We start from the raw sequence: 55,285 nt of genomic DNA on the forward strand, positions 1-55,285 counted from the left end.
CAACAGCCGCTTGATCATGTCCTCTTCTTCGGCGCCCGTCTTCGAGGAATCGACCTGAATCACCTTGCCCTGATACCGTCCTTCGTAGAACTGACCCGATTCCAGCAAGGTCTTGAGCTGCCCCGCGTGGGTGGTGTCTCGGGCGATCACCAGCATGAAGGGCTTGACCTCCTTCACGCCATTTTCCCGGGCGTAGGTCAGCAGGTCGGCCTTGGTGCTTTCATGCAAGCGGATACCGTCTTCCAGCTTGATTTTTTCAACCTCTTCCGGCGTGTGGTTCTTGGCGTTGAAGTTGCGCTGCGTGACGGCGGCCGGTTCCTTGACAAAACCATCGGCCATGGCGCGTGACAGCGGGTAGTCCATCACCACGTTCTTGAATGGAAGGGGGCCGCGTGTAGTTTCGACAAAAGGGGTGGCGGTGACTTCCAGTCCGAACAGTGGCCGGAGTTCGTTGATGGAGCGCATGCCGGCCTGGGCGCGGTAGCGGTGCGATTCATCCATCAGCAGCACGAGGTCGGGCAGGTTGGCCAGGTGGTTGAAATAACTGTCGCCCAGCACTTCCTTCATCCGCTTGATGCGTGGTTCCTTGCCGCCGCGCACCTCGGAATTGATCTTGGAAATGTTGAAGATGTTGATCCGCACGTCGTGGGCGAACCCTGCCGGCAGGTCTTGCACGACGGCGCCGGTCTGGTCGTAGTTGTCGCCCGTGATGACCAGCGGGGCTTGCTGGGCAAACTCGGCGATGCCCTTGAACACGTATTTCGGTGTGTTCCGTTCGAAGTCCTTGATCAGCTTGTTGTAGATGGTCAGGTTCGGCGCGAGCACGAAAAAATTGTTGATGCCGTGCGCCAGGTGCAGGTAGGCGATGAAGGCGCCCATCAGCCGCGTCTTGCCGACCCCGGTGGCGAGCGCGAAGCACAGCGAAGGAAACTCCCGCTCGAAGTCTTGTAGCGTCGGGAATTCGGCCTTCAGCGTGGACAGCAAGGCGGTCAGGTCGCGCTGGTGGCCGAGCATTTCGGGGGCGGCCGACAGCGCCTGGATCAGTTTGGCCAGCGAGTCGGACTGCGGGGGGCGCAGTGACAGGCGCCCGCTGACGTGGTGTTGCACGCGGGTGTGGTTCATGCGCTTTTTCCCTGCTGGCGCAATTGGTCTGCGGACAGTTTGATGATTTCTTCGCCCTGCACGATCACGATGCCGGTGTCGGTTTGCAACGCGGTCTGGCGGGCCAATGCGGCGGCGCGCTGGATGGCTTGCAAGGAGGTGCGCAGGTCCGGGTCTTTGGCCTGGGACAATTCTTGTAGCGTCATTCGTTTTCTCCCCATTCAATCAGCACGGGCTGGGCGCCGGCGTTGTCGTACAGCGCCCAGGCGTGGACGCTGGGGCGGTAATGTTGATGAAAATTGCGGATGCCGGCGTCAAAGCGGCGTCGGATCACATCCGGTTCGATGTTGTGACCGCCTTGTCTGACCCGCGCTGCCACGCGGGCAATGGCGGCTTCGGCGGTGGGCAGGGCCAGGAAAAACAGGCTGATGTGGTAACCCAGCGTGCGCCATTCGCGGATGTGGCGTAGGTAGGTCAAACCGGACAGGGTGGTTTCCAGGGCGAAGCTGTCGCCGCGTTGGGTGCATTCGGCGATTTCTTGCAACATCAAGCGGCCGGCTTTGAGCGCGGCGGCTTCTGGCGCGAAAGGCGAGAGGCCGGCGGCGATCAGGTCGGCATTGATGAAGCGCGGGCATTGCGCCTCGGCCGGCAGGAACGAGCGGGCGAACGTGGTTTTGCCCGCGCCGTTGGGGCCGGCGATGATGATGATTTTTTTCTGCGGAGTCATGGGGCGTTGCCGCCGAACATGTCTTTGGTGCCCGTGTCAGCAGGTGGTTTGCCGCGCCGTGCTGCGGTGCCTGTGGTGGCGGGGTCAGACGCTGGTGTTGGGGCGGCCAGCGGGAGGTTTGCCACGTTCAGGCTGTAGTCGTCGTGGCCCCATTCGCAGCGGGACAACACCATCTTGGGAATCTTCTTCAGCGTCAGGTTCGGCCAGCGGTCGGTGGCTTGGTCAGCGGTGATGCCGTGGAAGGCGGCGCAGCACACCAGCAGGCTGTTGTCACTGCCTACGTCGTCCGAGATGGCTTGCAATTGCTCGGCGGACAGGTTTTGTGTGGTGACATAGAGAAAGTCTCGCTCGCTGGAATGGCCTTGTTGCCACCAACGGATTTCTGACGGGGCGTAGGTGAAGCCTTCCAGCTTGCACAGGGCTTCGGCCAGTTGGGCGGCGTTGTATTCGGGGTTGATTACTGGGTTTCCCCAGCGGTCATTGACTATCAAACTTGGAGCAAGTTTGTAGTAACGAAAACCTCCGCCGCCTTGCCATCCCGTTGCTTCAGTAATGCCACCAGTGTCGTTGCCGTCGATGACCTTTCTTAGGCGAGGAATGATATGCGTATGACAGTGCTCGCCCAATTCAACCATTATCCAGCGCCGCCCCATCTTCTGTGCAACAGCGCCAGTGGTGCCGGAGCCGGCAAAAGAGTCGAGTACGATGTCGTTGCGTTCAGTGGACATATCCAGAATGCGCTGAATCATGTCCTCCGGTTTTGGCGTATCAAAAACACCATCTTCGCCAAAAATTAATTTTTGGTGTGCTTTTGTTTGTCTAGTCGTATCAAGATCATTCCAAATGGTCGGGTATGGACGAGAAGGATTAGCTGGTGCGTATTCCCGTGTGTATGGAACCCACCGTGCGCCATCTACCCCTTCTCTTTTTTTCCATACCAATTCATTTTTTTGAATTAACTCATCAACTGATTTCTGACCAAGAGCCCAACGTGCCTCCCGGCCATCATCATGGATAGGCAGCACTTCCGTGCCATCAGGCGCAACGATTGGAAAGAACATAGATGGTCTGTCCGTGCGGAGGCTACTTTTGCCATTTTTCTTTAGTAGGCGATCACGATATGGCTTGTCTGATTCTTTATCGGGCGGTCGATAAGCGTCAACAATAGAATTATCGGGTTGCTGTTTAAATGGGCGCAGCCCTGGTGATTTACTAAAACACAAAATATATTCGTGATCAGGCGTAATTGGGACTTTGTTGTCGTTTGGACTGTCCACTTTTCTCCAAATAAATGATGCAACAAAGCATCCGCGCCCCAATATTTCATCGCACAAAACCTTCAGGTAGTGTGCTTCATTGTCGTCGATTGTTATCCAAAGTGAACCGTCTTCTGATAGTAGACGTTTAATAATTTCTAGGCGATCACGTATCAGGCCGAGCCAAATAGAATGCTCTAGGCCGTCGTCATAATGTGCAAAAGCACTGCCTGTATTGTATGGGGGGTCAATAAATACGCATTTAACTTTTCCGGCGAACTCCTGTTCTAGTGCCTTCAGCGCCAATAGGTTGTCGCCAAAAATTAAGCGATTGTCGAAAATGTCGTTTTCTGAAACGCGCTGCTTGGCGTGATATGACTTTGTGGGATCTTCGACTAAAATGCGCGGCTCCAGCTTCGGGCGCTTTTCCTTGCCGATCCAGGTGAGTTCGAGTTTTTGTTTGGTCATCATCGGTTCCTAGTTCTGCCTTGCGAGCGCGGCCATGAGTTGCTTTTTCACGGTCTGGCAATCTGTTTTGTTTTCAAAAATGCTGCGGGCTTGTTTGCCCCATGAAGTCGCTTGAACAACACTGATCAATTGGGTGGCGACCAGATTGACTTCTCTTGACAGCATATCCAGATCATGTTGATCCAGTGCAAGCGATGCCCCATTCTGTGATTTCAATCTGATGCAGATGACGTGCAGCACCAGCCAGGCAGCGTGCTTCAGTATTTCTTTTCCAGGAAGAGACCCTTCGGGCAATGTCGTGGGATCTGATATCGACCGAGACTCATCTCGAATTTTTTCCCGTACATACCGCCCGATTTGCACTGTGCGCCACATCTGCCGCGCCGTCAGTGAATCCGGAAACAATCGAGAATAAGAATCCCGCAATGGGTCTTTTGAAGAAACCATATCTTTCCGGCTAAACAATCGCTTCTGATCTGTTTTCGCTGCAATAACGAAATCTATCCAATCATTTCCGGTGATGGTACAGGCTAAGAATGGTGCTGCTTCCCTAGCGCTGAAGCAACGATCAGACAGCGCAGGGTCGTCAGCCCCTTCCTGCACCAGATAATCAACATCGCTGGCCCGCAAGGTTTGTTGCCACATTATCTGACGCTCATCCAGCGCCGCAAAGTCTTCTAACTCAACGGAGTTCTGGCGATTGCGGTATTGCGTGACGCGATCCCCGAAATCCTCTGGTGCATTATTCAGGCAGATCAGTGTAACCATCACTTCCGTGGCATGTTCTTCATAGTGCGCCACCGGCTCGCGTGCAATCGCCCCTACAGTCTGCGCACCATTGATGATGGAAATTCCTTTGGCTAGAAATTTTCCAGATCGCCGATGACTGTCACGAGGAGATTGCTCTTGAATGGAATGACACAGAAATGTCACGCCATTGTTGAAATAGAAAAAGTGATCGGCTTCTTCCCGCAGTGTTTTGCTCAGTCCGGCATTGACCGTGGTTGATCCTTTGAATCGGCGAATATTGCGTTCAACCAGACGCTCTTTGTGTTCTGCCCAAAGCTCAGCAAGATACTTCGCATCAATCCGGCCATAGAACGAACGATATGGGGATTGTGTATGCCCGAAATCGCGAAGTTCCAGCGTTGCATCAATAGGCGCTGCAGATAACCCCGCCATGTGCAGCTCGTGCAGTGTGCTCAGGCCGTAAGAAAAGCAACGAACAAAACCGGGGTTGGTGCCATTGAAGGCATTTTCTAAATCGTTGAATATATTGCGCTTATCATCCGCCATGGCTGTGCCGGAGTAAACAAGTATCACCCTGACACGGCACGACTCACTATTAAGCGCATTTTCGATCTGCGCCTGACGTTTGCGCAGGTCTTGGTTGAAGCGATCGAACTTCCCATGAAGCAAATCCGTGACGCCATCTCGAAACTTCGAGACGTCTCCCAATTCAGGCTCACCAGAACCAGAATCTTTATATTTTGATTGAACCAGCCAGATGGTCTGATCTGGTGCAAGGTAAACAGAATCTATACCGTGGTCAAAGCCTCCGTCAATGCTGGCCGCAACAGCCTCTTCCAGAGTGGCTTTGGCTTCTTCATGCAGAACAAAGGCAGCGATCGCCTTGGATAGAAAGTTGCTCTTCTTTGCTTCTGGTTTTGTTCCCTCTCCTTTAATGTGGGCCGAATAATCGGCCTCAAGTTTTTGACATAAAATATCCAGCTCCAGCGGTCTGGCCTGAGAAATTGCCACTATATGATCCCCCATTCGATGGTGAACAACGTCTGATCATCCACCTGTTGTTTCAACTGAGATTCGAGCTGAGAAATCAGATCGTTGCGCTCGCTCTCGATCTCGTCTTGCCGATTGAACAATTCGCGCCGCAGTTTGCTGCGCTTGCTTTCCAGTTCGCGCTGGCTTTTCTGCCAGTGCAGTTTCTCGTCCAGCGTCGCAGCGACGGCCGCTGTTCGGCGGACTTCCTTGATTTCTCGGTCAATGTCCTTGATGTCCTGCTCCAGGCCCACCTTCAGGTCATCCGCCCAAGCGTCGAGCTTCTGAACCTCCTGACCGAAGTAACCAAGGTGCCGCTGATTGACCTCACCCAACAGTGCGCCCAAGCGTTTCTTCACATCGGCATGCAGCGCCGCATGGCTTGACTCACTGGCAAATTCCGCAGGCACCACCATCGCTGGCAGCTTGAGCAGCTTGTCCGGGTCGTTTTCCGCCAGCACCACCCCGTCCACCGTGCAGGCCGCCACGATCAGGTGCTCCTCCTCCTGACCCAGCGCGGTCACGGACACCCGTTTCAGGGTCAGCCACCCGGTCTGGCCTCGATACGGCAAGAGGGTGCTGACCAGCGTGCCATGCGCGGCATAGTCGAACACGAGGCGCACTGGCTGGCCAGACAACGAACGTGACTTGGCCTGCGCCAGTGCCCATTGCGCCAGGGTGTGCCCGATGCGGTAGGTATGGGCGGCTCCCTCATCGGCCCCCGCACCGTCCCCTTTGCGCTTGGGCAACTCATAGCGCCCCAGGGCAATCGGTTCGACTCCTTGTGCAACCGTCCCGGCTGGAACGTCGTGCAGCAAAAAACCGTGGTCATCGAATTCGGCGGCCCCGGCGAGTTCCGCCCGCGTCACGTCCATCAGCAGATTTTCAAACCGACTCCGGACCTCCAGGCTGTCTGCGGCCCGGACACGCAGCTTGTCTTGCACTTCTTGGTCGAAGTTCTCCAGCAGCATTTGCCGGGTCTTGGCCATCTCCTTGGTGATCTCGACCGCCAGGTCCAGCCGCAGTTGCTCGAAGCTGGCGCGAATGGCGTCCGGCTCGCGGCAGGTTTGATAAATCTCGGCAATGCGCCGCTCGAAATCCACGCCCGAGCCGATGGTGCCCAGCACTTCATCGCTGGCCCCGAAGACGCCTTCGAACAACTTGAATTTTTCTTCCAGCAACTCATAGACCCGCACATCCGCCTCGTTGCTGCGGTCGATGAAGTTCACCACGACGACATCGTGCTTCTGCCCATAGCGGTGACAACGCCCGATGCGTTGCTCGATGCGCTGGGGATTCCAAGGCAGGTCGTAATTGATCACCAGCGAGCAGAACTGCAGGTTGATGCCCTCCGCGCCCGCTTCGGTGGCGATCATGACGGTGCCACGGTCACGGAATTGCTCGACCAGCGCCGCCCGGGTATCGGCTGTTTTTGACCCCGTGATGCGGTCGGTCCCTTCGTGGCGCTTGAGCCAGTCCTTGTAGACCGCTTGCGCTCGGGCGTCGCTGTTGGTGCCGTTGAACAGCACGATGCCTTCGCCATATTCGGTATCCGCCAGCAGCGACAGCAAGTAGCTCTGCGTGCGCTTGGACTCGGTGAAGATGATGGCCTTCTTGGCCGCGCCCAGCCGCTCCAGCTCGGTGAACGCGCGGGCCAGCGCCGTCAGCAGGGCGGCGCCCTTGGCGTTCTCGCGGATGTTGAGGGCCAGATTGCCAAAGTGGCGCAGCTCCTCGATTTCCTGCGTGACCGCATCGCGGGTGTCACGCCGATAGGGATCGACGGCACCTTCCGCCCCATTCCACTCCTCTGCGGTTTCATCGAGCGACTCGTAGTCGTCATCGAGTTCCTCGGCCAGATCGGGCAGGTCTGCAGACTCGTCGAGTTTTCCTTGCAGCCGCTTCGCCATCGTCTCCAGTGCCCCGGCAATGGCGTGCGTGGAGGACGCCAGCAGCTTCCACAGCACCAGCGAGATCAGTTGACGCTGCCCCTCGGGCATGGCCTGGAGCTTCGGGCGGCGCAGGTAGTCGGCCACCAGCGCGGACAGCTCTTGCTCTTCCGGCGACGGCGTGAACTCCTGAACGATGGCGATCCGGGCGGTATAGGACACATACGGCTGCACCTGCCGGCGCAGGGTGCGCTTGCAGACCGTCGCCAGCCGTTGCCGCAACCCTTGAAACGCCTGCTCCCGACTCTGTGCGGCGAATTGGGTGCGAAAGCTGTCGAGATCGCCGAACACGCGGTCGTCGATCATGCTGACCAGCCCGTACAACTCCAGCAAGGAGTTTTGCAGTGGCGTCGCCGTCAGCAGCACCTTGGAATGCACATGGCCGAGCGCGTCCTTGAGCGTCTTGGCAATGACATTGCCCGTCTTGTAGACATTGCGCAGACGGTGGGCCTCGTCCAGTACCACCAGATCCCACTCAATCGCCTTGATGTCGCTGGCCTTGGACTTCGCGAACTGGTACGAGCAGATGACCGGGCCGGTCGTGCCGGTGAGGAATGGACTTTTGTTCCCCGCCTTCTTGAGCGCGTTGTAGCTCTTGGCTTCCAGAATCACGCCTTGCAGATGGAACTTGTCCTGCAGTTCCTGGTGCCACTGCTTGCGCAGATTGGCCGGCGCGATGATCAGGATGCGCAGCCGCCGCTCGGCCCATCGCTGCGAGATGACCAGCCCTGCCTCGATGGTCTTGCCCAGCCCGACCTCGTCCGCCAGGATCACGCCGCGAGACAGCGGGTTCTTGCAGGCGAACAGCGCCGCTTCCACCTGATGCGGGTTGAGGTCGATTTGCGAATCGACCAAGGTGGACGCCAGCGATTCGACCGTGTCACCGGCTGCGCGCCGGGTCAGCAACCAGGCGCAGTATTGGCTTTGGTGCGGTGTCAGTGGCGGGGGTGGCATCGGCGGGAACCTTGTGGTGCGATCAGTGCGAGGAATGCGGCGTCAGCGGGCGCACCTGCAATTGTTCATCAGCCGTCCGAGGATGGGCGGCAACGCAGTCAAGGCGTTCGCTTTGGTCGAATGTCCCGGCGTTCGCGCTGGCGATACGCGGAGAGGGCCGCGCCGAGCAGGCAGAACAACGGAACGAGGTACTGCCCCACGCTGGCCATCGACTGAATGATCATCCGCACCACCTGCGCACCCGCCTGACCCGGCTGCAACGGCGTCACCGCCATGGGCGCCGCGAGGCGATGCAACACGACATAGGCCACGATGGCCAGCACGACGCCCACCCACCAAGGCAGCTTGGCGACGAGGCCCGTCACCGCGTCGGCGCCGCTGGTCTTTCGTCTGCGAGACATGGTTGTTTCTCCCCTGGTGGCCGTGTGGTTCTGTCATTGCCGGCTGGGGTCACGATGGCCTGAGAGTCAGGCGCCCGCCTTGTTTTTGCCGTGCAGCGAACGACGATAGCAGCCGGATACGCCGTTGCGGACAGCGGTGATGGGCTGAAAGTGAGAAATTATTCCGCTGTCAACGAGGGCGGGACCGCATCGCTGGTTCGATGCAAAGAAGCGAGCGCATGCGCTTTCTCGGCCGGAAGTACCGTCACGGTACGTGTTCAAGAAGAGATCAACCCGCTGTGAGGTGTGCCATGCACTGGGATGTCAAAACCGTCAAGCCGCTGCCGGAGTACCGCCTGTATGTAGAAATCGAGGACGGCCGGCGCGGCATCTTCGACATGAAACCGTACCTGGAACGCGGTGTATTCCGTGAACTCAAGGACGAGCGGTACTTCCGGCGCGTCGGCATCCTCTACGGCGCCGTGACCTGGCCCCATGAGCAGGACATCGCGCCCGAAACACTGCTGGCCGAGATGACCCCGGTGCAGGAAGCACCGCTGAGTCGCTGAATTACCCTCGGCGGGGCTGTGCAACAGCACCCTTCGGAACCGCCACCAGCCGCACGCCCAACGCCTCGCACACCCGGTTGACCGTATCGAAGCGCGGGTGCGCCCCCGGCCGCAGCGCCTTGTAGAGTGCCTCTCGCCCCAGCCCGGAGTCCTTGGCGATCTGCGCCATGCCCCGCGCCTTGGCGATGTGCCCCAGCGCGTCGGCCAGCTCGCCCGCATCGCCCTCGGCCAGCACCACGCTCAGGTACTGCGCCACGGCCTCGTCGTTATCCAGGTAGTCCGCCATGTCGAACTCGGGCAGGTCAGCGATCTTGGGCATCTTCGTCCTTGGTGGTCATCAGGGTGGAGGCAGGCGCCTGTGCGCTGCGCCCGCTCCAGCCGGCGAACCAGCCAGATACGAGTCATGCCGTCACGCAGCGATTTCAGCCCAGCGTCGAACTTGCGGTGTGCACTTGGCCTCGATTCTGGCTGACATAGGCGCGGCTCAAGCCCGAAGCATCGGCTGCCCATAATCCCGCATGGACCGTCTCAAGCAGCTCGAAACCTTCGCCGCCGTCGTCAGCCGTGGCAGCCTGAGCGCCGCCGCGCAGGCCGAGGGCGTGGCGCCCGCCGTGATCGGCCGGCGCCTCGACGCGCTGGAAGAGCGCCTCGGCGTGAAGCTGATGGTGCGCACCACCCGCCGGCTCTCGCTCACCCACGAGGGCAGCGCCTTCCTGGAGGACTGCACCCGCATCCTGGCCGACATCGCCAGCGCCGAGGCCAGCGTCAGCGCCGGCGGCGTCAAGGCCAGCGGCCATGTGCGCATCACCGCGCCCGGCGGCTTCGGCCGGCGCCATGTCGCGCCGCTGGTGCCGGGCTTCCTGGCGCAGCACCCGGAGGTGTCGATCTCGCTGAACCTCTCCGACCGGGTGATCGATCTGGTCAACGAGGGCTACGACTGCGCGGTGCGCGTCGGCGACCTGCCCGACTCCAGCCTGATCTCGGTGCGGCTGGCCGACAACCGGCGGCTGTGCGTGGCCGCGCCCGCCTATCTGGCGCGCGCCGGCGTGCCGCAGCATCCGCTGGAGCTGATGCGCGGCGGCCATGAATGCCTGACGCTGAGTTCCGAGGCCAGCCAGTCGCGCGGCTGGGCCTTCACGATCGACGGCACGGTGCAGCACCTGCGCCCGCCCGGCCGGCTCGACTGCACCGACGGCCAGGTGCTGCACGCCTGGTGCCTGGCCGGCCTGGGCCTGGCCTGGCGCAGCACCTGGGAGGTCGAGGCCGATCTGGCCGCCGGGCGGCTGGCGAGCGTGCTCGACGCGCACGCCGCGCCGCCCAACGGCATCTACGCGGTGCTGCCGCATGTGCGCCACCTGCCGCTGCGGGTGCGGCTGTGGATCGATTTCCTGAAGCACTCCTACGCGACACCGGGCTACTGGACTGCAGGATGAGGCGCAGCCGCACACTTCATGGCAGCATGATCTCCGGCAACAATTCACGAACCCCAAAGTACCAGGGGCCGGACCGAGGAGAGCGACGATGAAGTGGGATGGACAGCGCGAAAGCAGCCAGATCGAGGACCGCCGGGGCAGTGGCGGAGGCGGTCGGGGTGGCGGCGGCATCCGGGTGGGTGGCGGGCGCGGGGTCGGCCTGGGCACGATCGCGGTCGCGCTGGTGGCCGGCTGGATCTTCGGCATCAACCCCGGCACGATCATCGGCGTGCTCGGCGGCCTGGAGGGGGCGGCCCCCGGCGCCACGCAGCAGGCCCCGGCGCCCGGCGCGACACGCAGCGCGCCGCAGGACGAGAACGCACGCTTCGTCTCGACGGTGCTGGCCTCGACCGAGGACATCTGGCAGGAGACCTTCCAGGCCTCCGGCCGCGACTACCGCAAGCCGGTGCTGGTGCTCTACCGCGGCTCGACCCGCTCGGCCTGCGGCACCGGCCAGGCGGCGATGGGGCCGTTCTACTGCCCCGGCGACGAGAAGGTCTACCTCGACCTGGGCTTCTTCGAAACGATGCGCCGCCAGCTCGGCGCGCCGGGCGACTTCGCGCAGGCCTATGTGGTGGCGCACGAGGTCGGCCACCATGTGCAGCACCTGCTGGGCATCACCGACCGGGTCGACGCGCTGCGCGGCCGCCAGAGCGAGGCGCAGGCCAACGCGATGTCGGTGCGGCTGGAGCTGCAGGCCGACTGCTTCGCCGGCGTCTGGGCCGGACGCTCGCAGCAGGCCAAGAACTGGCTCGAGCAGGGCGATCTGGAGGAAGCCATGAACGCCGCCTCGCAGATCGGCGACGACACGCTGCAGCAGAACGCCGGCGGCGCGGTGCGCCCGGAGAGCTTCACGCACGGCTCGAGCGCGCAGCGCATGCGCTGGTTCCAGCGCGGCTTCCAGAGCGGCCAGGTGTCGCAGTGCGACACCTTCCAGGCACGCAGCCTCTGACCTCTGAAAGAGGCGCGTTCAGCGCCCTGCCGCTCCCACCCCAAATCCCCAGGCCACCAGCGCAAAGCTGCCAAAGGCCAGCACCGTCGAGGCCAGGATGATCCGGGCCACGCGGCCGTTGTCGGCGCGGTAGCGCTCGGCCAGCAGCGAGACATTGCTGGCGCTGGGCAGGGCGGCCGCCAGCGTCAGCACCATCAGCTGGAAGTCGCTCAGGCCCAGGCCGGCCTGCTGGGCCAGCCGGCCGCCACCCCAGACCAGCGCAGGATGCACGACCAGCTTGATCAGCGCCACCGGCAGATAGCGGCGCGGCGACATCGGCGGCGCGGGCTGTCCCTGCGCATCCAGCCCGGAGCGCCACAGCACCGCGCCGATGGTGAACAGCGCCACCGGGCTGGCCGCGTCGGCCAGCATCGCGATCACCCGGTCGACCGGACCAGGCAGCGTCAGTCCGGTGACCGACATCAGCGCGCCCAGCCCGATCGACCACGGCAGCGGATTGGACAGCGCCGCGCGCAGCGAGCGCAGCACCGCCGCCCGCGCAGCCGCCGCGTCGCCCGCATGCGAGGCAGCCGGATCATCGTGATGCAGCTGCGCGATGGCGATGCACAGCGAGCTGGTGACGAACAGGTCCAGCAGCACCGTGGTGATGACCGGCCCGGCCGCCGCCGGCCCGAGCAGCGCCACCAGCAGCGGCACGCCCATGAAGCCGGTGTTGGGAAAGGCCGCCACCAGCGCACCGAAGGCGGCGTCGCGCAGATTGCCGGCCGCGCGCCGGGTCAGCACGATGGTCAGCGCCACCACCGTCAGCGCGCAGGCCAGATAGAGCCCCAGCACCGCCGGGTCGAGCAGCTCGGCCACCGGCAGCCGCGCGCCGAAGCGCAGCAGCATGCAGGGCAGCGCGAAGTACAGCACGAAAGCGTTGAGCCCGGGCACCGCCGCCAGCGGCAGCAGCCCGCGCCGCGCGGCGAGGTAGCCGATCAGGATCAGCGCGAAGAACGGAACAGTGACGGTGAGGATGGCCTGCATGGTCCGGCAGTATCCCAGCGATGTTCCGGGGTGACATCCGGACCGGCATGCCGGACAGCGACAATCGGCGATCCGTTTTTCCACATCCGCCGTCCGACGGAGACCCGCCCGTGACCCTCGCCTCCCCCGCCCTGCGCAGCCTGGCGCGCTTCAGCGTGATCGCCTCGACGCTGCTGGCGCTTGCGCTCGCCTGGCTCTACCACTTCGCGCCGCGTCATCTGGCGCTGGTCGAGCTGACCCGCTATGCGCCCTTCCTGATCTATCTGGTGCCGGGGCTGATCGCCTTTGCGCTGTCCTGGCTGCTGGCGCCGCTGTGGCGCGTCATCGCCGCGCTGACGCTGATGCTGATGCTGACCGCGGTGATGGACGTCTCCACCGGCCTGAGAAGCGATCCGCTGCCGCCCGATGCCGCGGCGGCCGGCGTGCGGCCGGTGCGGCTGATGACCTACAACATCAAGTCCTACCGGGCCGCCTTCCGCTGGGGCGGCTTCGTGCCGCTGAACAACGAGATCGCCTCGCAGCAGCCCGACATCCTGGTGATGCAGGACGCCCGCGAGGTCTCCCGCGCCGGCGACCTGCCCTTCGGCATGCGCGAGGTGCTGCCCCAGCACAAGCTCTACGCCTACGGCCAGTACGCGATCGCCAGCCGCTTTCCGCTGTCGGACTGCCGGCGCGGCGACATCTCCTTCCGCGGCGAGAAGCACGAGTACATCCGCTGCACCGTCGACATCGGCGGCACGCTGGTCGACGTGATCACCGCCCACCTGCTGACCCCGCGCGCCGGCCTGAACGCCGCCCGCTTCGAGCTGCACCAGGGCCTGGACGACTGGAATCACAATGTCGCCGACCGCATGACCCAGGTCGACGCGCTGGTGCGCGATCTGGTGCCGCTGCGCCGTCCGACCATCCTGGCCGGCGACCTGAACGCGCCCGAGCACTCGCCGGTGGTGCGCACGCTGATGGCGACCGGCCTGCGCAACGCCTTCTCCACCGCCGGCCGTGGCTGGGGCTACACGCACGGCCATTCGCTCAAGCCCTGGGTGAGCTTCCTGCGCATCGACCACATCCTGGTCAGCCCGGAGATCGGCGTGACCTCGGCGCATGTCGGCTGGCGCGGCGGCTCCGAGCACCGCCCGGTCATCGCCGATCTGCTGGTGCCGGTGCGCCAGGGCCTGCGCCAACCTGTGGACAAGTCTGTGGATAAACCTGTGGACAAGTCTTCGGGCAAGTCGAAGTGAGCCGCCCTCGCCCCGACTGGACGCCGCCGATGCGCGACGGTGTCGGTGCCAGCCGCGTGGCGGTGCAGCCGGGCGCGGGGCGCACGGTGCTCGAGTTTCTCTGCGCCCGGCTGCCGGCGCTGGATGCCGAGGCCTGGCGCGCCCGCCTGGACGCCGGCGAGGTGCTGGCCGCCGATGGCCGGCCTGTGGACAAGTCCGAGCCCTGTGGACAACACCGGCTGCTCTGGTACTGGCGCCGCCTGGATGCACCCGAGCCGCGCGTGCCCTTCGACGAAATCATCCTGCACCGCGACGAGCGGCTGCTGGTGGTCGACAAGCCGCATTTCCTGCCGATGACGCCCAAGGGACGCCATCTGCACGAGACGCTGCTGGTGCGGCTGAAGAAGGCCACCGGGCTGGAGACGCTGGTGCCGCTGCACCGGCTCGACCGCGAGACCGCCGGCGTGGTGCTGTTCTCGCTCGATCCGGCCAGCCGCGGCGCCTACCAGGCGCTGTTCCGCGACCGCGCGATCGAGAAGGTCTACGAGGCGGTTGCGCCCTGGCGCGAGGCGCTGGGCGCGACGCTGCCGCGCCTGCACGCCAGCCGCCTGGCCGAGCGCGAGGGCGAACGCTTCATGCAGATGCACGAGGTGCCGGGCGAGCCCGACGCCTTCACCCGCATCGCGCTGATGGAGCGCGACGCCGCCAGCGGCCTGGCGCGCTACCGGCTCGAGCCGCTGACCGGGCGCAAGCACCAGCTGCGCGCGCACCTGGCCGCGCTGGGCGTGCCGATCGTCGGCGACCGCATCTATCCGGTGCTGCAGCCCGAGCCAGCGCCGGACACGCCGCCCGACTGGCGCGAGCCGCTGCGCCTGCTCGCGCGCGAGATCGCCTTCGTCGATCCGATCGACGGCCGCACGCGGCGCTTCGCCAGCACGCGCCGGCTGTCGCTGAACCCCCCAGGCATCAAGCCAGCGACGGCTTGAGGAAGATGTCCTTGTCGGGAAAGAACTGGGTGTGCAGCGGCAGCAGCGCGCCGCCCAGCGCCCGTGCATGCGCGCCGACCCGGCCGGTCAGCAGCGCCGGCGCGTGCAGGCCGTCGAAGCGGTAGACCGCCAGGCGCTGGCCGGTGCGCTCGATCAGCGCATCGATCAGCGGCCGCGCCAGCGAGCCGTCGACGATCACCGCGTCCAGATCGAGCATCGCCGAGCCGCTGGCGGTGGTCATCGCCAGCGCCAGGCTCGCCTGCTCCAGCCAGGGCTCGACCAGCGCGGCGAAGCGCGGCTCGACGATGTCGTCGCGCTGCACCTGCAGCGGATCCAGCCCGGCCTGCAGCAGCGCCTGCTCCAGCTGCCAGCCCGAGGCGACCTCGAGCAGCTGCTGCGGCGGCTCGCCGCCACGCGCCAGACCGACCGGCAGCGAGCCGATCGCGCCGGCATTGCCGCGCTGGCCGGTCACGATGTGGCCCGACAGCACCAGCCCGCCACCGACGAAGGTGCCGACGAAAATGTAGAGAAAGCTGCGCACCGCGGTGCCATGGCCCTGCAGCAGCTCGGCCACGCAGGCGGCGGTGGTGTCCTTGGCGAAGCTCACCGGCAGGTGCGTCATCGCCTCGACCTCGCGGCGCAGGTCCAGATGCTCCCAGCCGGCCAGCGCGCCGTGCGCCCGCGAGCCCAGCACGCCCGACCATTTCTCCATCGACAGCGGCGAACTCAGGCCCAGCCCGACCACCCTCGCCCACAGGTCGCCGAGCTGCTGCTGCAGCCGCGTCAGCCCCTCGGCGATGCAGGGCAGCACCCGCGCCGGATCGGGCAGGTCGTAATGGAATTCATGGCGATGGCGCACCCGACCGACGAAGTCGCAGGCCAGCACCTCCAGGCTGCGCCGGCCGACCTGCACGCCCAGGCTGATCGCGCCGTCCGGGTTGAGCGCCAGCGGCACCGAGGGCTGGCCGATGCGCCCGCGCACCCGCTCCTGCTTGAGCAGCAGCCCGTCGTCGAGCAGCCGGCTGACGATGATCGAGACGGTCTGCGACGACAGCTGCGTCAGCCGCGCCAGATCGGCCTTGGCGATCGCGCCGTGCAGGCGGATCGCCTGCAGCACGGTGCGCTCGTTGAACTGGCGCATGCCGCTGTGGTTCGACCCACGAACGGCACGTTCGTCAGGCTCGAAGGTGGCGGCGGAAAGGGAGTGCATGGCGGCAGACAGGATCGGAGCGGCCCAGCATGCCCGAATCGGGGGCACAGCTCCATTAGTAAATCACCTAGTTTTACTTAGATCTTTCCCGAGGAGAAAACCCTGCACCGTACCGCGAGAATAGCGGACATGGCCGATCTGCTGCACCCCGCCCCCTCCCCGCGCCCCGACTTTCATCTCTGCCTCGACAGCGCCGATCTCGACGCGCTGCGCACCTGCCTGCCGCATCCGCTGGTGCATGGCGTGACGACCAACCCGACGCTGCTGCGCCGCGCCGGGCTGCGCCAGGCCGACCTGCCGAGGCTGGTCGAAACGCTGCTGGGCTGGCGGGTCCGGCAGGTGCAGGTCCAGGTGAGCTGCGCGCAGACCGACGAGATGCTGCGCGAGGCCGACGGCCTGATCGCGCTGGCCGATCCCGGCCAGCTGGTGGTGAAGATCCCGGCCACCCGCGAGGGCCTGGCCGCCGGCGCCGAGCTGGCGCGCCGTGGCGTGCCGGTCACCTTCACCGCGGTGTGGGCGCCGGAGCAGGCGCTGTTCGCCGCGATGCTCGGCGCCGCCTATGCCGCGCCGTATCTCGGCCGGATGCAGGATGCCGGCCTCGACGGACTGGCGCAGATCGCGCAGATGCAGGCCCGCCTGGAGGGCAGCGCCGCGCCGACCCGGCTGCTGGTGGCCAGCCTGCGCAGCCGCCAGGCCTGCCTGGACGTGATCGCGCTGGGCGCGCGGGCGATCACCATTCCGCCCGCCCTGTTCGCCGAGCTGATCGATCACGAGCCGACCCGTGCGGCCGAACGGGTCTTTCTGGCCGACGCGCGGGCCGACGACTGAGATCGCGCCTCAGCCCTCGTCCGGATCGGACGGACGGGCCTCACCCCGGGCCGCCCGCTCCTGGGCAAACAGCTCCTCAAGCTGACGCCGCCCCTGGCGGGCCATCGACACCAGCAGCTTCTCGTCGCGGTGATGCGGCCAGAGCTGCTCGAGCTGTTCGATCGAGTGCGCCCGGAAACGCGTTGCCAGTTCGCCCGCCTCCTGCGGCGTCCAGCCAAGCTGCTCGAGCACGCTGCGGGCGCTGGCCAGCGAGGCATCCAGCGTCTCGCGCTCGATCAGCGTGACGCCCCGGTCACGCAGCGCGAACCAGTGCCGCACATTGCGCGCCCGCGCCACCAGCACCAGATGCGGGAAATGCTCGCGTGCCAGATCGACCAGCTTCAGGCTCTGCTCGACATCATCGATCGCCACCACCAGCACCCTGGCGGTGTCTGCACCCGCAGTGCGCAGCAGATCCGGGCGGGTCGCGTCGCCGTAGTGGACCCGGAAGCCGAAGCGACGCAGCGCCGCGACCTGCTCGGCATCATGGTCCAGCACCGTCGGCGCGATGCCGTTGGCCGCGAGCAGGCGGCCGACGATCTGGCCGTAGCGACCGAAGCCGGCGATGATGACCGGCCCGTCCTGCGGCTCCGACAGGGCATGCGGCGAGGCGAGCGGCTCGGCCGCGCGCTCGCGCCGGCGTGCGCGCCGGTCCAGCACCAGCAGCAGCAGCGGCGTGAGCAGCATCGACAGCGCGACCGTGCCGATCAGCACCGAGGTCTGCGCCTCGTCGATCACCTTCAGGCCGGCCGCCTGCTGGAAGACCACGAAGGCGAACTCGCCGCCCTGCGCCAGCAGCAGCGCGAACACCGGGCGCTCGGCACCGGGCACCTCGGCCTGGCGGGCTAGCAGCAGCAGCACGGCCGCCTTCAGCAGCAGAAAGCCCGCCAGCAGACCCGCCACCAGCAGCACCTGCGCGGCAATGACCTGGAAGTCGATCGACATGCCGACCGCCATGAAGAACAGGCCGAGCAGCAGACTCTTGAAGGGCTCCAGATCGGTCTCGAGGGCACGGCGGTACTCGCTCTCGGCCAGCAGCACGCCACCGAGAAAGGCCCCCAGCGCCATCGACAGCTCGACCGCGTGCATCAGGCTGGCCAGCGCCACCACCAGCGCCAGAGCCGCCGCCGTGAAGATCTCCGGTGAGCCGCTGCGGGCGATCCAGCGCAGCGCATGGCGCAGCAGCAGCCGGCCGGCGATGATGATGCCCGCCACCACCGCCAAGGCGCGCGCCGCCTCGATGCCGTGGCTGCCGGCCTCCTGGACCTTCGGCGCCAGCAGCGGGATCAGCGCCAGGATCGGAATGGCCGCGACATCCTGGAACAGCAGGATCGCGAAGGCCGCCTGCCCCCCGGAGGTCGGCATCAGGCGGCGTTCCTGCATGACCTGCAGCGAGACCGCGGTCGACGACAGGGCCAGCCCCATCCCGACCAGCAGCGCCATCGGCCCGGGCACGCCCAGCAGCCAGGCGCAGCCCCCCAGCACCAGCGCACAGCCCAGCAGCTGCACGCTGCCCCAGCCGAAGATCGCACGGCGCATCGACCACAGCTTCGGAGGCTCCAGTTCCAGCCCGATCAGGAACATCATCAGCACGACTCCGAACTCGGCCACGCCCATGATCGCGTCGGGGTCGCGCACCAGGCTCAGGCCGAAGGGCCCGATCAGGATGCCGGCGGCCAGGTAGCCGATGATGCTGCCCAGGCCGAAGCGCCGCGCCAGCGGCACCACCGCGACTGCGGCGACCAGGTAGACCAGCGCGGCCTTCAGCCAGAGGCTCTCGTGCGGCATCGTGCGCAGCTCCGGTTCAGTCGACGCTGCAGCCCGAGGGCAGCGCCCAGGTGGTCTGCGGCTTCATCGCCTTCAGCGCCGCCGAGGCGCTGATGCGCACGCTGGCCGCGCCCAGGCGCTGCTCCAGCTCGGCGATGCTGACGATGTAGCGGTCGAGCGCACCCAGGCCGGTGGTGTTGGGAATCAGCCAGGCGATCGCCTTGCCGGCGCCGGTGGCCGGATCGGTGGTGATCAGCGCCTTCCACAGGAATTCCGGCGTGCGGATGCCGTGGCTGCTCAGGTAGAAATCGTTGGTGTCACCGGAGGCACTGCCGTGGACCACGCCGCCGTAGACCTGCACCGGCGCCAGGTCGCGATAGCACTCGGCCACCGTCTCGGCCTCAAGCCAGATGCCGCGGTTGAAGCCCGAGACCTGCGGCACGATGTTGCTCATGTAGTTGGCGCGCCGGATCAGCGCGCTGTCGGAGTCCATGTGGTTGGACATCACCAGATGGCCGCGGTCATAGCCCGGATGCACGCTCTCGTAGCTGGCGGTGCTGGTCTGCTGCAGACAGCCGGCCGGCAGCGTCGGGTCGAAGGTGAAGGTACTCGGCCGCGCGGCGCTGCCGGTGTCGGCCTGCAGGGTGTAGCGGTAGTGCAGCGCGGTGCGGTCGGTGCAGTCGTAGATCAGCCGGAAGCCGTTGTAGTCCTGGTCGATGATCCAGTGCCCGGACGGGCCGGCGCGCGCGACGCTGGTCTCGGCGCCGGTGTCGGTCGTGGTGTCCGTCTGCGTCGTGTCGTCGCCGCCGCCGCCGCAGCCGGCCAGGGCCAGCGCGGCCATCCAAGCCAGCACGGCCGACCTCAGCCGCAGGCGAGAGACAGAGGAGGGCGCGTGGGCCGAGGCGCGGTCGAAAGTGGTCAGCATGCAATCCCCTTGAATTGAATAAATTGAATGATCTGCCGATGTCCTGAGCGCGCCGATTACAGCACCCCCGATCCGGCTGCCGGCCCGCCGGCCTGCGGCATCAGGCCGTCACCGAGAAGCAGGTCGCGGCACTGTTGCGCAGCTTGCGCATCCAGTCGCCCCGCCTGCGCAGCCAGCGCGACCTGCGGCAGCGCCAGCCGGCGGTAGAAGTCGAGCGGATCGTGCGACGACGGCGCCAGCGCCTGCAGCGCCGCCAGGTGGGTGCGCAGCACGCCGGTGTCGCCGCGCGCGATCGGCCCGGACACCGCGCCGGCCAGGCCACGGCCCTCGACCGCATCGAGCGTGCCGCGCGCCAGCGGCAGCAGCGCTGCCAGCGCCTCGGCCTCGTCGACGCCGAAGGTTTTCCACAGGCCCGTCGCCTCGGCCAGCACCGGCAGCAGGAAGCTGGCGGCATAGCCGGCGGCGACGTGGTAGCGCGCCCGCATGCCCGGCGGCAGCACGATCGGGCGCAGGCCCAGCACCGCGGCCAGCGCCTGCAGCGCTTCGGCCAGCGCGCTGCCGGCCTCGGCCTCGATCGCCACCGTGCTGCCCGCCAGTCGATCGGCCGCACGCAGCGGATCCGAGAAGATCTGCAGCGGATGAAAGCCGCCGGTGGCCGCGCCCGCCCGCGCCGCGCCCGCCAGAGCCGCGACCTCGGTGGCGCCGCTGCAGTGCACCACCGCCTGCCCGGGGCGCCAGCGCAGCGCCTCGGTGCAGCTCGCGATGTGATCGTCGGGCACCGTCAGCAGCACCAGCCCGGCCTGATCGACCGCCGCCTGTGGAGAACTCGGCTGTGGACAACTTTCGGGCCAGCCCGGACCGAGTGCCTGGCGCCGACTGCCGATGGCCGCCACCGCCACGCCGCGGCGTGCCAGCGCGATCGCCAGCGCCTGCGCGACCCGGCCGGCGCCGACCAGCACGATCGGGGGCAGCACACGAGCGGCGTGGCCTGTGGATAAGTCCGTGGAAAGGGGGAGGCTTGCGTTCATGGCGCCATCATGCACACTGGCCCGCATGGATATCCACAGCCTGCAGACCCGCCTGCGCGCCTTCTCCGCCGAACGCGGCTGGGAGCCGTACCAGAACCCCAAGAACCTCGCGATGGCGATGGTGGTCGAGGCCGCCGAGCTGGTCGAGATCTTCCAGTGGCTCCGCCCCGAGCAGGCAGCCGACATCGCCGCCGATGCCGCGCGCCAGCAGCATGTCGGCGAGGAGATCGCCGATGTTCTTGTCTATCTGCTGCAGATCGCCGATCGTTGCGGCATCGATGTCGAAGCTGCGGTCGAACGCAAGATCGGTCTGAACGCGCTCAAGTATCCGGTGCCGAGTTCTCCACAGCCCGCCCCGACCGATTCCGGAGTTGCCGATGCCCCGTCTCCCGAACCCCGTGCCGACTGAGTTGTCCACAGCCGCGCAGCAGGTGGCGGTGATCGACTGGCGCGCCGCCGATGCGCCGGCCCGATTTGTCCACAGCCTGCTGCACACCGGCTTCGCGGTGCTGACCCATCACCCGATCGACACCGCGCTGCTGCACCGGATCGAGGCCGAGTGGGACCCCTGGCTGGCCTCGCCGGCTGTGGACAACTGTCGCTTCGACCCGCTGACCCAGGACGGCTATGTCGGCCCCGAGCGTTCCGAGACCGCCAAGGGCCAGACCGAGAAGGATCTGAAGGCCTTCTTCCACCACTATCCCGGTGGACGTTATCCCCAGGAGCTGTCCGACGCCGCGCTGCGCTACCGCGCGCAGGCCGAGGCGCTGGCAGCACAGCTGCTCGACTGGGTGCAGACGCACGCGCCCGAGGCGGCACGCCGGAGTTTTCCACAGCCGCTGCCGGAGATGATCGCCGGCAGCCGGCAGACGCTGCTGCGCATCCTGCGTTATCCACCGCTGCGTGGCGACGAGCCGGCCGGTGCGATGCGCGCGGCCGCACATGAGGACATCAATCTGCTCACCGTGCTGCCCGCCGCGCGCGAGCCGGGCCTGCAGGTGCTCGGCCGCGACGGCCTGTGGCGCGACGTGCCCGGCGATGCCGGCTGGCTGGTGATCAACACCGGCGACATGCTGCAGGAGGCCAGCGGCGGCGTGTTTCCGTCGACCACCCACCGCGTCGCCCGGCCGGTCGGCGAGGCGGCGCGGCGGGCACGCATGGCGATGCCGCTGTTCCTGCATCCGCGCCCGGAGGTGCGGCTGTCGGCACGCCACACCGCCGCCAGCTATCTCGACGAGCGGCTGCGCGAGCTCGGTCTCAGAGCGCCCTGACCACCAGCTTGAAGTCCGGATCCTCGGGGAAGGGCCGGACCTCGTAGCCCAGGCCACGCATCAGACGCAGCATGTTGGGGTTGTTCGCCAGCACCAGGCCCTCGATGTGGGCCAGGCCCTTGTCGCGGGCGAAGTCCTCGATCGACAGCATCAGCCGCGAGCCCAGGCCCTGACCCTTGTAGTCGTCCGACACCACCAGCGAGAACTCGCAGGTCGTCTGGTCCGGATTGGTGATGTAGCGCGACACGCCGATGATCTTCTCGGTCTCGACGAACTCGCCGTCCTCGCCCAGCACCCGGTCGGTGTGCACCGCCACCAGCGCCATCTCGCGGTCGTAGTCGATCAGCGTGTAGCGCGCCAGCATGCGCGCGGGCAGCTCGTGCATCGCGCTGGCGAAGCGGAAATAGCGGCTCTCCTCCGACAGCCCGCGGGTGAAGGCCTGCAGCATGTCGGCATCGTCCGGGCGGATCGGGCGGATGGTGTAGAGGTCGCCGCCCTTCATCGGCCACTCGCGCTCGTAGCGGCTCGGGTAGGGCAGGATCGCCAGATGCTGGTAGTCGCGCGCGGTCGGGCCGGCATGGTCGATGACGATGCGCGCATCCACCGCGACCGCGCCGCTCTCGTCGACGATGATCGGGTTGATGTCCATCTCGCGCAGCTGCGGCAGCTCGCAGACCATCTCGGACACCCGCAGCAGGATCTGCTCGACCGCCTCGAGATCGACCGCCGGCGCGCCGCGCCACTCGCCCAGCATCGTGGCGATGCGGGCCCGCTCGATCAGCCGGTGCGCCAGGAACTGGTTCAGCGGCGGCAGCTCCATCGCGCGGTCGGCGATCAGCTCGATCATCGTGCCGCCGGCGCCGAAGGTGATGACCGGGCCGAAGGGATCGTCGGTGGTCAGGCCGATGAAGATCTCGCGCCCGCGCCGCTTGGCTGCCATCGGCTGGATGGTCACGCCGTTGATGCGCGCCTTGGGCTGCACCCTGCGCACCGCGGCGAGCATGTCGTTGAAGACATCGCGCACCTGCGCGGCCGTGCTGACGTTCAGCGCCACGCCCTGCACGTCGGACTTGTGGCTGATGTCGGGCGAATCGATCTTCAGCGCCACCGGATAGCCGAGCTGGCTGGCGATCAGCATCGCCTCGCCGGCGGTGCGCGCCAGCATGGTGCGTGTGACCGGGATGTGATAGGCCGCCAGCAGCGCCTTCGACTCCATCTCGGTGAGCACCTTGCGCCGCTCGGCCAGCACGCTCTCGATCAGCAGCCGCGCGCCCTCGGTGTCGGGCGTGGCCAGCTGCGACAGCGGCGGCGGCGTCTGCTGCAGCAGCTGCTGGTTCTGGTAGAAGTTCGCGACGTTGGCGAAGGCGTCCACCGCGGCCTCGGGCGTGCGGAAGGTGGGAATCAGCGCGCTGTTGAGCTTGACGCGCGCATCGCGCACCCGCTCGTCGCCCATCCAGCAGGTCAGCACCGGCTTGGCCATGTGGTGGATGTGGTCGCAGACCACCTGCGCCACGCCGTCCGGATCGCTGTCGAGCTTGGGGCTGTAGATCACCAGCACGCCGTGGACCGCACGGTCCTTCGCACAGGCCAGCAGCGCGGCCTTGAACTGCGCCGGCGTGGCTTCCTCGCCCAGGTCGATGACCGACTCCAGCGTGGCATGCGGCGCCAGCGCCGGCGCCAGCTCGGTGCGGCCGGTGTCGACCAGCCGGGCCACATCCAGGCCGACCTCGTTGGCCCGGTCGGCCGCCAGCACCGCCGGCCCGCCGCCATTGGTGACGATCGCCAGTCCCTTGCCGACCGGCTTGTAGCGCGAGGCCAGGCACTTGGCGGCCGAGAATAGCTGCGTGAACGAGCGCACCCGCACCACGCCGGCGCGGCGCAGCGCCGCCTCGAAGACATCGTCCGATCCCACGATCGAGGCCGAATGCGTCAGCGCGGCGGTCGAGCCCGCAGGCTGGCGACCGGCCTTCATCACGACGACCGGCTTGGCGAAGGCCGCCGCACGCAGCGCGCTCATGAAGCGCCGCGCGTCATGGATGCCCTCCATGTAGACCAGGATGCTCTGGGTGGCGGCATCGTTGGCCAGGAAGTCCAGCACCTGCGGCAGATCGACGGCGGTGTTGGCGCCCAGCGAAACGACGGTGGAGAAGCCCACCGCATTGCGCGCGGCCCAGTCCAGGATGGATGCGGTCAGCGCACCCGACTGGCACACCAGCCCGAGCGGCCCCGGCGCCGCCAGCCGGCCGGCGACACTGGCGTTGAGCTTGAGCAGCGGGCGCTGGAAGCCCAGCGAGTTCGGCCCGAGCAGGTGCATGCCATGCCGGCGCGCGATGTCATGCAGCTCGCCGCACAGCGGGCCCGGCAGGCCGGTGGACAGCACCAGCGCCGCCCGGCAGCGGATGCGTCCTGCAATTTCCACTGCTGCGGCGATGCGCTCATGCGGCAGCGCGATGATGGCCAGATCGGCACGCGAGTGCGCCAGATCCGACAGCGTGCCGGTCATCTCGATGTCGAGAAAGTTCAGCGAGCCGCCGAAACCGCCCGCGCGCAGCTCCGCCAGCATCGTGCGCGTCAGCGCCGGCGCCTCTTCGAGGTGATCGGGATGGCCCGCGAAGACGACGATCGACTTCGGGGCGAACAGGGGGGTCAGGAAGTGGTGGTCCACAGGACAGCCTGCGTGGTGGGGGGCAACGCGCAGCATACGGCAGGCACTTGCCGGGAACGGTGCAGGGGGGCGGAGATTTGCGCTGGGACAAGGCCCCCGATGCAATTCGGCATTCGACCGCGAAGTTGTCCACAGGCCAGCCTGTGGACAACTTCGTGCCGCCAGCGCCATGAAAAAGGGGGCCGAAGCCCCCCCGTTGTCGTTGCTGTTGCCGTGACCGCTGCGGACCGCAGATCCGCCCGACACCGGCAGTCCGACGCTCAGCGCACCACCGCGATCTGCTCGCGGTTGCCACCCTTGTAGGTGAACATCGTCAGCGCGCCGTTCTTGATGTCGCCCTTCTCGTCGAAGATGATCGTGCCGGTCACGCCCTTGTAGCCCGTCGTCTTGGCCAGCACCGGCAGGTACTTGACCGGATCGCTCGAGCCGGCCTTCTCCATCGCCGCCACCAGCACGTTCACCGAGTCGTACACATACGGCGCGTAGATCTGCACGTCGGCGTTGAACTTCGTCTTGAAGCGGGCCTTGAACTCGTCCATGCCCTTCTTCTGCTCGCCTTCGACGCCGCCGGCCTCGGCGCACACCACCTGGCTGTCCTCCATCGCGCCGCCCGACAGCTTCGGCAGCTCGCCCGAGCAGATGCCGTCGCCGCCCATGAACTTCGCCTTGATGCCCAGCTGCTTCATCTGGCGGATCATCGGGCCCGCCACCGCGTCCATGCCGCCGAAGAACACCACGTCCGGCTTCTTCGCCTTCAGGTTGGTCAGGATCGCGGTGAAGTCCGTCGCCTTGTCGTTGGTGAACTCGCGTGCCACCGTCTTGCCGCCGGCCGCCTTCACGCCCTTCTCGAACTCGTCGGCCACGCCCTGGCCGTAGGCGGTGCGGTCATCGATCACCGCGATCGACTTGCCCTTGAGCTGCGTCACCGCGTACTTGCCCAGCGTGCCGCCCAGGTGCACGTCGTCCGCCACCAGACGGAAGGTCGTCTTGAAGCCCTGGCGGGTGTACTTCGGGTTCGTCGCCGACGGCGACACCTGCGGAATGCCCGCGTCGCTGTAGATCTTCGATGCCGGGATCGAGGTGCCCGAGTTCAGGTGGCCCACCACGCCGGCGACCTTCGAGTCCACCAGCTTCTGCGCAGCGGCCGTGCCCTGCTTCGGGTCGCCGCCGTCGTCCTCGGCCAGCAGCTCGAACTTCACCTTCTTGCCGCCGATCGTCACGCCCTTGGCATTGAGCTCGTCGATGGCCATGCGCGCGCCGTTCTCGTTGTCCTTGCCCAGGTGCGCGATGCCGCCGCTCGTCGGGCCCACATGGCCGATCTTGACCACTTCCTGGGCCGAGGCAGAACCTGCGGCAGCCAGCAGCGCCAGGCCAGCGAGAGCGACATTGAGCTTGTGATTCATCTGGAAGTCTCCGCGAAAGAAGTGAAGCGAGAAACGTGAGTTGGAGCCTGTGTGCTTTCAAGATGTGTGCCAGCCATCTGCCTGTGCCATGGGCTCGGCTGTGTCCAGTCCTCTTTCCTCAAGACCTGTCTTTGGCTGTTCCTGGATGTTCTGGCTCTTCCGGTGATGCCGCCACGCTCTTCCTTCCCGGTCTTCTTCCCGAAAAAGTTATCCCTGTCTTCTTATGTATTTATAAGTAGTACATAGTAGTAGAGGGCGCTCTTTTCTGTGGATAACTCATGTTTTCCTTTTGAAATCAATGACTTGAGTCATGGATAACTCTGTGGAGGACCCTGGGGATTGCGGTGGACAGAAAGAGAGCAACTTTGGGCGGGCGCCAGTTGTCCCGAGTTGTTCATGTGCTGTCCCCTGCTTGTTCACAGACTTGTCCCCAGGCTGGGGCATGAACCGCCGATGTGCGTGAGGCATCTCACGAATCTGCCATTTCAGGAGAGTTGTCCACAGCTTTTTATCCACAGCGGTGGACAACTCGGCCTGCAGCTCGCCTGAGGGCCGGCGGGCCGGTCGGCTACCCGTACCATCGTGGCTTCAGTCGATCGGGGAACCGTCCATGGGCAAGCCTGCCAACCCTCAGAAGTACGCCGTCATCAATGCCCCGAGCCGGATCGATGGCACCGGCGCCTTTGCCGCCGAACCGATCCCACCGGGACGCAAGATCGGCGAGATCCGGGGTGAGGCCATCAGCGTCCAGGAAGCCCGCGAACGGGTGAAGAACGTCGATCGCATCATGATGGTGGAGATTTCCGACCGGAAGGCGATCGATGCCTCAAGATCGCTCGATCCGCTGCGCTTCACGAACCACTGCTGCCGCCCCAATGCGGTGCTTCGCATCCGTCAGGGGCGGGTCGAGATCCATTCGATCCGACAGATCGAAGAGGGCGACGAGATCACCTGCGACTATGGCGAGACGCACCATGAAGGTGGCATGACCTGCCACTGCGGCGTGCCCGGCTGTGTGGGCAAGCTGTGAACAACCGGTGAGGAAGCAGTGAAGAAGCGGTGAGGAAACGGTGAGCAAGCGGCTCCGATCTGTGGAGATCGGGCGCAGATCCGGTGGACAAGTCCACCGGAAGGTTCAAGGCGCGGTGCTGCGGGCCGAGTCGCGCAGCTCGCGCCTGAGGATCTTGCCGACATTGCTCTTGGGCAGCTCGTCGCGGAACTCGATCTGGCGCGGGCACTTGTAGGCGGTGAGATGGCGCCGGCAGTGCTCGGCGATCTCGGTCTCCGACAGCGCGGGGTCGCTGCGTACCACGCACAGCCGCACCGCCTCGCCGCTGTGCGCGTCGGGCACGCCGAAGGCGGCGCATTCGAGCACCCCGGGATGCTGGCTGACGACCTGCTCGATCTCGGTCGGATAGACGTTGAAGCCGGACACCAGGATCATGTCCTTCTTGCGGTCGACGATGCGCACCTGGCCGTCGGGCGACATCACGCCGATGTCGCCGGAGCGGAAGAAGCCGTCGGCGCTCATGACCTTGGCGGTCTCGTCGGGGCGCTGCCAGTAGCCGGCCATGACCTGCGGGCCGCGGATGCAGATCTCGCCGGCCTGGCCGAAGGGCAGGTCGCGGCCATCGTCGTCGCGGATGGTGATGTCGGTCGAGGGCACCGGCAGGCCGATGGTGCCGGTGAAGGTCTTCAGGTCGAGCCGGTTGGCGGTGGCCACCGGCGAGGTCTCCGACAGGCCATAGCCCTCGGCGACCGGGCAGCCGGTGACCTGCAGCCATTTCTCGGCGGTGGCCTGCTGCACCGCCATGCCGCCGCCGTTGCTGACCACCAGCGCCGAGAAGTCGAGCCGCGCGAAGGCGGGATCGTGGGCCAGCGCGTTGAACAGCGTGTTGACCGCCGGGAACATGTGGAAGCGCTGGCCGCGCAGCGCGCCCACCAGCGCCTTCAGGTCGCGCGGGTTCGGGATCAGGATCAGCCGCACCCCCATGCGCACGCCGAAGAAGAAGGACAGGGTCAGAGCGAAGATGTGATAGAGCGGCAGCGCGCACACCCCGGTGAGCTGCTGTGCGCCGAAGCTGCGGAACTGCGGCGAGAACCAGGCCTCGCACTGGCGCACATTGGCCACCACATGGCGGTGCAGCAGCACCGCACCCTTGGACACCCCGGTGGTGCCGCCGGTGTACTGAAGAAAGGCGATGTCGTCGGGCCGCACCTGCACCGGGCTGCGGTGCTGGCCGCGCGCCGAGCGCAGTGCCGGTCGCCAGCGGCTGACGCTGCGCCCGTTCTCCAGCGGCAGCTCGAAGGCCGGCACCATCTTGCGCACATGGCGCACCGCAAAATCGATCAGCCGACCCTTCCAGGCCGGCAGCATGTCGCCGGTGGAGGTCAGCAGCACATGGCGAACCGCGGTGCGCTCGATCACCTGCTGCAGCGTCGCGGCGAAGTTCTCCAGCAGCACGATCACTTCCGCACCGGCATCGCGCAGCTGGTGCTCGAGCTCGCGCGGGGTGTAGAGCGGGTTGACATTGACCACGATGCCGCCGGCACGCAGCACCGCGGTGATCGCGACCATGTACTGCGGCAGGTTGGGCATCATCAGCGCCACCCGGGTGCCTGGCACCACGCCGTGGCGCTGCAGCCAGACGGTCAGCGCCTCGGCCTCCCGGTCCAGGTGATCGAAGCCGCTGCTCTCGCCCAGAAAGACCGCCGCCGGCCGGGCCGCATGGCGGCGCAGGCCGTCATCGAGCAGATCGACCAGCGTGCCGGCATCGCTCAGGTCGATCTCGGCGGGCACGCCGGGCGGATAGTGGGCCAGCCAGGGGCGGGGCAGGGCGGTGCTCATGGAACTCCTCCGGAGCCGGGGTCGGCGATGTGGGCCGGATTGTTCGGTGCCCCGGAACCGCGGCGTCTCCGGGCTTGCCCGGAGGCGGGCGGTGGCCTGTCCCTTCAGTGACAGGCGCCTCGCGGCATCATGTCCGCCACGCACGCAACGACGGGAGGCGCAAGGTGCTGGCGATCGGACTGGGACTGGGGCTGCTGCTGATGGCCGGCGTGCTGGCGGGGGTGCTGGCGGGCCTGCTGCCGTGGCCGCTGCTGCTGCTGCCGCTGCTCCATCCGCTGGCCCTGCTGGCCGAGATGTTGATGGCCGCCGCGCTGCACCGGGGCGATGCGCTGGCGCGGCCACCCTGGCGGGCACGCTGGCGCGCCTGGGCGGCAGAGACCGGCTGCTCGAGCCGGCTGTTCCTGCGCGAGCAGATGCTGCGCGAACACCGCTGGCCGGATGCGCAGGCCGCCGCGCCGGGCGTTCGCGGCGTCTTGCTGATCCACGGCCACCTCTGCAACCGCGGCGTCTGGAACGACTGGCAGCCCGGGCTGCGCGCGCTGGGCGTGCCGGTGATCGCGCCCAGCCTGGAGCCGCTCTTCGTGTCGATCGACCAGCACGCGCCGGTGATCGACGCGGCCATCCGCCGGCTCGAGGCGCTGACCGGACAGGCGCCGCTGGTGGTCTGCCACAGCATGGGCGGACTGGTGCTGCGGGCCTGGTGGCGCGCCCAGGTGCAGGCCGGCGCGACGCCGCAGGCCGTCAGTGCGCGTGTCGCCGGGGTCATCACCGTCGGCACGCCGCATCGCGGCACCTGGCTGGCCCGCTTCGGCCAGCGTCCGAATGTTCGCCAGATGCGCCTGGACTGCGACTGGCTGCAGACGCTGGCCGCGGCCGAGACGCCGGCTTGGCGGGCGCGCTTCCTGTGCGTGCGCAGCGATTGCGACACCATCGTCTTTCCGCCGCGCTGTGCGCTGCTGGAGGACGCGCCGACGCTCACGCTGCCTTCGCGCGGCCATCTCGAGCTGCTCGACGACCCGATTCTGCGCCGGCAGGTCGAGCAGGCGCTGCGCGCACGGACATGATGCACGGGCCCGGACCGTGGTACTGTGTGGTTCAGGTCGGATTCAGGATGGTCCGCACCGGAACTGCAATCATCGAACGATGGATTCCGCCTCCACCTCCGCTTCCGCCGTGACCGCGCCGGCGCCGCTCGACGACATTGATCGGCGCATCGTCGATGCGCTGCAGTGGCAGGGCCGCATGACCTTCGACGAGCTGGCCGGACAGGTCCAGCTCTCGGCCTCGGCGGTGCTGCGCCGGGTGCGCCGGCTCGAGGAGAGCGGCGTCATCGTCGGCTACTCGGCCATCGTGCCGCCGCAGCGTCTGGGCCTGACGGTGACCGCGCTGATCGAGCTGCGCCTCGAGCCGGGGCCGGCCGCGGCCGACGCGCTGGCCCGTGCGCTGCAGGACTGGCCCGAGGTGGTCGAGTGCCTGCGCCTGGGCTGCGACCCGAGCCGCTATCAGCTCAAGGTGGTCAGCGCCGACCTGGCGCAGCACGGCCGCTTCATGACCGAACGCCTGCAGATGCTGCCCGGCCTGCGCGACTGCCATGCGCGCTTCGTGCTCGAGCAGCTGCGCACCGGCCGCTCCGGCCCGGTGGCCTGAGCGCAGGCGCCGGGCAGCGCCGGCTCAGGCCGGCGTGCTGCCGGCGAGCTGGTCTTCGTTGCCATAGGCTTCGCCATAGGCGCTGCCGACCAGGGCCGGCCGGCCGACGATCAGCGGATCGACCGGCCCGAGCGTGCGCAGATCCTTGCGTGCGTAGGGCATGCGGTGCAGCACATAGCGCATCGCGTTCAGGCGCGCGCGCTTCTTGCAGTCCGACTTGATGACCGTCCACGGCGCGTCCTGGGTGTCGGTGTGCAGGAACATCGCCTCCTTGGCACGGGTGTAGTCGTCCCACTTGTCGAGGCTGGCCTTGTCGATCGGGCTGAGCTTCCACTGCTTGAGCGGATGCGTCTCGCGCTCCTTGAAGCGACGGCGCTGCTCGGCGCGGCTGACCGAGAACCAGAACTTGAACAGGAAGATGCCGTTGCGCACCAGGTTGCGCTCGAATTCGGGCGCCTCGCGCATGAACTGCTCGTACTGCGCATCGGTGCAGAAGCCCATGACCCGCTCGACGCCGGCGCGGTTGTACCAGGAGCGGTCGAACAGCACGATCTCGCCGCGGGTCGGCAGGTGCTGCACATAGCGCTGGAAGTACCACTGGCCGCTCTCGATCTCGCTGGGCTTCTCCAGCGCGACGACGCGTGCGCCGCGCGGGTTGAGGTGTTCCATGAAGCGCTTGATCGTGCCGCCCTTGCCCGCGGCGTCGCGGCCCTCGAACAGGATGACGACGCGCGCGCCGGTCTCCTTCACCCACGCCTGCAGCTTCAGCAGCTCGACCTGCAGCCGGTACTTCTGCTGCTCGTAGTTCCTGCGCGCCATCAGGTGGCGGTAGGGATAGGCGCCGTCGCGCCAGCCCGGCGCCAGCTCGGTGTCCGGATCGACGCCGGGCATCGGCACCGGCTGGCGCCGGGCGGCCATCGAGCCGCGCATCAGCGCCAGATCGTCCGGCGAGGAGCCGGCGATCAGCGCCTGCAGCTGGTCGCGCCAGGTGGCGTCGTCGATCTCGCCGCGCTGGCGCCGGGCCATCACGTCCGACAGTGCCATCTCGCGCGAGGCCTGCGCGGCCTCGGTCGCGGCCTGGACCTCGTAGTGCTCCAGCCTGGTGGCGGTGATCGGTGCGGACTTGTCGGCCATCTCGACCGGCGCGGCCGGCTTGCGCCGCCGGGGTGCCCGGGGTGAACTTGGGGGCACGGCGGCGGCGGGCGGTTCGCTGGCCACTTCGGGCGTGACGGTCGAGGGGCGGGTGCGGGTGCGAGCGGTCATGGCGGAATCCCTGGTCGGTGTTCGAGATGGGCCGAACGATGGGTGCAGATGACAGCATCATGAAAATCCCGCGCGGCGCCGTCCTTGCGGAGGGTCAATTTCAGGCCAGCCGGCACAATGGAGGATTGCTCACGTCCTGCCAGGAGCCTGCATGAAACCGATCGGAACCCCGCTGTCCGCCCATGCCACCCGCGTCATGCTGCTCGGCAGCGGCGAGCTCGGCAAGGAAGTGCTGATCGCGCTGCAGCGCCTCGGCGTCGAGACGATCGCGGTCGACCGCTACGACAACGCGCCCGGCCAGCAGGTCGCGCACCACGCCCGCACGATCGCGATGAGCGATGCGGCGCAGCTGCGCGCGCTGATCGAGACCGAGCGGCCCGACCTGGTGGTGCCCGAGATCGAGGCGATCGCCACGCCGGAGCTGGAACGGCTCGAGGCCGAGGGCGTCGTGCGCGTCATCCCGACCGCCCGTGCCGCGCGCCTGACGATGGACCGCGAGGGCATCCGCCGCCTCGCTGCCGAGACGCTCGGCCTGCCGACCAGCCCCTACCGCTTCTGCGACTCGCTCGAGGAGCTGCAGGCGGCGATCGACGCCGGCATCGGCTATCCCTGCGTGGTCAAGCCGGTGATGAGCAGCTCCGGCAAGGGCCAGAGCCGGCTCGACGGCCCCGGCGACGTGCGCAAGGCCTGGGACCACGCGATGGCGGGCGGTCGGGTCAGCCACGGCCGCGTCATCGTCGAGGGCTTCATCGACTTCGACTACGAGATCACGCTGCTGACGGTGCGCGCGCTCGGCGCCGACGGCCAGGTCGAGACGCACTTCTGCGACCCGATCGGCCATCTGCAGGTGAAGGGCGACTACGTCGAGAGCTGGCAGCCGCACCCGATGCGGCCGGCGGCGCTGGCCGAGGCGCAGCGCATCGCGCGCGCCGTCACCGACGACCTCGGCGGCCAGGGCCTGTTCGGCGTCGAGCTGTTCGTCAAGGGCGATCAGGTCTGGTTCAGCGAGGTCAGCCCGCGCCCGCACGACACCGGCATGGTGACGATGTGCACCCAGTGGCAGAACGAGTTCGAGCTGCACGCCCGCGCCATTCTCGGCCTGCCGGTGGACACCGCGCTGAAGTCGGCCGGCGCCAGCGCGGTCATCTACGGCGGCGTCGAGGCCGAGGGGCTGGTCTTCGACGGCGTCGACGAGGCGCTGCGGGTGCCGCGCTCGGAGATCCGCCTGTTCGGCAAGCCCGAGAGCTTCGAGCGCCGGCGCATGGGCGTGGCGCTGGTGCGCGACGAGGATGTGGAGAAGGCCCGCGAACAGGCCCGCCTGGCCGCCTCGAAGGTGCGTCCGCGCCGGCCCTGAAGGCGTCCGGTCGCGACTCGGGCCACAATCGCGACTTCCGTTGCCAACACCGTTCCACCAGAACCATGTCCACCCCCGAGATCCCGACCGACGCCGAGGTCACCGCCGCCACTCCGGCTCCCGAGACCCCCGCGCCGATCGAGGCAGCCGCCGTCTCCGGTCCGGCCCTTGACGCCGCACCCGAGATCGCCGCCGAAACGGCAGTCGAGGAGACCGCGGCCGCACCGAGCCCGGCCAAGACTCCGGACATGAGCCCGGCCGAGTGCGCCCGCCAGCTGCGCGAGCGCTTTCCGGCGCTGTTCGACGGCCCGGCCCGGCCGCTGAAGCTGCGCATCCAGGCCGACATCAAGGAGCGTGCGCCGGGCGTGTTCAGCCGCGCGACGCTGTCGGCCTTCCTGCGCCGCCACACCAATTCCACCGCCTATCTGGTCGCGCTGACCAAGGCTGCCAGCCGCACCGACCTCGACGGCCAGCCCGCCGGCGACATCAGCGACGAGCACCGCACGGTCGCGCAGCAGGAGCTCGACCGCCGCCGCGCGCTGCACCAGGAGCGCCGCGCCCAGGAAGCGAAGCAGCAGCAGCGCGAGCCGCGCCGTGGCGCTGCCCCGCAGGGCGAGGCCGCCACGGGCGAGCCGGCCCGCGAGCCGCGCGAGCCTCGTGAGGCACGCGCACCGCGTTCGCCGCGGGGCGAGGGCCGTCCGCCGCGCGAAGCCCGTGAGTCGCGCGAGCCGCGTGAACCGCGTGAACCGCGTGCTCCGGGCAGCCGCCCGCCGCGCCAGGACCGCGATGCCCAGGCCCGCCCGCCGCGCGGCGAGCGCCCGGAACGCGCCGAGCGCCAGAATCGGCCCGCACGGCCGCCGCGTGACGAGGCCGCCCGCGCGGCCGCGGCACCGGTGCGCCAGGAGGCCCCGGCCGAGCGCCTGCCGGAGGATCCGCAGCGCCGCGAGCGCGCCCAGCTGCTGCGCGACTTCGAGCGCAGTTCGCTCAAGCGCTCGAGCTTCTGCGTGCTGCGCGGCGTGCCCGAGGACCAGCTCGACGCGCTGCTCGCGCAGGCGCGCCGCGAGGCCGCCGAGGCCCCGGCGCGCCCACCCCAGCGCGAGGAGCAGGGCGAGCGCCGCCCTGGCGGCCCCGGCCGGCCGCCGCGCCGCTGAGGTCGGCCGCCGTCGACACGAGCTCGACGGGCGACGCTGAACCCGCAGCACGAAGAAGAAGGGGCCGCAGCTGCGGCCCCTTCTGTCATGGCGTCAATGCCCGCTTCACAGGCCGGCAGCGGCGCGCAGCAGCTGCGCCTTGTCGGTGCGCTCCCAGGCGAACTCCGGCTCCTCGCGGCCGAAGTGGCCGTAGGCGGCGGTCTTCGAGTAGATCGGGCGCAGCAGGTCGAGCATCTGGATGATGCCCTTCGGGCGCAGGTCGAAGTGCTCCTGGACCAGCGCGGCGATCTGCGCGTCCGGGATCACGCCGGTGCCTTCGGTGTAGACCGTGATGTTGATCGGGCGGGCCACGCCGATGGCGTAGCTGACCTGGATCTGGCACTGGCGCGCCAGGCCGGCGGCGACCACGTTCTTGGCGACATAGCGCGCGGCGTAGGCGGCCGAGCGGTCCACCTTCGTCGGATCCTTGCCCGAGAAGGCGCCGCCGCCGTGCGGGCAGGCGCCGCCGTAGGTGTCGACGATGATCTTGCGGCCGGTCAGGCCGCAGTCGCCCTGCGGGCCGCCGATGACGAAGCGGCCGGTCGGGTTGATCAGGTACTTGGTGTCCTGCAGCCATTCCTTGGGCAGCACCGGCTTGATGATCTCCTCGATGCAGGCCTCGTAGAAGCTGGCCTTCATCTTCGTGGCCGTCTCGCTCTGGTCGGGGCTGTGCTGCGTGGAGAGCACCACGGTGTCGATGCTGTGGGGCTTGCCGTCCACATAGCGCATCGTGATCTGGCTCTTGGCGTCCGGGCGCAGGAAGGGCAGGCGGCCGTCCTTGCGCAGCTGGGCCTGGCGCTCGACCACGCGGTGCGCGTAGTAGATCGGCGCAGGCATCAGCTCAGGCGTCTCGTCGCAGGCGTAGCCGAACATCAGGCCCTGGTCGCCGGCGCCGGTGTTCAGGTGGTCGTCGGAGGCGTGGTCGACGCCCTGGGCGATGTCGTTCGACTGCTTGTCGTAGGCCACCAGCACCGCGCAGCCCTTGTAGTCGATGCCGTACTCGGTGTTGTCGTAGCCGATGCGCTTGATCGTGTCGCGCGCGACCTGGATGTAGTCGACATGCGCGTTGGTGGTGATCTCGCCGGCCAGCACGACCAGGCCGGTGTTGGTCAGCGTCTCGGCGGCCACGCGCGAGCGCGGATCCTGCGCCAGGATGGCGTCGAGGATGGCGTCCGAGATCTGGTCGGCCACCTTGTCGGGGTGTCCCTCGGACACCGATTCGGACGTGAAGAGGAAATCGTTCGCCACTTATAAACTCCTGTGATCCAAACAAGCTTTTCGGCGCGTGTCGCCGAGCTGTTGAGGAGCCTGCGGCGAACGCTTTAGCGGCATTTTTTCCACTTCTGCCGAAAATCTCTCGATTTCGGCAGGTGGCGTGCCCGGTCAAGACCCGGCCCGTCGCCCCGCAAGTTGTTCCTTAACTCGGCGAATGTGACGAATTCTATGCCCGTGATCGCCTCCCTGTTCAACGCCGCCTCGAAGGCCCCGCTGCCGTTGCTCCATCGCATCGGCGCGCTGCTGGGCTGGGTCACCTGGTGCGCCTCGCCGACCTACCGGCGCCGTCTGGCGGCCAACATCGCCCAGGCCGGTCTGCCGGCGGCGACCCGGCGCCTGGCGGTGGCGTCGGCCGGGCGCATGGTGGCCGAGCTGCCCTGGCTGTGGTGCCGCCGGCCTGATGCGCCGCTGGGCGACATCGTGCGCTGGGAGGGCGCCGAGCATGTCGAGGCGGCGCTGGCGCGCGGCCGCGGCCTGGTGATGCTCACGCCGCATCTGGGCTGCTTCGAGATCATCGCGCAGGCCTATGCCGAGCGCTGGGGCGGCCAGCGCGCGATGACGGCGCTGTACCGCCCGGCGCGCCAGCCCTGGCTGCGCGATCTGGTGGCGCAGTCGCGCAACCGCCCCGGCCTGGAGACGGCGCCGGCGACGCTGGCCGGCGTGCGTCAGATGATCCGCGCGCTGCGCAAGGGCGGCACGATCGGCCTGCTGCCCGACCAGGTGCCGCCCGACGGCCTGGGCGTGTGGGCACCCTTCTTCGGCCGCGAGGCCTACACGATGACGCTGGCGGCCCGTCTGGTGCAGCAGACCGGCGCCGACTGGCTGCTGCTGGCCTGCGAGCGCCTGCCGGGCGGCCGCGGCTTCGTCATCCGCGCCAGCCTGCCCGACGAGGCACTGCCCGCCAGCCCCGACGAGCCCGACGCCGAGCGCCTGGCCGTGCGCAGCGCCGGCGTCGTCAACCGCGCGATGGAGCGGCTGATCCGCCAGAATCCCGGCCAGTATCTGTGGGGCTATCACCGCTACAAGGCGCCGCGTGCGCTGGCGGAGCCGGCCCCCGCGCCTGCTTCCGACGCTTCCGCATGAAATCCTTTCTCTCGAACATGGCCGCCCGGCTGGTGCTCGGCCTGCTGTGGCTGCTGCACTGGCTGCCGCTGGGCCTGCAGACCCGCCTCGGCCAGGGGCTGGGCGCGCTGCTTTGGCGGCTGGGCAAGTCGCGTCGGCGCATCGCGCTGCGCAACCTCGCGCTGTGCCTGCCCGAGAAGACGCCGGCCGAGCGCGAAGCGCTCGCCCGTGCGCACTTCGGCTGGCTGGGGCGCAGCTTTCTCGAGCGCGGCATGCTCTGGTACGCCTCGCGCGAGCGGCTGTCGCGCCTGATCCAGGTCGAGGGCGACGTGAAGCTGGCCGAGCGCAGCGAGCGCCCGGTCATGTGGCTGGTGCCGCATTTCCTGGCGCTGGACGTGGCCGGCGTCAGCGTGCTGCTGAACCAGGGCCGCCACGCCGGCTCGATCTATCAGGCGCAGAGCAATCCGGTCTTCGATGCGGCGATGCGCCGTGGCCGGCTGCGCTTCGGCAACGCCGAGATCTTCGCCCGCAGCGAGGGTGCACGCGCGCTGATGCGCGCCATCAAGCGGGGTGATGCCTTCTTCAACCTGCCCGACATGGACTTCGGCGCCCGCGACGCGGCCTTCGTGCCCTTCTTCGGCGTGCCGGCGGCGACGCTGCTGGCGCCGTCGCGCATGGCGCGTGCGCTGGGCATGGTGGTGCAGCCGGTGGTCAGCGAGATGCTGCCCGGCGGCCAGGGCTGGCGCATCCGCTTCCTCGAGCCCTGGACCGACTTCCCCACCGACGACGCGGTCGCCGACACCGCGCGCATGAACCGCTGGATCGAGCAGGAGGTGCGCCGCCTGCCCGAGCAGTACCTGTGGGTGCACAAGCGCTTCAAGACCCGGCCCGAGGGCGAGGCGGGGCTGTACTGATGGACGCCCTGCCCGTCGCTGCCCTGGTCGATCACCTGCGCCGCCACCTGCCGGCGCTGCTGGCCGTCTACGGCTTCGGCAGCCGGGTGCAGGGCACGGCCGGCGCCGACAGCGATCTGGACCTGGCGGTGCTGGTGGCCGGCCGGGCCGACGTGCTGCAGCTGTGGTCGCTGTCCGGCGACCTGGCGGATCTGGCCGGCTGCCCGGTCGACCTGATCGACCTGCGCGCCGCCTCGACCGTCATGCAGTACCAGGTCATCACCACCGGCCAGCGCTGGTGGACGCTCGACAGCCAGGCCGCGCTCTGGGAGGCGGCCGTGCTCAGCGACAAGACCGAGCTTGACGAGGCGCGCCGCCCGCTGCTCGAGGACATTGCCCGCGAAGGACGCATCCATGGCCGCTGACGACGTGCTGATCAACAAGGCCGCGACGATCGAGCGCTGCGTGGCGCGGGCACGCGAGGAATACGAGCGCGGACCGGACAGCTTCGCCACCGACCACACCCGCCAGGACGCGGCCATCCTGAACATCCAGCGCGCCTGCGAGGCCGCCATCGACATGGCGCAGCACCTGGTGCGGCGCGAGCGCCTGGGCGTGCCGCAGAGCTCGCGCGACGTGTTCGAGCTGCTGGCGCGCGCCGGCTGGCTCGACCCCGCGCTGGCGGCCGGCCTCAAGCGCATGGTGGGCTTCCGCAACATCGCGGTACACGATTACCAGGCCCTGCAGCTGCCGATCACCGTCGCGGTGATCACGCTGCATCTGGACGACTTCCTGCGCTACACCCGGGCGCTGCTGCTGCGCGAGGGCAGCGCCGGATAATCCCTGCCCATCATGCGACTGCCCTTCACCAAGATGCACGGCCTCGGCAACGACTTCGTCGTGTTCGATGCCACCCGCGCGCCGCTGGCGCTCAGCCAAGAACAGCTGCGCTTCGTCGGCGACCGGCGCTTCGGCATCGGCGCCGACCAGATCCTGGTCGTCGAGCGTCCGCAGGGGGCGGATGCCGACTTCCGCTACCGCATCTTCAACGGCGCCACCGGCGAGGAGGTCGAGCACTGCGGCAACGGCGCGCGCTGCTTCATGCGCTTCGTGCGCGAGAAGGGCCTGAGCGACCGCGACGAGGTGCGCGTCGAGACGATGAACAACCGCATCGTGCTGCGCATGCAGGCCGACGGGCGGGTCACCGTCGACATGAACCAGCCGATTCTCGAGCCCGAGCGCGTGCCCTTCGATCCGTCCGGGCTGCAGCCGCGGCTGAAGAACGGCGCCGAGCTGTGGCCGCTGGCCAACCCGGCCGCGCCGCAGGAGCAGGTCGAGGTCGCGGTGGTGTCGATGGGCAATCCGCATGCGGTGCAGCGCGTGGACGATGTCGACACCGCGCCGGTGGCGCAGGTCGGGCCGTGGGTGGAGTCGCATCCGCGCTTTCCGCGCAAGGTCAACGCCGGCTTCCTGCAGGTGGTCGCGCGCGACCGGGTGCGGCTGCGGGTGTTCGAGCGCGGCGCCGGCGAGACGCTGGCCTGCGGCACCGGCGCCTGCGCGGCGGTGGTGGCCGGCATCCGCCTGGGCTGGCTGGACGCGCGCGTCGATGTCGAGACCCGCGGCGGCGAGCTGACCATCGAGTGGGACGGCCCCGGCAGCAGCGTGCGCATGACCGGTCCGGCGGTCACCGTGTTCGAGGGCCATGTGGAGCTGCCGGCGGCTTCCTGCTGAACCGGATCGGCTTGTGCATTCAAGGCGCGGATGAAGGGCATCCGGCCGGCTTTTCCTTCGGGTGACCGGCCAGGGGCTGCGCTACCCTCGCTCGTCATGAGCAGCATTCCGGGCCGACTGAGCGGCCTTTCCGAGGACGACATCGCCAGCTACCTGATGCAGACGCCCGGCTTCTTCGAGCGTCATGCCGAGCTGCTGGCCAATGTCGAGCTGGCCAATCCGCATGGCCAGCGCGCCGTCTCGCTCCAGCAGCGCCAGATGGAGATGCTGCGCGAGCGCATTCACGGCCTCGAGCGCCGCCTGATGGAGATGATCCGCCACGGCCAGGAGAACGCGGTGCTGTCGGACCGCCTGCACCAGTGGGTGCGCGGCCTGATGCTGCTGGCCGATCCGCGCGACATTCCGGACATGCTGGTGATCGATCTGCAGGAGCAGTTCATGGTCCCGCAGGCGGCGATGCGGCTGTGGGAGGTGGCACCGGACTTCGAGTCCGAGCCGGTGGCGCGCGGCGTCAGCCCCGAGCTGCGCCGCTTCGCCTCCAGCCTGGTCACGCCCTGCTGCGGCGCGCACACCAGCTTCGAGGCGGTGCAGTGGCTGGCGCAGCCCGCCGCGGTGGCCTCGCTGGCCTTGCTGCCGCTGCGGCGCAGCATGACCTCGCCGGCCTTCGGCATGCTGGTGCTGGCCTCGTCCGACCCGATGCGCTACACGCCCGAGATGGGCACCGATTTCCTGGTGCGCATCGCCGAGCTGGCCAGCGCCGCGGTGACCCGGCTGCTTCCCGACGGCGGCTGACCCGCCAAGACCGCCCGGGCGCCGGGGTTTCGGGCGCGCTGCCAGCATCGTGGGCGGTCTTCGCCTGATGCGGTCCGCGAGGAGGCTTGTGATGCCCGTGCCGCTGTCCGCGTTCACCATCGCCCTGGAGGTCGCCTCGGCCTCGGTCCCATCGCCGGATGCGCTGCTGCTGCAGGCGCTGCTGGCCGCCGCGGTGCGGCTGTCCGGTCTGCCGGCGCTGCCGGTCGATGCGCCGGCGCCGGTGCTGGTCGATCTGCCGGTGGCCGAGCTGCACCGCCAGGCCTGCCCCGAGCGCCCCCGCGACTGCGCGCGCCTGATCGCCTGGCATGACGCCGCCGGGGGGCGGGTGCTGCTGAGCGACCAGCTCGACTGGCGCATGCGGCCGGTCGACCGCTCCTTCGTGCTGCACGAACTGGTGCATGTGCTGCAGGCCCGGCGCCCCGGCAGCACCCGCGACGACGATTGCGCCCGCGCGCTCGACGACGAGCGCCTGGCCTACCGGGTGCAGAACGCCTGGCTGGACGAACAGGGGCGCGCCGAGCGTTTCGGCGGCATGCTGCATGCCCTGCGCTGCGCGGCCGCGCAGGTCGATGCCGACGGGCGGATGCGGCTGCGCCGCGGTGGCGGCAGCGACGGCGATGCCGAGGCCCTGATCGGCGACCTGATGCGGCGCCGCAGCCTCACCCCGCCGGAAACAGCCCCGCCACCGCCCGGTACAGCGCCCTGAAGCGCACATGGCGAGCCGCCAGCCGCGCGGTCTCGGCCGGATCGGGCGAGAAGGTCGCGGCGATCTCGGGCGCGGGGCAGACCTGGTCGAGCGTGCCGCCGTCGGCCAGCCAGGCCAGGCGCGCCGCGCCCAGCGCGCCGCCGGCCTCGCCGCCGTGGCGGGTGACCATCGGCACGCCGATCGCGTCGGCCAGCAGCTGCGCCCACAGGCCGGAGCGCGCGCCGCCGCCCACCAGCGTGAGGCCGGCCACCTCGCCCGGCTGCACGCCCAGCGCATGCCAGCCGTCGAGCAGGCCGAAGGTCACGCCCTCGATCACCGACCAGCCCAGCGCGGCCGCGTCGTGCTCGTTGGTCAGCCCGAAGAAGCTGCCCTGCGCGTGCGGGTTGTTGTGCGGCGTGCGCTCGCCGTTCAGGTAGGGCAGGAAGAGCGGCGCGCGCTCGCGCTGCTCCGGGCTCAGACGCGCGACCTGCTCGAGCAGCGCGCCTTCGCTCGCCGCGCCGACCAGCCGCGTCACCCAGCTCAGGCCGTTGGCGGCGCTGAGCATCACGCTCATCTGGTGCCAGGTGCCGGGCAGCGCGTGGCAGAAGGCGTGCATCGCGCTGGCCGGGTTGGGACGGAAGCGGTCGCTGGTCAGGAAGATCACGCCCGAGGTGCCCAGCGAGACGAAGCCCTCGCCCGGCCGCACCGCGCCGATGCCGACTGCGCTGGCGGCGTTGTCGCCACCGCCGCCGGCGACGATCACGCCGGCCGGCAGGCCCCAGCGCGCGGCCAGCTCGGGCCGGAGCGTGCCGGACGCCTCGCTGCCCTCGACCAGCCGCGGCATCTGCGCCTCGGTCAGGCCGCAGGCGGCCAGCACCTCGGCCGACCAGCGCCGCTCGGCCACGTCCAGCCACAGCGTGCCGGCGGCGTCGCTCCTCTCGCCGACGCGCTCGCCGGTCAGCATGAAGCGCAGCCAGTCCTTGGGCAGCAGCACGGTGGCGGTCTTCGCGAAGACCTCCGGCTCATGCCGGCGCACCCACAGCAGCTTCGGCGCGGTGAAGCCGGGCATGGCCAGATTGCCGGCGATGGCGTGCAGACGCGGGCAGGCGGCCTCCAGCTCGGCGCATTCGGCGCCGCTGCGGCCGTCGTTCCACAGGATGGCCGGGCGCAGCACGTCGCCGGCGGCGTCCATCAGCACCGCGCCGTGCATCTGGCCCGACAGGCCGATCGCGCGCACCTGCGCCAGCGCGGCGGCCTGCCCGGCCTGCAGCCGTGCCATCGCGCGCGTCATCGCGTCCCACCAGTCGGCGGGCGACTGCTCGCTGTGCAAGGGCGCGGGGCGCTGCACGGTCAGCCGCTCGCCGACGCTGGCGACGAGGCGGTGCTGCCGGTCGAGCAGCACCAGCTTCAGCTCGGAGGTGCCGAGATCGATGCCGAGGTACATGGGAAAAGGTCCTGCGGAAAGGCTCAGGCCGGGCTCAGGTCGCGGCTCAGGCCGCGCCGCCGAAGCGGTTGTCGGCCTGCTTGCGGAACTCGCTCGGCGTCAGCCCCTTGATCTCGAGGAAGCGCCGGTTGAAGTTCGCGACGTTGTTGAAGCCGACCTCGAAGCAGATGTGCGTGATCAGCCGGTCCGATTCCATCAGCAGCTGGCAGGCGCGGTTGATGCGGACGCGGTTGACGAAGTCGGTGAAGGTGTTGCCGGTGGCGCGGCGGAAGAAGCGGCTGAAGCGGCTCTCGCTCATGCCCAGCTCGGCGGCGATGTCGGCGGCGGAGAAGGCCTGGCCGAGGTTGTCGGTGATGCGGCTGACCACCGCGTCGATCTGGTCGAGCGAGTCGTCGTCGTCGATGCTCTGCATCTGCACGTTCGACAGCAGCCGGTAGTCGGTGCAGGCGGCCAGCTCGGCCATCAGCTCGCAGAAGACGGCGAAGCGGCGCAGGCCGCGCGCCTCCTTGATGCGCTGCCAGGACTGCTGCGCGCGCTCGCCCATGCCGAAGAACTCGATGCCGTGGCGCGCGCGCTCGAGCATCGGCAGCACCTCGCCCAGCTCGGGGATGGCCGCGGCGGCGCGCGCCATCGGCTCGTGCTGGAACTGGATCGCCAGGTCGCGCAGCGTCACGCCGCCGTCGGGCATGTCCATCGACAGCCAGTTGTGCGGCAGCCGCGGGCCGGTCAGCACCAGGTGGCCGGGCTGGAACTGGCCGATCCAGTCGCCGACGAAGACCTTGCCCGAGGTGCTGGTGATCAGGTGCAGCTCGTACTCGTCGTGATAGTGCCAGCGCGCCAGCGGCGTCGGGAAGCCATGCGCCAGGCAGCGCACGGTGCCGGCGTCCTCCGGCGACTCATAGCCCAGGTCCGGCGAGCGGACGTGGTCGTACTCGAGCTCGGGGCGGGTCTGGCGCGGGATGGTGCGAGGCTTGGCAGGCATGATGAACTCGAGGTTACCGCGCGCGCCTGGCTCCTGTCTCAGCAGGTCCGGCCACCCTGGGCGGCGACGAAGGCCTCCACCCGCGCGCTGGCGCGGCGCACCGCGTCCACCAGCCGCGCATCGCCCGCCAGCTCGCCCCACAGCGGCGCGTCGGCGCAGAAGGCCGCCACCGGGTCGGCGGCGTCGCAGATCGCGTGCGCGACCGCCGGGTCCATCGCCTGGTCCTGGTAGGTGTAGGGAATGCCGCCGCGGTGCCAGACCTGCAGATAGGCCAGGAACAGCGCCGGCAGCATCGCCACGCTGTCGATGGTGGCGCCGGCGGCCAGGCGCTCGCGGACGGTCGGCGCGATGAAGCCGGGAATCTTGCTGAAGCCGTCCATCGCCACGCGCTGGTTGGTGTCGCGGATGGCGGGGTTGCCGAAGCGGTCCAGCACCACGTCGCGGTACCTGGCCAGATCGATCGGGCAGGGCTTCTCGGGCGTGTCCAGCACCGGAATGGTGTCGTCGGTGACATAGTCGAAGGCCATCTGGCGGATCACCGGGTCGTGCGTGCCTTCGTGAATGTACAGATGGCCGACCAGCGTGCCGGCCCAGGCGATGCACGAGTGCGTCGCGTTGAGCAGGCGGATCTTGGCCTCCTCGTAGGCATCGACCGACTGCACCATCTCGACGCCGACCGTCTCCCAGGCCGGGCGGCCGGCGATGAAGCGGTCCTCGATCACCCACTGGATGAAGCTCTCGCCCATCAGCGCGGCGGGGTCGTCCACGCCGGTGGCGGCCCGCACGCGCTCGCGCACGTCGGGCGTCGGGCGCGGCGTGATGCGGTCGACCATCGCGTTCGGGCTGGTGGTGTTGGCCTGCACCCAGGCCAGCAGCTCGGCGTCGCCCACGAGCTCGATGAACTGCAGCAGGCCGCCGCGCGAGCGGTCGCCGTTGTGGCGCAGGTTGTCGCAGTTGAGCAGCGTGACCGGGCCGGCGCCGCTCTTCATGCGCGCGCGCAGCAGGGCGGTCAGCGCGCCGTAGATCGTCGAGCCCGGCTGGCCGGCGCGCGCGGCGTCGAGGTCGGCGCGCAGGTCGGCGAAGGTGGCCAGGTCGAGCCGGTTCTGCGCGTCGAGGTAGTAGCCGGCCTCGGTGACGGTGAAGGAGATGATCTTGGTGTCGCTGCTCGCGCCTTGCGCGATCAGCCCGGCCAGGTCGGGCGTGTAGCCGATGACCTGGCGGATCGAGCCGATGCGCGTGTAGCGGTGCTCGCCGGCCGGCGAGATGGTCTCCAGCGTGTAGGCGCCGCCCTGCGCGGCCAGCGCGGCGATCGTCTCGGCCATGTCGGGCCGGGTGTTGCCGCCGGCCAGTTGCCAGCCGGTGTCGCCGCTCTGGATGAGCTCGTGCAGGTAGACAGCCAGATGGGCCCGGTGGAACGAGCCCAGGCCGAGATGCAGGATGACGTTCATGGTGGGGCGTCTTGTCGGAAGGGGTGTTCTGCTCAGAGATCGAAGTTCGAGGGCATCAGCACGACGTCGCGGATGGTCACGCCGCGCGGCCGGGTCAGCATGAAGGTGATGACCTCGCCGATCTCGGCCGGCTCGATCAGGCTGCCGGAGGCGCGTGCCTCGGCCAGCTTGTCGGCGGGCCAGTCGGCGATCAGGCCGGTCAGCACCGGGCCCGGCGAGATCGAGCCCACGCGCAGGCCGTGCTTGAAGACCTGGCGGCGCGTGGTCTGCACGAAGCAGTCGATCGCCCACTTGGACGACGCGTAGACCGGCTCCCACGGCGTGGGGTAGTGCGCCGCCAGCGAGCTGGTGACGAGAATGTCGCCCGAGCCGCGCTCGATCATGTGCGGCAGCGCGTCGCGCACGTTCTTCATGACCACCGCGACGTTGAGCTGCAGCATGCGGTCGATCGCGTCGGTGTCGGCATCGACCAGATCGCCGCCGATGTAGAGCCCGGCATTGGCGTGCAGGATGTCGAGCCGGCCGGCCCGGGCCAGCACCTGCGGCACCAGCGTGCGGCACTGCGCGGCGTCGAGCAGGTCGAGCTGCAGCGGGATGACCGCGTCGCCATGCTCGGCCTGCATCGCCGCCAGCCCGGCGGCGTCGCGGTCGACCAGCACCACGCGGGCACCGCCGGCCAGCAGCGCCTCGGCGCTGGCGCGGCCGATGCCGGAAGCCGCGCCGGTGATCGCGGCCACCTGGCCTTCGAAAGGTCGGTTCTTCATCATCAGCCCGCCCGTGCGGCGCGGCCCTGGGCGTCGAAGCGGTGCGCGTTGGCCGCCTCGACGAAGACGCCCACGCGGTCGCCGTTGTGCAGGTTCGAGCGCACCGGCTGGCGCGAGACCAGCTGCGCGCCGCTGTCGACGGTGACATAGATCAGCGTCTCGGCGCCGAGCGACTCCACCAGCTCGACCGTGCCCGGCAGGCCGCCGGCCGGGGCCTGGGCGGCCGCCTGCAGCGTCACGTCCTCCGGACGCAGGCCGACGAAGCCCCCCGCGGGCACGCCGGCCACCTGCGGCAGGTGGCGGCCCTCGACCACGTTCATCTGCGGCGAGCCGATGAACTGCGCGACGAACTGGTTGGCGGGGCGGTCGTAGAGCTCCAGCGGCGTGCCGACCTGCTCGATCAGGCCGTCGCGCAGCACGACGATGCGGTCGGCCAGCGTCATCGCCTCGACCTGGTCGTGCGTGACGTAGATGGTGGTGGCGCCCAGGTCGCGGTGCAGCTTGGCGATCTCGACGCGGGTCTGGCCGCGCAGCGCGGCGTCCAGGTTGGAGAGCGGCTCGTCGAACAGGAAGACCTTCGGGGCGCGCACGATGGCGCGGCCGATGGCCACGCGCTGGCGCTGGCCACCCGACAGCGCCTTCGGGGTGCGCTCCAGGTACTGCGTCAGGTTGAGGATCTTCGCGGCGCGCTCGACCTTCTCGCGGATGACGGCGGGGTCTTCCTTGGCGAGCTTGAGCGCGAAGCTCATGTTCTCGAACACGCTCATGTGCGGATAGAGCGCGTAGCTCTGGAACACCATCGCCAGGTCGCGCTTGGAGGAGGGCGCGTGGGTGATGTCGCGGCCGTCGAGGATCAGCTTGCCGCCATCGATGTGCTCCAGGCCGGCGATCAGGCGCAGGAGCGTGGACTTGCCGCAGCCCGACGGGCCGACGAAGACGATGAACTCGCCCTTCTCGATGGTGAGGTCCACGCCCTTGATGGCGCGGTGTTCGCCGAAGAACTTCTCGATGCCCTGGAGTTGCAGGTAGGCCATGGGAGGATGTCTCGTGGAATGGTTGACTGCGCCGGTCACTTCACGGCGCCGAAGGTCAGGCCCTGCACCAGCTGCTTCTGGCTGAACCAGCCGAAGACGACGATCGGGGCGATCGCCAGCAGCGAGGCGGCCGACAGCTTGGCCCAGAACAGCCCCTCGGGGCTGGAGTACTGCGCGATCAGCGCGGCCAGCGTGCCGGCGTTGGAGGCGCTGAGGTTGAGCGACCAGAAGGCCTCGTTCCAGCTCAGCACCAGGCACAGCAGGCCGGTGGAGGCGAAGCTGCCCAGCGACAGCGGCAGCAGCACTTTCGTGGCCTCCTGCCAGAGCGTGGCGCCGTCCATGCGCGAGGCCTCGAGGATCTCGGGCGGGATCTCGCGGAAGCCCGAATAGAGCATCCAGACCATGATCGGCAGGTTGGAGAGGGTGAACACGATGATCAGCCCTGCTTGCGTGTCGAGCAGCGCGGTCTTCTGCGCCATCACGTAGACCGGCACCAGGGCGCCGACGGCCGGCATCATCTTGGTGGAGAGCATCCACATCAGGATGTCCTTGGTCCGCGGGCCCTTGAAGAAGGCCATCGCGTAGGCGGCCGGGCCGGCCAGGAGCAGGCCCAGCAGCGTCGACAGCACGCTGGTCACCACCGAGTTCCAGGCGTAGTGCAGGTAGTCGCTGCGCTCCTGCACCTCGTGGAAGTTCTCCAGCGTCGGGGTGAAGAAGATCTGCGGCGGCACCGCGATGGCCTGCAGCTCGGTCTTGAAGGCGGTCAGCACCAGCCAGCCCAGCGGGAAGAACAGCAGCAGCGTGACCAGCCAGGCCGCCACGGTGCGCAGCAGCAGCACCGGCGTCAGGGAGGAGGGACGGGACGACATCGGGAGGCTCCTCACTTGTCCAGGTTCTTGCCGACCAGGCGGATCAGGAAGACGGCGGCGATGTTGGCCAGCACGACCGCGAACAGCGCGCCGGCCGAGGCCACGCCCGCATCGAAGTTCAGCAGCGCCTGCTTGAAGATCAGGAAGGCCATGTTGGTGCTGGCATCCCCCGGACCGCCGCCGGTGGTGGTGTAGATCTCGGCGAACACGGAGAGCAGGAAGATCATCTCGATCATCACCACCACCGCCACCGAGCGGCCCAGGTGCGGGATGTAGAGATAGCGCAGCTGCTGCAGGTAGTTGGCGCCGTCCATGCGCGCGGCCTCGATCTGCTCGCGGTCCATCGACTGCAGCGAGGTCACGAAGATCAGCGTCGCGAACGGCAGCCACTGCCAGCTCACCATGATGATCACGCTCAGCAGCGGCCAGTCGGTCAGCCAGTCCACCGGCGCGGCGCCGAAGAACTGCCAGACCTGCGCCAGCACCCCGTAGATCGGGTTCATCATCATGTTCTTCCACAGCAGCGCATTGACCGTGGGCATGACGAAGAAGGGGCTGATCAGCAGGATGCGCACCAGGCCGCGGCCCGGGAACGGATCGTCGATCAGCAGCGCGATGGCCGCGCCCAGGCCCACCGTGATCAGGATGACGCTGCCCAGCAAGAGCAGCGTGTTGATCACCGAGGTCGTGAACGACGGGTCGGTGATGAAGTATTCGAAGTTCTCGAGCCCGACGAAGCCGCTCTGGTCGGGCTGCATCAGGTTGTAGCGGATCACGCTGAAGTACAGCGTCATCACCAGCGGCACGATCATCCACAGGAAGAGCGTGGCCACCGCGGGCGCCATCAGGGCGCGGGGCAGGAATCGGTTCATGGGTCCACCATCGTGCGCGGCCGGTCAGGTCGCGGAGAGGGTCGGAGGTCGCCCCCCGGCCCGTCTCCACGCCTGCCGGCCATGCCTCACCTCACCACAGGGAGAGGGTCGAGAAGTCGGCTGCAGCGCGCCCTGCGGGCGTCACTTGTAGTAGCCGGCCTTCTTCATCTCGCGCTCGGCGGCCTGCTGGCTGGTCTTCAGGGCGGCGTCGACCGAGGTCTTGCCGGCCAGCGCCGCGCTCATCTGCTGGCCGACGGCGATGCCGATGGCCTGGAACTCGGGAATTGCCGCGAACTGCACGCCGATGTAGGGCGACTTCGGCAGCGTCGAGTCGGTCGGGTTGGCGCTGTCGATCGCGGCCTTCTCGGCAGCGGCGAAGCGGGCGGCCTTCTGGAACTCCGGCGACGCGTAGGTCGACTTGCGGGTGCCGGTGGGCACATTGGCCCAGCCGTTGGTCTTGGCCACCAGCTGGATGTAGTCCTTGCTGGTCGCCCAGGTGATGAACTTCTGCGCCGCGTCGACCTTCTTCGAACCGGCCGGAATCGCCAGATTCCACGACCACAGCCAGTTGGCGCCCTTCGGGGTGTTCATGGTCGGCGCCTGGGCGAAGGCCATCTGGTCGGCGACCTTGGACTGCTTCGGATCGCTGACGAAGGAGGCGGCGATGGTGGCGTCGATCCACATGCCGCACTTGCCGGCGTTGGTCAGCGCCAGGATCTCGTTGAAGCTGTTGGCGGCCGAGCCCGGGGGGCCGTAGTTCTTCAGCAGGTCGACGTAGAAGTTGATCGCGTCCTTCCAGGGCTTGCTTTCCAGCTGCGGCTTCCACGACATGTCGAACCACTGGCCGCCGAAGGTGTTGACCAGCGTCGACAGGAAGGCCATGTTGTCGCCCCAGCCCGGCTTGCCGCGCAGGCAGATGCCGTACACGCCGTTCTTCGGGTCGTGCATCCTGGCGGCCAGGTCCTTGATGTCGGTCCAGGTCGGCTTGTCGGCGACCTTCACGCCGGCCTTGTCGGCCAGGTCCTTGCGGTACATCAGCATCGACGACTCGCCATAGAACGGCGCGGCGAAGAGCTTGCCGTCCACGCTCAGGCCGCTGCGGATCGCCGGCAGCAGGTCGTCGGCGTCATAGGCGGCGTCGGTCTTCAGTTCCTGGAGCCAGCCCTTCTTGCCCCAGATCGGCGCCTCGTACATGCCGATGGTCATGATGTCGAACTGGCCGCCCTTGGTGGCGATGTCGGTGGTCACGCGCTGGCGCAGCACGCCTTCCTCGAGCGTCACCCACTTGACCTTGATGTCCGGGTTGGCCTGCTCGAAATGCTTCGTCAGCTTCTGCATCTCGATCATGTGACCGTTGTTGACGGTGGCGATCACCAGTTCGGTGGCGGCGTTCGCCAGGCCGGCGGTCAGGCCGAAGGCCAGGGCCAGGGAGGCCTTGAGCGTCAGTTTCATCATGTGTCTCCTCGCGGGATGGAACAGGAACGGACTACGTGGGGAGCGGCCGGGGCCCCGGCGGTGCAGCGCTGGCACCGGGCTGGAGCGGTCAGCCCCGATCGACAGGCGCAACGATAGGTGCTGACGGATGCACCGATTGATACGGATGCCGCCCATTCCTGTACTTCATTGCACGCAATGACTCGGGTTTTCCATAGGTACACGGAAGAAAGTACATATTTGTACTTTCTTGCACCCATTCGCTGCAATGCAGCATCGAAACTGGCGTGTTCCTCGGTCATCGCAGGTCGCGGACCTGCCGGGAGCGGACGGCTCGCGCGACAATCCCGCCCCATGAAAGTCATCCGTCTGCGTGAAGGCAAGGAGCGCTCGCTCCTGCGCAAGCATCCCTGGGTGTTCCAGGGCAGTGTCGAAAAAGGCAAGGCCGACCCCGGCGAGACCGTGCGGGTCGAGAGCCACTCGGGCCAGTTCCTGGCCTGGGCCGCGTTCAGCCCGAGCTCGATGATCCGGGTGCGGGCCTGGAGCTTCGACGAGGCCGAGCGCATCGACGCCGACTTCTTCCGCCGCCGCGTCGAGGCGGCGGTGGCGATGCGTGCGCGCCTGGGGCTGCGCAGCAACGGCGTGCGCCTGATCCACGGCGAGGCCGACGGCCTGCCGGGCCTGATCGTCGACCGCTACGAGGACATCCTGAGCGCCCAGTTCCTCAGCGCCGGCACCGAGCGCTGGAAGCAGCAGATCGCCGACGCGCTGCTGGCCGCCACCGGCTGCACGCGCCTGTTCGAGCGCAGCGACTCCGGCGTGCGCCAGATGGAGGGCCTGCCGGCGGTCAAGGGCTGGCTGCGCGGCGAGGGCTCGACCACCGTGACGCTGCACGAGCACGACATCAGGCTCACCGTCGATGTCGAGGAAGGCCACAAGACCGGCTACTACCTCGACCAGCGCGAGAACCGGGCGCTGTTCGCGCGGCTGGTGCGCCAGTTCGGCTGCCAGTCGGTGCTGAACTGCTACAGCTACACCGGCGGCTTCAGCGTCTCGGCGCTGGCCGGCGGTGCCACCGAGGTGGTCAGCGTCGACTCCTCCGGCCCGGCGCTGGCGCGCGCCTCGGCGCATGTCGAACTCAACGGCTTCGATCCCGCACACCACACCGCGCTGGATGCCGACGTCAACGGCACGCTGCGCCAGATGCTGAAGGACGGCCGCCAGTTCGACGCCATCGTGCTCGACCCGCCGAAGTTCGCCCCCAGCGCCGCGCACGCCGACCGTGCCAGCCGCGCCTACAAGGACATCAACCGCCTCGGCCTGAAGCTGCTCAAGCCCGGCGGCCTGCTGCTGACCTTCTCATGCTCGGGTGGCATCGGCGCCGAGCTGTTCCACAAGATCGTCGCCGGCGCCGGGCTGGACGCCGGCGTGGACGCCTACATCCTGCAGCGCCTGGAGGCCTCCAGCGACCACCCGACCACGGTCAACTTCCCCGAGGGCGAGTATCTGAAGGGGCTGGTGCTGCTGAAGCGCTGAGGCGCTGAGGTGTCGCTGCTGCGGAGCGCGCGCTCAGGCGTTCTCCGCCAGCAGCTTTTCCAGCAGCAGGTGCAGCTGCTGGAAGTCGGGCTCGCCGACATAGCGCTTGACGATCTCGCCCTTGCGGTTCAGCACGAATGTGGTCGGGGTGAGCTGCACCTTGCCGTACTGGCGCGCGATCTCGCCGGTGTTGTCGATCGCGACCTTGAAGGGCAGCTGGCGCGATTCGGCAAAGCTGGCCACATAGGCCGGCGGGTCGTAGCTCATCGCCACCGCCAGCGTCTCGAAGCCCTTGTCCTTGTACTTCTGGTGGGTCGCGACCAGCTCGGGCATTTCCTTGACGCAGGTGGTGCAGCTGGTGGCCCAGAAGTTGACCAGCACCACCTTGCCCTTCAGCGCTTCGGCCGAGGTCTGCTTCGTGCCGTCGAGCAGGGTGTAGCTGATGGCGGGCGCCTTCTCCTTGCTGCCGACCGCAAACGAGGCGGTCACGGCGATGGCGGCAACGACGGCGGCGGCGAGGGCGATGCGGGCGGCTTTCATGGTGCGACGGAGTTTACGGCAGCCCCCGCGACAGCGGCCGGTCTGTGCCGGGGAAGCCCGGCTGTTCGTGCGGCCGCCGCGCCGCGTGGGCCCGGACAATGAACCGATCCGTTCCCGTGGGTGCCTTCCCGTCCTGCCATGTCCTGCGCCGTTCCTGCTGCTTCCCGCCCATCCGTTTTCTCCTTGTCGTCCACCGGGCTGATGCTGTCGCTGTCCCTGCTGCTGCCGCTGCCCTCGGTCGCGGCGGCGCCCGAGCCCCAGGGCCTGGTGGCGGTCTCGAAGGACGGCCAGACGGTGGTCGATGTCGAGAGCGGCCTGGCCTGGTCGCGCTGCGTCGAGGGCATGCGCTGGAGCGGCGGGCGCTGCGTCGGCCAGGCGCTGCGGGTGATGCAGTCGCAGGGGCCGGATCTGGCGGCGGCACGGCGCCAGGCCGACGGCCGGCCGTGGCGGGTGCCGCGTGCGATCGAGATGCGCCGGGTGCTGCAGCGCGCCGCAGGTTCGCCCGGCGGCATCGACAAGCTGTTTCCCGACACGCCTGAGGGCTGGCTGTGGAGCGCCTCGGCCACCATCGAGACCGGTCCGGTCAACATTCACAGCTATGACAGCGTGATGCGCGGGCGCACCTCGGAGAACGAGGAGCGGCTCGACGGCCTGCACGGCTGGGTGATCGACGGCCACACCGGCCGGGCGCGCTCCGACATGAGCCGCGACACGCCGCTGCCGGTGCGGCTGGTGCGGCCGCGCGACTGAGGGCGGCGCAGGGCGGCCGGGGCGGCCGGGGCGGCTGCGGCCTGCGGTTTTCCCGAGGGGCGCTGCGATGCCGTAGCATTTCCGCTTTGCGTCCGCGCTGCAGCAAACCGCCCGCCCCATGACCGCCTCCCTTCTCGTGCGTGGCTACGAAGTCGTCATCGGCTTCGAGACCCATGCCCAGCTCTCGACCCAGTCGAAGATCTTCTCCGGTGCCTCGACCCGTTTCGGCGCCGAGCCCAACACCCAGGCCTGCGCGGTCGATCTGGCGCTGCCCGGCGTGCTGCCGGTGATGAACCGCGGCGCGGTCGAGCGCGCGATCCAGTTCGGCCTGGCCGTCGACGCGACCATCGCGCCGATGTCGATCTTCGCCCGCAAGAACTACTTCTACCCGGATCTGCCCAAGGGCTACCAGATCAGCCAGTACGAGATCCCGGTGGTGCAGGGCGGGCATGTCGACTTCCTGGTCGACGGCGTGAAGCACCGGGTCAACCTGACCCGCGCTCACCTCGAGGAAGACGCCGGCAAGTCGGTGCACGAGAACCTGCACGGCATGACCGGCATCGACCTGAACCGCGCCGGCACCCCGCTGCTGGAGATCGTCACCGAGCCGGAGCTGCGCTCGTCGAAGCAGGCGGTCGAGTACGCCCGCGCGCTGCACACGCTGGTGGTGTGGCTGGGCCTGTGCGACGGCAACATGCAGGAAGGCTCGTTCCGCTGCGACGCCAACGTCTCGGTGCGCCGCCCCGGCCAGCCCTTCGGCACCCGGCGCGAGATCAAGAATCTCAACAGCTTCCGCTTCCTGCAGCAGGCGATCGACTTCGAGGTCAACTGGCAGATCGACCAGATCGAGGACGGCTTCGACATCGTGCAGGCCACCGTGCTGTTCGATCCGGACACCGGCGAGACGCGCATGATGCGCACCAAGGAAGACGCGCACGACTACCGCTACTTTCCCGATCCGGACCTGCCGCCGCTGGTGATCGCGCCCGAGTGGGTCGAGCGGGTGCGCGGCGAGATGCCCGAGCTGCCCGCCGCGCTGGCCGAGCGCCTGCAGGCCGAGCACGGCCTGCCGGCCTACGACGCGGCCATGATGACCGCCAGCCGTGCCACCGCCGACTATTTCCTGGCCGCGACCGCCGCCTGCGGCGCGCCCAAGCCGGTGGCCAACTGGGTGATGGGCGAGATCAGCAAGCGCCTGAACGCCGACGGCGGCGACATCGCCGACGCGCCGGTGGGCCCGGCGCTGCTGGGCGCGCTGATCCGCCGCATCCAGGACGGCACCATCTCGAACAACGCCGCCCGCCAGGTCTTCGACGCGCTCTGGAGCGGCGAGGCCACCGAGGTCGACGCCGTCATCGAGGCCAAGGGCCTGAAGCAGATGAACGACACCGGCGCGCTCGAGGCCATCCTCGACGAGGTGCTGGCCGCCAACGCCAAGTCGGTCGAGGACTACCGCGCCGGCAAGGAAAAGGCCTTCGGCGCGCTGGTCGGCCAGGCGATGAAGGCGACCAGGGGCAAGGCGAACCCGGCCCAGGTCAACGAGCTGCTGAAGAAGAAGCTGGCCGGCTGATCCGGCTGCGCCAGCGACACCCCCGGCCTGCGCCGCGACCCGGCGCAGGTCGTTTTTTTTCATTCATCCCACCAGGATCGAAAAAATGACGAGTTCCCGCAGGATTCTGCTGAACGCGCTGGCGCTGGCCGGCCTCGGGCTGGCCGCCGCCGGCCCGCTGCATGCCCAGGAGCGTGTGCGCATCGGCTTCATGAGCCCGCTGACCGGCCCGCAGGCCGCCAGCGGCATCGACAACCGCGATGGCGCGCAGCTGGCGATCAAGGCGCTCAACGCGCGCGCGATCAAGGTCGGCGGCAAGCCGGTCCAGTTCGAGCTGGACGTCCAGGACGACGGCGCCGATCCGCGCCAGGGCGTGCAGGTCGCGCAGGCGCTGGTCGACAAGGGCCTGAAGTTCGTGCTCGGCCCCTACAACTCGGGCGTGACGCTGCCGGCCTCGCGCGTCTTCGCCGACGCCGGCGTGCTGGTGCTGACGGTGGCCTCGAACCCGAAGGTCACGCAGCCGGCCCAGGCCAACCTCTTTCGCATCGGCGCGACCGACAACCAGCTCGGTGCCAAGATGGCGACCTACGCGGCGCAGGACCTGAAGGTGGCCACGGTCGCGGTGATCGACGATCGCACCGCCTACGGCCAGGGTGTGGCGCAGGAGTTCATCGCGCAGGCGCAGAAGCTCGGCCTCAAGGTGGTCGCCAAGGAATTCACCAGCGACAAGGCGACCGACTTCAGCGCCATCCTGACCGGCATCCGCGGCCTCAAGCCCGATGCGGTCTTCTACGGCGGCTACTCGGCGCAGGCGGGCCCGATGCTGCGCCAGATGCGCTCGCTGGGTCTGAAGGCGCCGCTGCTGGGCGGTGACGGCATCTGCTCGTCGGAAACCGCGACGCTGGCGCAGATGAGCACCGACCTGAATGTCTACTGCACCCAGGGCGGCGCGCTGATGGACCGCAGCGACAGGGGCCGCGCCTTCGTCGAGCGCTACCGCGCCGAGTACAAGCGCGATCCGCTGACCTATGCCGCCGCCTTCCACGACGGCGCCAACCTGCTGGCCGCGGCGATCGAGGCCACGCAGTCGCTGGATCCGAAGAAGCTCGCCGAGCACATCGCCAAGGGCAGCCATGCCGGCGTGGCCGGCGACTATGCCTATGACAGCCGCCACGACCTGCGCTCGTCGGCGGTGACCGTCTTCACCTTCAAGGGCAAGGACGTCGTGGCGCTGAAGAGCCTCTGAGGCGCATCCCTTTCAAGGTGCCCGCCAGGGAGCCAGTAAGCTGGGGGAATGAAGAAGCCACAGGAGAACGAGATCTGGGAAGCGGTG

The 55,285-nt window shown here is 68.2% G+C and carries 51 protein-coding genes (1 of these 51 running past the window's edge); 24 read left to right on the top strand and 27 right to left on the bottom strand.

The genetic code is table 11. The annotated features are described in order from the left end of the window. The 7 genes from NFT33_RS12530 to NFT33_RS12560 all read right to left on the bottom strand — a co-directional run. A protein-coding gene (locus NFT33_RS12530) for a DEAD/DEAH box helicase (RefSeq protein WP_251675780.1) crosses the window boundary here: on the bottom strand, nucleotides 1-1,122 show its 5' end (the start). 1,596 nt of this gene lie to the left of the window's left edge; the window shows 1,122 of its 2,718 coding nt (coding positions 1-1,122); the start codon lies at nucleotides 1,120-1,122; its stop codon lies beyond the left edge, outside the window. Next, entirely contained in the window at nucleotides 1,119-1,307 is a 189-nt protein-coding gene (locus tag NFT33_RS12535; protein ID WP_251675782.1) for a hypothetical protein, read from the bottom strand. The genes NFT33_RS12530 and NFT33_RS12535 overlap by 4 nt, the downstream gene beginning before the upstream one ends. After that, on the bottom strand, nucleotides 1,304-1,828 hold the full coding sequence (locus NFT33_RS12540; RefSeq protein WP_251675784.1) for an ATPase: 525 nt from the start codon (nucleotides 1,826-1,828) through the stop codon (nucleotides 1,304-1,306). Before NFT33_RS12540 ends, NFT33_RS12535 begins: the two co-directional genes overlap by 4 nt. Further along, a complete protein-coding gene (locus NFT33_RS12545; protein ID WP_251675786.1) occupies nucleotides 1,825-3,552 on the bottom strand; it encodes a site-specific DNA-methyltransferase in 1,728 nt (575 codons plus the stop codon). Before NFT33_RS12545 ends, NFT33_RS12540 begins: the two co-directional genes overlap by 4 nt. Nucleotides 3,553-3,561: 9 nt before the next feature. Then, nucleotides 3,562-5,313 carry an AIPR family protein gene (locus NFT33_RS12550; protein WP_251675788.1) on the bottom strand — a complete coding sequence of 584 codons (1,752 nt, stop codon included), beginning with the start codon at nucleotides 5,311-5,313 and terminating at the stop codon, nucleotides 3,562-3,564. Then, nucleotides 5,313-8,231, bottom strand: coding sequence for an SNF2-related protein (locus NFT33_RS12555; RefSeq protein WP_251675789.1), 2,919 nt, complete (start codon nucleotides 8,229-8,231; stop codon nucleotides 5,313-5,315). The genes NFT33_RS12550 and NFT33_RS12555 overlap by 1 nt, the downstream gene beginning before the upstream one ends. Nucleotides 8,232-8,329: 98 nt before the next feature. Further along, entirely contained in the window at nucleotides 8,330-8,632 is a 303-nt protein-coding gene (locus NFT33_RS12560) for a hypothetical protein (protein WP_251675791.1), read from the bottom strand. Between the two features lie 290 nt (nucleotides 8,633-8,922). Between NFT33_RS12560 and NFT33_RS12565 the strand changes: the two genes are divergently transcribed. Next, complete coding sequence (locus NFT33_RS12565) at nucleotides 8,923-9,180, top strand: DUF2442 domain-containing protein (RefSeq protein ID WP_251675793.1); 258 nt, start codon at nucleotides 8,923-8,925, stop codon at nucleotides 9,178-9,180. A gap of 1 nt (nucleotide 9,181) precedes the next feature. Here the strand turns inward: NFT33_RS12565 and NFT33_RS12570 are convergent, their stop codons facing one another. Beyond that, nucleotides 9,182-9,499 (bottom strand): addiction module antidote protein, encoded by a 318-nt coding sequence (locus NFT33_RS12570; RefSeq protein WP_251675795.1) that lies wholly within the window; start codon nucleotides 9,497-9,499, stop codon nucleotides 9,182-9,184. A 199-nt stretch (nucleotides 9,500-9,698) separates the two neighbouring features. On the opposite strand from NFT33_RS12570, the gene NFT33_RS12575 reads away from it, so the two are divergent. Together NFT33_RS12575 and ypfJ are read left to right on the top strand one after the other, a co-directional pair. Further along, the gene (locus tag NFT33_RS12575; protein ID WP_251675797.1) at nucleotides 9,699-10,613 is read left to right on the top strand and encodes a LysR family transcriptional regulator; all 915 of its coding nucleotides are present in this window, start codon (nucleotides 9,699-9,701) and stop codon (nucleotides 10,611-10,613) included. 88 nt (nucleotides 10,614-10,701) lie between these two features. Continuing rightward, on the top strand, nucleotides 10,702-11,604 hold the full coding sequence (ypfJ, locus tag NFT33_RS12580; protein WP_251675799.1) for a KPN_02809 family neutral zinc metallopeptidase: 903 nt from the start codon (nucleotides 10,702-10,704) through the stop codon (nucleotides 11,602-11,604). An 18-nt stretch (nucleotides 11,605-11,622) separates the two neighbouring features. On the opposite strand, the gene NFT33_RS12585 is transcribed toward ypfJ, so the two are convergent. Next, nucleotides 11,623-12,630 (bottom strand): AEC family transporter, encoded by a 1,008-nt coding sequence (locus tag NFT33_RS12585; RefSeq protein WP_220786359.1) that lies wholly within the window; start codon nucleotides 12,628-12,630, stop codon nucleotides 11,623-11,625. A 110-nt stretch (nucleotides 12,631-12,740) separates the two neighbouring features. Here NFT33_RS12585 and NFT33_RS12590 point away from each other — a divergent pair, with 110 nt between their 5' ends. Both NFT33_RS12590 and NFT33_RS12595 read left to right on the top strand, forming a co-directional pair. Next, nucleotides 12,741-13,868: an endonuclease/exonuclease/phosphatase family protein gene (locus NFT33_RS12590; protein WP_251675801.1), complete on the top strand. Its 1,128-nt coding sequence runs from the start codon at nucleotides 12,741-12,743 to the stop codon at nucleotides 13,866-13,868. A gap of 29 nt (nucleotides 13,869-13,897) precedes the next feature. After that, nucleotides 13,898-14,833, top strand: a complete 936-nt coding sequence (locus NFT33_RS12595) for a pseudouridine synthase (protein WP_251675803.1) — start codon at nucleotides 13,898-13,900, stop codon at nucleotides 14,831-14,833. On the opposite strand, the gene NFT33_RS12600 is transcribed toward NFT33_RS12595, so the two are convergent. Further along, nucleotides 14,814-16,043: an ROK family transcriptional regulator gene (locus tag NFT33_RS12600; protein WP_251675805.1), complete on the bottom strand. Its 1,230-nt coding sequence runs from the start codon at nucleotides 16,041-16,043 to the stop codon at nucleotides 14,814-14,816. The genes NFT33_RS12595 and NFT33_RS12600 overlap by 20 nt on opposite strands. Nucleotides 16,044-16,172: 129 nt before the next feature. Between NFT33_RS12600 and NFT33_RS12605 the strand changes: the two genes are divergently transcribed. Continuing rightward, nucleotides 16,173-16,871, top strand: coding sequence for a transaldolase family protein (locus NFT33_RS12605; RefSeq protein WP_251675807.1), 699 nt, complete (start codon nucleotides 16,173-16,175; stop codon nucleotides 16,869-16,871). Nucleotides 16,872-16,880: 9 nt separating this feature from the next. On the opposite strand, the gene kefC is transcribed toward NFT33_RS12605, so the two are convergent. The 3 genes from kefC to NFT33_RS12620 are packed head-to-tail and all read right to left on the bottom strand — an operon-like array spanning nucleotide 16,881 to nucleotide 20,576. After that, a complete protein-coding gene (gene kefC / locus NFT33_RS12610; RefSeq protein ID WP_220786355.1) occupies nucleotides 16,881-18,698 on the bottom strand; it encodes a glutathione-regulated potassium-efflux system protein KefC in 1,818 nt (605 codons plus the stop codon). A gap of 16 nt (nucleotides 18,699-18,714) precedes the next feature. Further along, nucleotides 18,715-19,602, bottom strand: coding sequence for a DNA/RNA non-specific endonuclease (locus NFT33_RS12615; protein WP_251675809.1), 888 nt, complete (start codon nucleotides 19,600-19,602; stop codon nucleotides 18,715-18,717). A 56-nt stretch (nucleotides 19,603-19,658) separates the two neighbouring features. Continuing rightward, nucleotides 19,659-20,576 carry a DUF2520 domain-containing protein gene (locus NFT33_RS12620; RefSeq protein WP_220786353.1) on the bottom strand — a complete coding sequence of 306 codons (918 nt, stop codon included), beginning with the start codon at nucleotides 20,574-20,576 and terminating at the stop codon, nucleotides 19,659-19,661. 16 nt (nucleotides 20,577-20,592) lie between these two features. Here NFT33_RS12620 and NFT33_RS12625 point away from each other — a divergent pair, with 16 nt between their 5' ends. Together NFT33_RS12625 and NFT33_RS12630 are read left to right on the top strand one after the other, a co-directional pair. Then, a complete protein-coding gene (locus tag NFT33_RS12625; RefSeq protein WP_309296147.1) occupies nucleotides 20,593-21,039 on the top strand; it encodes a nucleotide pyrophosphohydrolase in 447 nt (148 codons plus the stop codon). A 1-nt stretch (nucleotide 21,040) separates the two neighbouring features. Further along, nucleotides 21,041-21,901, top strand: a complete 861-nt coding sequence (locus NFT33_RS12630; protein WP_251675811.1) for a 2OG-Fe(II) oxygenase family protein — start codon at nucleotides 21,041-21,043, stop codon at nucleotides 21,899-21,901. Here the strand turns inward: NFT33_RS12630 and NFT33_RS12635 are convergent. Then, complete coding sequence (locus tag NFT33_RS12635) at nucleotides 21,888-24,566, bottom strand: bifunctional acetate--CoA ligase family protein/GNAT family N-acetyltransferase (protein WP_251675813.1); 2,679 nt, start codon at nucleotides 24,564-24,566, stop codon at nucleotides 21,888-21,890. The genes NFT33_RS12630 and NFT33_RS12635 overlap by 14 nt on opposite strands. 260 nt (nucleotides 24,567-24,826) lie before the next feature. Further along, nucleotides 24,827-25,969 (bottom strand): branched-chain amino acid ABC transporter substrate-binding protein, encoded by a 1,143-nt coding sequence (locus tag NFT33_RS12640; protein ID WP_251675814.1) that lies wholly within the window; start codon nucleotides 25,967-25,969, stop codon nucleotides 24,827-24,829. A gap of 610 nt (nucleotides 25,970-26,579) precedes the next feature. Between NFT33_RS12640 and NFT33_RS12645 the strand changes: the two genes are divergently transcribed. Continuing rightward, the gene (locus tag NFT33_RS12645; RefSeq protein ID WP_251675816.1) at nucleotides 26,580-26,999 is read left to right on the top strand and encodes an SET domain-containing protein; all 420 of its coding nucleotides are present in this window, start codon (nucleotides 26,580-26,582) and stop codon (nucleotides 26,997-26,999) included. Nucleotides 27,000-27,104: 105 nt separating this feature from the next. Here NFT33_RS12645 and NFT33_RS12650 read toward each other — a convergent pair whose 3' ends face one another. Further along, nucleotides 27,105-28,805: an AMP-binding protein gene (locus NFT33_RS12650; RefSeq protein ID WP_251675874.1), complete on the bottom strand. Its 1,701-nt coding sequence runs from the start codon at nucleotides 28,803-28,805 to the stop codon at nucleotides 27,105-27,107. A 176-nt stretch (nucleotides 28,806-28,981) separates the two neighbouring features. Here NFT33_RS12650 and NFT33_RS12655 point away from each other — a divergent pair, with 176 nt between their 5' ends. Both NFT33_RS12655 and NFT33_RS12660 read left to right on the top strand, forming a co-directional pair. Continuing rightward, entirely contained in the window at nucleotides 28,982-29,881 is a 900-nt protein-coding gene (locus tag NFT33_RS12655; RefSeq protein ID WP_251675818.1) for an esterase/lipase family protein, read from the top strand. 79 nt (nucleotides 29,882-29,960) lie between these two features. Continuing rightward, a complete protein-coding gene (locus NFT33_RS12660) occupies nucleotides 29,961-30,464 on the top strand; it encodes an Lrp/AsnC family transcriptional regulator (protein WP_251675820.1) in 504 nt (167 codons plus the stop codon). Nucleotides 30,465-30,488: 24 nt separating this feature from the next. On the opposite strand, the gene ppk2 is transcribed toward NFT33_RS12660, so the two are convergent. Then, nucleotides 30,489-31,727: a polyphosphate kinase 2 gene (gene ppk2 / locus NFT33_RS12665; RefSeq protein ID WP_376744157.1), complete on the bottom strand. Its 1,239-nt coding sequence runs from the start codon at nucleotides 31,725-31,727 to the stop codon at nucleotides 30,489-30,491. 151 nt (nucleotides 31,728-31,878) lie between these two features. Between ppk2 and purT the strand changes: the two genes are divergently transcribed. Next, nucleotides 31,879-33,081, top strand: a complete 1,203-nt coding sequence (gene purT, locus NFT33_RS12670) for a formate-dependent phosphoribosylglycinamide formyltransferase (protein ID WP_251675822.1) — start codon at nucleotides 31,879-31,881, stop codon at nucleotides 33,079-33,081. 65 nt (nucleotides 33,082-33,146) lie between these two features. Further along, complete coding sequence (locus NFT33_RS12675) at nucleotides 33,147-34,232, top strand: ProQ/FINO family protein (protein ID WP_251675824.1); 1,086 nt, start codon at nucleotides 33,147-33,149, stop codon at nucleotides 34,230-34,232. A gap of 105 nt (nucleotides 34,233-34,337) precedes the next feature. Here the strand turns inward: NFT33_RS12675 and metK are convergent, their stop codons facing one another. After that, nucleotides 34,338-35,519 carry a methionine adenosyltransferase gene (gene metK, locus NFT33_RS12680; protein WP_251675826.1) on the bottom strand — a complete coding sequence of 394 codons (1,182 nt, stop codon included), beginning with the start codon at nucleotides 35,517-35,519 and terminating at the stop codon, nucleotides 34,338-34,340. 204 nt (nucleotides 35,520-35,723) lie between these two features. On the opposite strand from metK, the gene NFT33_RS12685 reads away from it, so the two are divergent. The 7 genes from NFT33_RS12685 (at nucleotide 35,724) to NFT33_RS12715 (ending at nucleotide 40,751) form a co-directional block, all read left to right on the top strand. Beyond that, nucleotides 35,724-36,629 carry a lysophospholipid acyltransferase family protein gene (locus NFT33_RS12685; RefSeq protein WP_446829422.1) on the top strand — a complete coding sequence of 302 codons (906 nt, stop codon included), beginning with the start codon at nucleotides 35,724-35,726 and terminating at the stop codon, nucleotides 36,627-36,629. After that, a complete protein-coding gene (locus NFT33_RS12690) occupies nucleotides 36,626-37,522 on the top strand; it encodes an LpxL/LpxP family acyltransferase (RefSeq protein ID WP_251675830.1) in 897 nt (298 codons plus the stop codon). Before NFT33_RS12685 ends, NFT33_RS12690 begins: the two co-directional genes overlap by 4 nt. After that, nucleotides 37,522-37,926, top strand: coding sequence for a type VII toxin-antitoxin system MntA family adenylyltransferase antitoxin (gene mntA / locus NFT33_RS12695; RefSeq protein WP_251675832.1), 405 nt, complete (start codon nucleotides 37,522-37,524; stop codon nucleotides 37,924-37,926). The genes NFT33_RS12690 and mntA overlap by 1 nt, the downstream gene beginning before the upstream one ends. Further along, nucleotides 37,916-38,341, top strand: coding sequence for a type VII toxin-antitoxin system HepT family RNase toxin (hepT, locus tag NFT33_RS12700; RefSeq protein WP_251675834.1), 426 nt, complete (start codon nucleotides 37,916-37,918; stop codon nucleotides 38,339-38,341). Before mntA ends, hepT begins: the two co-directional genes overlap by 11 nt. A 12-nt stretch (nucleotides 38,342-38,353) precedes the next feature. Beyond that, nucleotides 38,354-39,232 (top strand): diaminopimelate epimerase, encoded by an 879-nt coding sequence (dapF, locus tag NFT33_RS12705; protein ID WP_251675836.1) that lies wholly within the window; start codon nucleotides 38,354-38,356, stop codon nucleotides 39,230-39,232. 96 nt (nucleotides 39,233-39,328) lie between these two features. Continuing rightward, nucleotides 39,329-40,024: a DUF484 family protein gene (locus NFT33_RS12710; protein WP_251675838.1), complete on the top strand. Its 696-nt coding sequence runs from the start codon at nucleotides 39,329-39,331 to the stop codon at nucleotides 40,022-40,024. A gap of 91 nt (nucleotides 40,025-40,115) precedes the next feature. After that, nucleotides 40,116-40,751, top strand: coding sequence for a hypothetical protein (locus tag NFT33_RS12715; RefSeq protein WP_251675840.1), 636 nt, complete (start codon nucleotides 40,116-40,118; stop codon nucleotides 40,749-40,751). Here the strand turns inward: NFT33_RS12715 and xylB are convergent. The 8 genes from xylB to NFT33_RS12755 all read right to left on the bottom strand — a co-directional run bounded on the left by xylB (nucleotide 40,705) and on the right by NFT33_RS12755 (nucleotide 49,595). Further along, nucleotides 40,705-42,174: a xylulokinase gene (gene xylB / locus NFT33_RS12720; RefSeq protein ID WP_251675842.1), complete on the bottom strand. Its 1,470-nt coding sequence runs from the start codon at nucleotides 42,172-42,174 to the stop codon at nucleotides 40,705-40,707. The genes NFT33_RS12715 and xylB overlap by 47 nt on opposite strands. Before the next feature lie 46 nt (nucleotides 42,175-42,220). Beyond that, nucleotides 42,221-43,156: an AraC family transcriptional regulator gene (locus NFT33_RS12725; RefSeq protein WP_251675844.1), complete on the bottom strand. Its 936-nt coding sequence runs from the start codon at nucleotides 43,154-43,156 to the stop codon at nucleotides 42,221-42,223. A gap of 38 nt (nucleotides 43,157-43,194) precedes the next feature. Further along, nucleotides 43,195-44,604 carry a D-arabinitol 4-dehydrogenase gene (gene dalD / locus NFT33_RS12730; RefSeq protein WP_251675846.1) on the bottom strand — a complete coding sequence of 470 codons (1,410 nt, stop codon included), beginning with the start codon at nucleotides 44,602-44,604 and terminating at the stop codon, nucleotides 43,195-43,197. Between the two features lie 32 nt (nucleotides 44,605-44,636). Further along, nucleotides 44,637-45,371, bottom strand: a complete 735-nt coding sequence (locus tag NFT33_RS12735; RefSeq protein ID WP_251675848.1) for an SDR family oxidoreductase — start codon at nucleotides 45,369-45,371, stop codon at nucleotides 44,637-44,639. After that, nucleotides 45,371-46,402 carry an ABC transporter ATP-binding protein gene (locus NFT33_RS12740; RefSeq protein WP_251675850.1) on the bottom strand — a complete coding sequence of 344 codons (1,032 nt, stop codon included), beginning with the start codon at nucleotides 46,400-46,402 and terminating at the stop codon, nucleotides 45,371-45,373. The genes NFT33_RS12735 and NFT33_RS12740 overlap by 1 nt, the downstream gene beginning before the upstream one ends. A 35-nt stretch (nucleotides 46,403-46,437) precedes the next feature. Further along, nucleotides 46,438-47,271 carry a carbohydrate ABC transporter permease gene (locus NFT33_RS12745; RefSeq protein ID WP_251675852.1) on the bottom strand — a complete coding sequence of 278 codons (834 nt, stop codon included), beginning with the start codon at nucleotides 47,269-47,271 and terminating at the stop codon, nucleotides 46,438-46,440. 11 nt (nucleotides 47,272-47,282) lie between these two features. After that, the gene (locus NFT33_RS12750) at nucleotides 47,283-48,143 is read right to left on the bottom strand and encodes a carbohydrate ABC transporter permease (RefSeq protein ID WP_037479781.1); all 861 of its coding nucleotides are present in this window, start codon (nucleotides 48,141-48,143) and stop codon (nucleotides 47,283-47,285) included. 141 nt (nucleotides 48,144-48,284) lie between these two features. After that, entirely contained in the window at nucleotides 48,285-49,595 is a 1,311-nt protein-coding gene (locus NFT33_RS12755; RefSeq protein WP_251675854.1) for an ABC transporter substrate-binding protein, read from the bottom strand. Nucleotides 49,596-49,931: 336 nt separating this feature from the next. Between NFT33_RS12755 and NFT33_RS12760 the strand changes: the two genes are divergently transcribed. Beyond that, a complete protein-coding gene (locus NFT33_RS12760) occupies nucleotides 49,932-51,113 on the top strand; it encodes a class I SAM-dependent rRNA methyltransferase (RefSeq protein WP_251675856.1) in 1,182 nt (393 codons plus the stop codon). A gap of 33 nt (nucleotides 51,114-51,146) precedes the next feature. Here NFT33_RS12760 and NFT33_RS12765 read toward each other — a convergent pair whose 3' ends face one another. Continuing rightward, the gene (locus NFT33_RS12765) at nucleotides 51,147-51,653 is read right to left on the bottom strand and encodes a TlpA disulfide reductase family protein (RefSeq protein ID WP_037479786.1); all 507 of its coding nucleotides are present in this window, start codon (nucleotides 51,651-51,653) and stop codon (nucleotides 51,147-51,149) included. A gap of 201 nt (nucleotides 51,654-51,854) precedes the next feature. Between NFT33_RS12765 and NFT33_RS12770 the strand changes: the two genes are divergently transcribed. The 3 genes from NFT33_RS12770 to NFT33_RS12780 all read left to right on the top strand — a co-directional run bounded on the left by NFT33_RS12770 (nucleotide 51,855) and on the right by NFT33_RS12780 (nucleotide 55,198). Next, nucleotides 51,855-52,403: an Lcl domain-containing protein gene (locus tag NFT33_RS12770; RefSeq protein WP_251675858.1), complete on the top strand. Its 549-nt coding sequence runs from the start codon at nucleotides 51,855-51,857 to the stop codon at nucleotides 52,401-52,403. A gap of 118 nt (nucleotides 52,404-52,521) precedes the next feature. After that, entirely contained in the window at nucleotides 52,522-53,973 is a 1,452-nt protein-coding gene (gene gatB / locus NFT33_RS12775; RefSeq protein ID WP_251675860.1) for an Asp-tRNA(Asn)/Glu-tRNA(Gln) amidotransferase subunit GatB, read from the top strand. 85 nt (nucleotides 53,974-54,058) lie between these two features. Next, nucleotides 54,059-55,198, top strand: coding sequence for a branched-chain amino acid ABC transporter substrate-binding protein (locus tag NFT33_RS12780; protein WP_251675862.1), 1,140 nt, complete (start codon nucleotides 54,059-54,061; stop codon nucleotides 55,196-55,198). Nucleotides 55,199-55,285: the final 87 nt, after the last annotated feature.

The organism is Sphaerotilus sp. FB-3, from assembly GCF_023706025.1.
Classification (GTDB): Bacteria; Pseudomonadota; Gammaproteobacteria; order Burkholderiales; family Burkholderiaceae_C; genus Sphaerotilus; species Sphaerotilus sulfidivorans.

Bases quoted from the DNA above. Each gene is read 5' to 3' on its own strand.
- NFT33_RS12710 (WP_251675838.1), top strand. From the start codon at position 39,329: ATGAGCAGCATTCCGGGCCGACTGAGCGGCCTTTCCGAGGACGACATC.
- NFT33_RS12640 (WP_251675814.1), bottom strand. From the start codon at position 25,969: ATGAATCACAAGCTCAATGTCGCTCTCGCTGGCCTGGCGCTGCTGGCT.
- purT (WP_251675822.1), top strand. From the start codon at position 31,879: ATGAAACCGATCGGAACCCCGCTGTCCGCCCATGCCACCCGCGTCATG.
- NFT33_RS12715 (WP_251675840.1), top strand. From the start codon at position 40,116: ATGCCCGTGCCGCTGTCCGCGTTCACCATCGCCCTGGAGGTCGCCTCG.
- gatB (WP_251675860.1), top strand. From the start codon at position 52,522: ATGACCGCCTCCCTTCTCGTGCGTGGCTACGAAGTCGTCATCGGCTTC.
- hepT (WP_251675834.1), top strand. From the start codon at position 37,916: ATGGCCGCTGACGACGTGCTGATCAACAAGGCCGCGACGATCGAGCGC.
- NFT33_RS12690 (WP_251675830.1), top strand. From the start codon at position 36,626: ATGAAATCCTTTCTCTCGAACATGGCCGCCCGGCTGGTGCTCGGCCTG.
- NFT33_RS12560 (WP_251675791.1), bottom strand. From the start codon at position 8,632: ATGTCTCGCAGACGAAAGACCAGCGGCGCCGACGCGGTGACGGGCCTC.
- NFT33_RS12760 (WP_251675856.1), top strand. From the start codon at position 49,932: ATGAAAGTCATCCGTCTGCGTGAAGGCAAGGAGCGCTCGCTCCTGCGC.
- NFT33_RS12660 (WP_251675820.1), top strand. From the start codon at position 29,961: ATGGATTCCGCCTCCACCTCCGCTTCCGCCGTGACCGCGCCGGCGCCG.
- NFT33_RS12780 (WP_251675862.1), top strand. From the start codon at position 54,059: ATGACGAGTTCCCGCAGGATTCTGCTGAACGCGCTGGCGCTGGCCGGC.
- NFT33_RS12535 (WP_251675782.1), bottom strand. From the start codon at position 1,307: ATGACGCTACAAGAATTGTCCCAGGCCAAAGACCCGGACCTGCGCACC.
- NFT33_RS12770 (WP_251675858.1), top strand. From the start codon at position 51,855: ATGCTGTCGCTGTCCCTGCTGCTGCCGCTGCCCTCGGTCGCGGCGGCG.
- NFT33_RS12565 (WP_251675793.1), top strand. From the start codon at position 8,923: ATGCACTGGGATGTCAAAACCGTCAAGCCGCTGCCGGAGTACCGCCTG.
- kefC (WP_220786355.1), bottom strand. From the start codon at position 18,698: ATGCCGCACGAGAGCCTCTGGCTGAAGGCCGCGCTGGTCTACCTGGTC.
- NFT33_RS12545 (WP_251675786.1), bottom strand. From the start codon at position 3,552: ATGACCAAACAAAAACTCGAACTCACCTGGATCGGCAAGGAAAAGCGC.
- xylB (WP_251675842.1), bottom strand. From the start codon at position 42,174: ATGTACCTCGGCATCGATCTCGGCACCTCCGAGCTGAAGCTGGTGCTG.
- NFT33_RS12615 (WP_251675809.1), bottom strand. From the start codon at position 19,602: ATGCTGACCACTTTCGACCGCGCCTCGGCCCACGCGCCCTCCTCTGTC.
- NFT33_RS12735 (WP_251675848.1), bottom strand. From the start codon at position 45,371: ATGATGAAGAACCGACCTTTCGAAGGCCAGGTGGCCGCGATCACCGGC.
- ypfJ (WP_251675799.1), top strand. From the start codon at position 10,702: ATGAAGTGGGATGGACAGCGCGAAAGCAGCCAGATCGAGGACCGCCGG.
- NFT33_RS12555 (WP_251675789.1), bottom strand. From the start codon at position 8,231: ATGCCACCCCCGCCACTGACACCGCACCAAAGCCAATACTGCGCCTGG.
- NFT33_RS12750 (WP_037479781.1), bottom strand. From the start codon at position 48,143: ATGAACCGATTCCTGCCCCGCGCCCTGATGGCGCCCGCGGTGGCCACG.
- NFT33_RS12645 (WP_251675816.1), top strand. From the start codon at position 26,580: ATGGGCAAGCCTGCCAACCCTCAGAAGTACGCCGTCATCAATGCCCCG.
- NFT33_RS12575 (WP_251675797.1), top strand. From the start codon at position 9,699: ATGGACCGTCTCAAGCAGCTCGAAACCTTCGCCGCCGTCGTCAGCCGT.
- ppk2 (WP_376744157.1), bottom strand. From the start codon at position 31,727: ATGACCGCTCGCACCCGCACCCGCCCCTCGACCGTCACGCCCGAAGTG.
- dalD (WP_251675846.1), bottom strand. From the start codon at position 44,604: ATGAACGTCATCCTGCATCTCGGCCTGGGCTCGTTCCACCGGGCCCAT.
- dapF (WP_251675836.1), top strand. From the start codon at position 38,354: ATGCGACTGCCCTTCACCAAGATGCACGGCCTCGGCAACGACTTCGTC.
- NFT33_RS12605 (WP_251675807.1), top strand. From the start codon at position 16,173: ATGGCCGATCTGCTGCACCCCGCCCCCTCCCCGCGCCCCGACTTTCAT.
- NFT33_RS12745 (WP_251675852.1), bottom strand. From the start codon at position 47,271: ATGTCGTCCCGTCCCTCCTCCCTGACGCCGGTGCTGCTGCTGCGCACC.
- NFT33_RS12755 (WP_251675854.1), bottom strand. From the start codon at position 49,595: ATGAAACTGACGCTCAAGGCCTCCCTGGCCCTGGCCTTCGGCCTGACC.
- NFT33_RS12740 (WP_251675850.1), bottom strand. From the start codon at position 46,402: ATGGCCTACCTGCAACTCCAGGGCATCGAGAAGTTCTTCGGCGAACAC.
- NFT33_RS12595 (WP_251675803.1), top strand. From the start codon at position 13,898: ATGCGCGACGGTGTCGGTGCCAGCCGCGTGGCGGTGCAGCCGGGCGCG.
- NFT33_RS12570 (WP_251675795.1), bottom strand. From the start codon at position 9,499: ATGCCCAAGATCGCTGACCTGCCCGAGTTCGACATGGCGGACTACCTG.
- NFT33_RS12600 (WP_251675805.1), bottom strand. From the start codon at position 16,043: ATGCACTCCCTTTCCGCCGCCACCTTCGAGCCTGACGAACGTGCCGTT.
- NFT33_RS12540 (WP_251675784.1), bottom strand. From the start codon at position 1,828: ATGACTCCGCAGAAAAAAATCATCATCATCGCCGGCCCCAACGGCGCG.
- NFT33_RS12585 (WP_220786359.1), bottom strand. From the start codon at position 12,630: ATGCAGGCCATCCTCACCGTCACTGTTCCGTTCTTCGCGCTGATCCTG.
- NFT33_RS12675 (WP_251675824.1), top strand. From the start codon at position 33,147: ATGTCCACCCCCGAGATCCCGACCGACGCCGAGGTCACCGCCGCCACT.
- mntA (WP_251675832.1), top strand. From the start codon at position 37,522: ATGGACGCCCTGCCCGTCGCTGCCCTGGTCGATCACCTGCGCCGCCAC.
- NFT33_RS12765 (WP_037479786.1), bottom strand. From the start codon at position 51,653: ATGAAAGCCGCCCGCATCGCCCTCGCCGCCGCCGTCGTTGCCGCCATC.
- NFT33_RS12725 (WP_251675844.1), bottom strand. From the start codon at position 43,156: ATGCCTGCCAAGCCTCGCACCATCCCGCGCCAGACCCGCCCCGAGCTC.